This window comes from Paenibacillus piscarius (assembly GCF_022234545.1).
GTDB classification, from domain to species: Bacteria; Bacillota; Bacilli; order Paenibacillales; family Paenibacillaceae; genus Paenibacillus_AQ; species Paenibacillus_AQ piscarius.
The window spans coordinates 57,672-115,342 of sequence record NZ_JAIEUI010000015.1 but is presented as its reverse complement, the minus strand read 5'-3'; the positions used below and the strand labels follow the sequence as shown (position 1 = coordinate 115,342).

Sequence of the window (57,671 nt, the reverse complement as noted above, 5' to 3'; positions counted from 1 at the left end):
GGGCGCCAAGGACTTCATCGTGAAGCCGTTCCAGGCGGACCGGGTCATTGAAGCCATCAATAAAACACTGGGTGTATAGGAATAAGGTATGTTAGCCAATTCCGGAACGTTCGGAGACGGTGGCAGCTCCCTGCTGAGTCTGCTCAAGGTTATATTTGTTCTTGCAATCATTGTTGTTCTTATCGTGCTGCTGATCCGTTTCCTGGGACGCCGCAATCAGATTCTGATGAGCGGCCGTTCCATCCGTACGCTGGGAGCGCTCGGTCTTGGCCCGAATAAGTCAATTCAGGTCATCGAACTGGGCGGCAGCCTGTATCTTATAGGTGTAGGCGAGAATATCTCTATGATGGACAAGATTACCGATCCGGCAGAGGTGGCGCTGATCATCTCCGCTTTTGAAGACCAGTCCTCAGGAACCGAGAACTTCTTGGCACCGCTGATCGCCAAGATCAGAACGAAGCTGCGCGGTGAAGCCGTATCCGAGGAGATTGAGCTAAGTGAGACCTCGTCCTTTTATGAGACCCTGCAATCCAAGCTGGCAGAGGCCCCGGAGCGTAAAGAGAGGCTTGAGGAGCTGCTTAGGGATGAGGATCTGAAGAAGCCGGGGGATTTATGAAAAAAAAGCTGATTCTTTCTATACTGCTGCTTGGCGTTTTCAGTGTCCTGCTGCTGCATCCGGTCCATGCTGATCCGATCCCGAATATTAATATTGAGGTCGGAGGCAACGGCGGTTCAGGCGGAGGGACAAGCTCCATTTCGATTCTGCTGCTGGTAACGGTTCTGAGCATCGCTCCGGCGTTCCTGGTCCTGATGACCAGCTTCACGCGGATTGTGATCGTGCTGGGGTTCGTCAGAACTTCACTCGGCACCCAGCAGATGCCTCCGAACCAGGTGCTGGTGGGACTGGCGTTGTTCCTGACCCTGTTCATTATGTCTCCGACACTGGCTACGGTGAACGAAACGGCCTTACAGCCCTATATGAAGGGCACACTGACCCAGAGCGAGGCGCTGAATAAGGCGCAGGAGCCGATCAAAGAATTCATGTTCAAGCAGACCAGCACCAAGGACCTCCTGCTGTTCATGAATTATACCGGCAGCAAGGCTTCCGTCAAGCCGGCCAGCTATAATGATATTCCGTTAACCGTCATGGTGCCGGCATTTGCAATCGGAGAGATGAAGAAGGCTTTTACCATGGGCTTTATGATCTTTATTCCTTTTCTGATTATCGATATTGTGGTGTCCAGCACCCTGATGGCGATGGGGATGATGATGCTGCCGCCGGTTATGATATCGCTGCCTTTCAAAATTATGCTATTCGTGCTGGTGGACGGGTGGTATCTGGTGGTCAAATCGCTGCTTATGAGTTTTAACACCTGATCTTTAAGAGGAGGCATACGGGATGAATCCGGATTTTATTATCGGCCTGGCGGGTCAAGCCGTGTATTTAGTGCTGGAAACCAGCGCCCCCATGCTGATCCTTGGTCTGGTGGTAGGACTGATTGTCAGTATTTTTCAAGCCACTACCCAGATTCAGGAGCAGACCCTGGCGTTTGTGCCCAAAATCGTGGCCGTGCTGCTCGCCCTGCTGCTGTTTGGTCCTTGGATCATAACGAAGCTGGTCGATTTCACCAGCCAAATCCTGGGCAACCTCTATATGTATATCGGTTGAGCGGATGAATATAGAGACCCTGGTGCAAAGTTTTCCTGTTTTTTTGCTGATTTTTTGTCGAATTACCGCCTTTTTTGTTGTCGTTCCTGTCTTTTCATCGCAAAGCGTGCCGACAACATTCAAAATTGGCTTGTCTTTTTTTGTATCCATGGTGATCTTCAGCTCTGGCAGCATGAATGTTACGGTTCCGCAGGACCTCGGTTATGTGCTCCTTGTTATGCGGGAGGTTCTGATCGGGCTGCTGCTCGGGTTTGTCGCCTACCTGATGTTCATGACGATTCAGACGGCCGGCTCGTTCATCGATATTCAGATCGGGTTCGGGATTGCCAATGTCATCGACCCGATGACCGGAGCATCTGCGCCCATTATCGGCAACTTCAAATATATGATTGCCCTGCTGCTGTTCCTGAGCATGAACGGTCATCACTATCTGCTGGATGCGATTGTGTACAGTTACAAATGGGTGCCGCTGGACAATAATCTGTTCCTCAAAATGATCGACGGCAGCCTGTCAGAGTTTCTGGTCCGGACCTTTGCGCAGTCCTTCATGCTGGCCTTCCAGATGTCGGCGCCGCTGGTGGCCGCCCTGTTCCTGACAGATGTCGGCCTTGCCTTCCTGGCGAGAACGGCTCCGCAATACAATGTGTTTGTTATCGGCGTTCCGCTCAAAATCATTATAGGCCTGGCGCTGCTGCTGATTCTGATGCCGGGGATGGCTGCGCTGTTCCGTAACCTCTTCGACATTATGTTCGAGTCCATGCACAATCTGCTTGGCCTTGTGGGGAAGAGTCCTTAGGCAGCGGTAAGGAGAGAATATCACATGGCGAAGCGGCAACGGTACAAACTGAATCTTCAGCTGTTCGGCGGGGACAAGACCGAGAAGGCCACCCCGAAGAAACGGCAGGATGCCCGGAAGAAGGGCCAGGTTGCCAAAAGTGCAGAGCTGTCCGGTGCGGTCGTATTATTCTCGGCGCTGCTGTCTCTTAGTATCTTTGGCAGCTTCATGAAAGAACGGTTTATGAAGCTGTACACGGATGTGTTTCAGCACCGGATGATGCTGGAGGTCACGCCGGAGAATATCTCCGCGCTGTTCAACCAGTACGGCTTGCAGATTCTGATTCTGCTCGCGCCTCTGCTGGGCATCACCTTCCTGCTGGCGCTTGTGGTGAACTTCGCGCAGGTGGGCTTCATGGCTTCCGGCGAAGGGATCACCCCGAAGTTCAGCAAGATTAACCCGATTAAAGGGTTCAAGAATATTTTCTCGACCCGTTCGCTTGTTGAGTTTCTGAAATCGGTCTTTAAGCTCGTCCTGATTGCCTATCTGGTCTATAGCACCCTCTGGGGGGAGAAGGAGAGCTTTGCCTCCCTCACCCATGTCGATGCGGAAGGGTCATACCGGTTCGTGGCGAAGCTGACGATGAACCTCGGCATCAAGATTGCGGCGGCTCTGTTTATCATGGCTGTGCTGGACTACATCTATCAGAAATACGAGCATGAGAAAAGCCTGAAAATGTCCAAGCAGGACATTAAGGATGAGTACAAAAAGATGGAGGGTGACCCCATCATCAAAGGCAAGATCCGTGAGCGGCAGCGCAGAATGGCGATGCAGCGGATGATGCAGGAGGTCCCCAAGGCCGATGTCATCATCACGAACCCGACTCACTTTGCAGTAGCTCTTAAGTATGACGGTTCCACAATGGAGGCTCCGCAGATTATAGCGAAAGGCCAGGATTATGTAGCACTCCGCATCAGGGAGCTGGCCAAGGAGCATGGTGTTGTAACGATGGAGAACAAGCCGCTGGCACGGGCACTATTCCAGAGAGCCGAGATTGGCGATGTGGTTCCGGCTGATCTGTTCCAGGCCGTTGCCGAAGTGCTGGCCTATGTATATAAGCTCAAAGGCAAGAGGAGATAAGCCGGGGGAGGAAAAGGACATTGAAAGCTAAAGATCTAACAGTTCTGCTGGGCATAATCGGTATTGTGCTGATGATGATTCTGCCCATCCCTGCCTGGCTTTTGGATGTACTGTTAATTATCAATATCTCGATAGCCCTGACCATTATATTGGTGGCGATGAATACCAAAGATCCGCTCCAATTCTCGATCTTCCCTTCGCTGCTGCTGATCACGACGCTGTTCCGGCTGGCTCTCAACCTGTCGACCACCAAGCTGATCCTGGGTGATGGCCATGCCGGTGAGGTCGTTGCGACCTTCGGAAGCTGGATTGCGCGCGGGCAGATCGCCATCGGATTCATCGTGTTCCTGATCCTGGTGGTTGTTCAGTTTATTGTCATCACCAAGGGCTCGGAGCGCGTAGCTGAGGTTGGCGCACGCTTCACGCTGGATGCGATGCCCGGGAAGCAGATGAGTATTGATGCGGATCTGAATGCGGGTATGATCAATGAGCAGCAGGCGCGTGAGCGCCGCCGCAATGTTGAACGCGAAGCGGATTTCTTCGGCGCCATGGACGGTGCGAGCAAGTTCGTCAAAGGGGATGCCATCGCCAGTATCATTATCCTCATCATCAACCTGATCGGCGGCTTCATTATCGGGATGACGGTTCACGGGATGTCGTTCCAGACGGCGCTGTCTACCTATTCCGTGCTTACGATCGGGGACGGGCTGGTCAGCCAGATTCCGGCCTTGCTGATCTCCACTGCTGCGGGTCTGATCGTAACCCGGGCGGCATCGGAAGGCAATCTGGCCGAGGATTTGACCGGGCAATTGCTGTCCTATCCGAAGCTGCTCTACATCGTGGCTGCAACTATTGCCTTCCTGGGTTTCTTTACCCCGATTACAGTGATGTCAACCTTGCCGCTGGCAGGACTGATGGCTTATGCGGCTTACAGCATGGGACAGAAGGCCAGCAGGCAGCAGATGGCTGATGAACAGCTGGTTGAGGAGAAGCAGATCGAAGAGGTGCGCAGTCCTGAAAGTGTGATCAATCTGCTGACGGTGGACCCCATTGAATTCGAATTCGGTTATGGTCTGATCCCGCTGGCGGATACAGGGCAAGGCGGCGATCTGCTCGACAGAATCATCATGATTCGACGGCAATGTGCCCTGGAGATGGGTCTTGTCGTGCCGGTCATTCGCATCCGCGACAATATTCAACTAAAACCGAATGAATATGTCATAAAAATAAAAGGAAATACCGTAGGCGGTGGTGAATTATTACTTAATCACTATCTTGCCATGAGTCCCGGGTATGATGACGAGTCAATCAGCGGGATTGAGACGATCGAACCCTCTTTTGGCCTGCCGGCCTTATGGATTGACGAATCGGTGAAGGAGCGGGCTGAATTATCAGGTTATACGGTAGTAGATCCTCCTTCGGTTGTAGCTACACATCTGACCGAGCTGATTAAGCGGCATGGATATGAATTGCTCGGCCGCCAGGAGACTAAGCAGCTGGTGGACAATCTCCGGGAGAATTATCCGGTGCTGGTGGACGAGCTGATTCCGTCTGTTCTCGCTGTCGGCGATATTCAGAAGGTGCTGGGCAAGCTGCTGCGTGAGAAGATCTCGATCCGTGATCTGGTGACCATCTTCGAGACCCTGGCTGATTACGGGACCTACACCAAGGACCCGGATGTGCTTACCGAGTATGTGCGGCAGTCCCTGTCCAGGCAGATCACCCAGCAGTTCTCCCAGACGGGCGAGACGCTGCGGGTCATTACGGTCGGTCCGGGGCTGGAGAAAAAAATATCCGAAAGCGTACAGCAGACGGAGCAAGGCAGCTATCTGGCGCTTGATCCGGTATCGACCCAAACGGTCTATCAGCGGCTGGCAGAGCAGATTAACCGTCTGCTGCAATCCGGCCAGCAGCCGATTGTATTAACCTCTCCCACAATCCGTATGTATCTACGCCAGGTGATTGAACGGACCATGCAGGATATACCGGTATTGTCGTACAGCGAGCTGGAGCCAAACATTGAAATTCAAAGCGTCGGGGTGGTGAACTTATGAGAGTGAAGCGTTATGTGGTTGATACGATGCCAGACGCTATGCATTCTATCCGCAGCGAGCTTGGAAGCGATGCCGTTATCCTGAGCACCAAAGAGATTAAAGTCGGCGGTTTCATGGGCATGTTCACGAAAAAGAAGATTGAAGTGGTCGCCGCTGTGGAGAATGGTGCGAAGGCGGCTGAGCCGGAGCGGGTTCCGGCTCAGCCGCTGAATGTGCCGCGGAGTGCAGTGCCGCAAGCTTACCAGAAGGCGGCGTCAGCGGCCGCTCCCCAGCCTGTCACGGTGAAGGAGGCGGCCGCCGGAAGCTCGTACGCGGAGGTTGCTGCTGCGCTGGCTGATTCCATCGGGCAGGGAGGCGGTGTCGCTGTGGTTCCACCTCTGCTGAAGTCAGAACCGGCTGAAGAGCCGGCCGTTGACCAGGTGCCGGCTCTTCAGCCGGAGCAGCATCCCGAAGACAACCAAGGGAAGCTATCGGCCATCTATGATACCCTTGCAGGCGCACAGCCTGTACAAGCGGCATCGGCTGCGGCCGAGAGCGATGTTCTCCGCGAGATCCGGGATATGAAGCAGTGGATGGAGCGGATTGCACGTTATTCTGCAGGAGCGGCCGAGCTGCCTGATGCGCTGGAGGTGCTGAAGCTCCGCCTGGTCGACCAGGAGACTGACGCTGTGCTGGTGGATGAATGGATCAGCGGGGTGCTGGAGCGTTACCGGGAAGAAGGCAGCGGCTGGAGTCCGGAGCAGTTCGGAGCCGCTCTGCAGGCGCAGATCGACGGCTTCCTTGACGGCCGGATTACAGGCGGGATCTCCCCGGATACGCGGATTGTGTATATCGCCGGGCCGACCGGGGTCGGCAAGACGACAACGATTGCCAAGCTGGCGGCAGAGCAGCTGTTCAAGCAGGGCCGCAAGGTTGGTCTGATTACCTCAGACACCTACCGCATCTCAGCTGTAGAGCAGCTTAGAACGTATGCCTCTATTCTTAATATTCCGCTCGAGGTGGTTCAGTCGCCCGGTGATCTCCAGCGGGCCATGTTCCGGCTGGAGAGCTGTGATCTGGTGCTGATGGACACCGCTGGCCGGAACTACCGTAACGAGCTGCTGGTGGCGGAGCTGCAGAGCCTGCTGGCCAAGGAGCTCCCGAGTGAGACCTTCCTGGTGCTCAGCCTGACCTCCAAGAGCCGGGATATGAAGAAGATTGCCGAGCACTTCAGCCGTTATCCGCTGGATAAAGTTATTTTCACGAAGCTGGATGAGACGGGGAGCTACGGCCCGCTGTTCAATGTGCTGAACGATTTCCCGCTCAAGCTCTCCTATATCACGAACGGGCAGACCGTTCCTGACGATCTTCTGACGGCAAGCCCGGAACAGATTAGCGGAATGCTGCTGGGAACAGGGGGCGGGTAATGGACCAGGCGCAATCGCTCAGACGGCTGGTATCCAGCCAGGATGCCCGGCCGGTCTCCGGCAGCGGCGGCACCGCCCGCATCATTACCGTATGCAGCGGCAAGGGAGGCGTCGGAAAATCGAACTTCACCCTGAACTTTGCGCTTACATTGAAGGCGATGGGGAAGCGGGTTCTGCTGTTCGATGCGGACATCGGTATGGCCAATATCGATGTACTGATGGGCGTATCCGCGAAATATAACCTGTACCATCTGCTCAAGCGGGAAGCGGACATCGGGCAGATCATCCAGCACGGGCCGCAGGCTCTGCCTTTTATCGCCGGCGGCTCCGGAATGGATGAGCTGTTCACCCTTTCCGAGGCCGATTTGAATTACTTCACCTCACAGATCGGCCTCATTGCCGACACGATGGATTACATCCTGTTTGATACAGGGGCAGGACTCTCGAAGGAAACGATGAAGTTCATTACCTCTGCCGACGACTGCCTGGTGGTGACTACCCCGGAGCCTACCGCGATCACGGATGCTTATGCTTTGATGAAGGTGGTTCATCATTCCCACCCCGAAACGGCGTTCAGGCTGATTGTCAATCAGGCGGGAGATGAACGGGAGGCCCGGGCAACCAGCGACAAAATCTGTATGGCTGCCAGCCGCTTCCTGCAGCTTGAGCTTCCTTTCCTTGGTTATATCAGCAGTGATCCGCATGTTGTCCAGGCCGTAAAGAGACAAATTCCATTCTCAGTGGCTTTTCCGAACAGTGTTGCAGCCAGGGATGTGCAGAGGCTTGCGCAGAGCTATCTGGCTGTTGATTCAGTAGAAACCGCTAAAGTGCAGGGCATCAGGGGATTTATCAGCAAGTGGTTGAAACGAAACAAATAATTGTTCTGAATCTGGGGGACAGAGGTGGAAATGGTATGAGGCCTTATAAAGTTCTGGTGGTTGATGACTCTGCGTTCATGCGCAAAATCATTTCCGATTTAATAGAGAACGATGCGGATTTTCAGGTTACAGCAACGGCTGCCAACGGCCGTGAGGCCATTCAGAAGGTGAACGAGCTGCGGCCCGATCTGGTTACCATGGATGTGGAAATGCCGGAGATGAATGGTCTGGAGGCGCTCAAGCTGATCATGGCTGAGCATCCCCTTCCCGTCATTATGCTGTCGGGCATTAATGAACAGGGGATGAAGGAGACCATTATGGCCTTGGAGTGGGGGGCTTTCGATTTCATCCGAAAGCCGTCCATTTCAAACTCGCAGGATATCATCGCCGTCGGGGAATCCCTGCGGGAGCAGATGAAGGAGGCCATGCTGGCGCGTGAGCAGCGGGAAGCCCGGGCCTCCGCAGTGAAGGTGACGGAGCCGTCTCCGGCTGCGGAGCCTCCGAGAACGGTGAGGGAACCGGTGGGCCGGAAGCCCGAAGCGGTCAAGAAAGAAGCGGCGCCGCTGCGGGAGCCGCAGAAGGAAGCGGAGAAGACGAAGCGTGCGCCGGTTGCGCCGCTGTCAGAGCCGCCGAAGCCGCAGCCGCAGAAGGGCGGCGCGGACCCTCTGGCGCCTGGGCGCACAGCCAAGCCGCCGGTGTCTGTGCCGCCGCCAGCGAAGCCGGCGGCCGGACGGGTACGCAGCCGGGCAGCAGATGCGGCCGGCGGCGAGACGCTGGGCCAGCGGACGGCGGCTGAGACGGCTGCGGGGGTCTTCGCGGAGCCGCCTGCAGCCTCAGGCGGGCAGGCCGGCGGCACACGCGGCCTGCGCAAGCTGGTTGCGGTCGGATGCTCTACGGGAGGGCCGAGGGCGCTGAAGGCGTTCCTGGAGAAGATTCCCGGTAATTTCCCGGCCCCGATTGTCATTGTCCAGCATATGCCGCCGAACTTCACCAAATCGCTGGCCCAGCGGCTGAATACCTTCAGCGCGCTGGAGGTGGCTGAAGCGGAGCACGGTATGATTCTCCGCCAGGGCGCAGCCTATATAGCCCCTGGGGGATATCATCTGAAGGTGGTTCCGGCGGCCGGCGGACAATATGCGGTCGAGCTTACCAAGGAAGAGGTCCGTAACGGGCATCGTCCTTCTGTAGATACATTGTTTGAATCGGTGCTGCAGCTCACCTCGCTGGAACGTCACGCGGTCCTCATGACCGGGATGGGCAGCGATGGAGCCCGTATGATGAAAGCACTCTACGATTCGGGCGTAACCTCTACCTTCGCAGAGAGTGAAGAGACCTGTGTGGTCTATGGAATGCCGCGCTCTGCAGTGGAGCTACAGTGTGTGAGACACATCCTGCCTTTGCAAGACATTGCTCCAAAGCTGATACAAGCCGTTAAATAATGGAAAAGCGAACTCGAAGGGGAGGTGCTCGTTAGTGGACATGAATCAATATTTATCCATGTTTATTGATGAGTCAAATGATCATCTGCAGTCACTGAACGAAAGCATGATGGAACTGGAAGCAAATCCTGAGGATCTGAGTATTGTCCAGGTGATTTTCCGCTCCGCCCACACCTTGAAGGGCATGGCGGCTACAATGGGGTTTGAGGATTTGGCTTCGCTGACGCACCAGATGGAGAATGTGCTCGATCTGGTACGCAACAACAAACTGCGGATGCAGGATTTCATCTTTGACACCCTGTTCAAAAGTATTGACGCTCTGGAATCCATGGTTGAGGATATTACGGGCGGAGGCACGGGCAAAGCGGATGTCTCAGCGATTGTAGCCTCCCTCCAGGCCATTGTGCGCGGAGAGATTCCTGCGGCGGGCGGTGCTGCGGCTGAGGTTACTGCGGCGGCGGCCGGTACTGCCTCGGGCGCGCAGGTATTCCTGGATGAATTCCAGTATTCCGTGCTGGAGCAGTCACTGCAGGCCGGGCATCAGGTGCTGTATGTGGATGTGGCGATCCGTAAGGATTGCCAGCTCAAAGCGGTGCGTGCCTACATGGTCTTCGATCTTCTGGAGCGGTCCGGAGAGGTCGTCAAATCCTTCCCTTCGGTTCAGGATATTGAGCAGGAGAAATTCGATACAGGCTTCTCCCTCTATTACATAACCCAAAAGGACGCAAGCGAAATTCAGAAGATGATTCTGAACCTGTCGGAGATTGAGGCGGTTACGGCCGTGGCTCTCGACCAGGAATCGCTTCGCCAGATGGGGCAGGACAGCGTTGCCGCTACTGCAGAAGCTCCGGCCCCTGTGCAACAGGCTGCGGCTCCCGCAGCAGCCCCTGCACCTGCCGCCGCTGCGCCAGTGAGAGAAGACAGCGGTAAGGCAGCTCCGGCCAGAGCAGGCGGAGCTCCTTCCCCTTCCCGGACTATCCGTGTCGATATTGAACGTCTGGATGTCCTGATGAACCTGTTCAGTGAGCTGCTGATTGACCGTGTCCGGCTGGAGCAGCTGGCTTCAGAGGTCCAGAACGGCGACCTTACCGAGACCGTTGAGCACATGGGCCGGGTCAGCGGGGATCTGCAGAACATCGTCATGAAGCTGCGTATGGTGCCGGTGGATACCGTATTTAACCGGTTCCCGCGGATGATCCGCGATCTGGCTAAATCGCTCGACAAAAAGGTAGAGCTGATCATTACCGGCGCCGATACAGAGCTGGACCGCACCGTAATCGACGAGATTGGCGATCCGCTGGTGCATCTGCTGCGCAACGCGGTGGACCACGGCATCGAATCGGTAGCTGACCGCGCTGCCGCCGGGAAGCCGGAGACCGGCACGGTACAGCTGCGGGCCTTCCATAGCGGCAACCATGTTTTCATTGAGATTGAAGAGGACGGAAGGGGCATTTATCCGAAGAAGGTTCTGGCCTCCGCCGTTAAGAAGGGTGCGATTACCCAGGAGCAGGCCAATTCAATGTCGGATGATGAAGCCTATCAGCTGCTCTTCGCTCCGGGCTTCAGTACGGCGGAAGTCATCTCTGACGTCTCGGGCCGCGGGGTTGGCCTGGATGTCGTCAAAGCCAAGATCTCCTCGTTAGGCGGTAACGTTACCATCTATTCCTCACCTGGCAAAGGCACGAACTTCTCGGTACAGCTTCCGCTGACCCTATCGATCATCGCTGCGATGCTGGTGCGCCTGGGCTCCGAGAAGTATGCGATTCCGCTCTCGTCCATTGTGGAGACCGGCATCGTGAAGCAAACCCAGATCCGCACCATCCATGGCAACAGAATGGTGGAATTCCGGGGCAGCCATATTCCGCTGATATCGCTGAGCAAGATCTTCTCTGTTCCGGACTACGATGAGAGCACGGAAGAGGAAACCGAGATTGTCGTCGTGCGCAAGGGGGAGCGGCTGGTCGCCCTGGCCGTTCAGGACTTCATCGGACAGAACGAGATTGTAATCAAGAACCTTGGCAAGTATCTGCCGGAGGTGCAGGGCATCTCCGGAGCCACCATTCTCGGAGACGGACAGGTAGCGCTTATCATTGATCCGAATGCTTTCATCAAATAATCAGGATAGAACAGGGAGGTTCATTCCATGGCTGAAGATATCAAAGTAATCGTATTCAAGCTTGGCACTGAAGAATACGGCATTGAAGTGGAGAAGGTCCAGACGATCGAACGCATGATGCCGATTACCCGTGTACCGAAGACCTACTCCTTCATCAAAGGGGTCATCAATCTGCGCGGTGTTGTTATTCCCGTGATTGATCTGCGCGGCCGGTTCGGTATTGAAGAAGCAGAGCATACGGACCAGACCCGGATCATCATTGTCAATGTGAACGAGATGGAAGTTGGCTTCATCGTCGATTCGGCCAACGATGTCATTGATCTCAACCGCGATATCATTGATGTTCCGCCGGATGTAGTGGGCGGGATCAAGGCGAAGTATCTGGATGGGGTGGCCAAAATAGGAGATGACCGTCTGCTGATTATGCTCAACCTGTCCGAGGTGCTCAACAAGAGCGAAATCGTGCAGCTTGAAGGCCTGGAGGGATAGCCTAGTGGAGCTATTCAAGAATTTCAAGGATTTCAAAATGGACGTGCTCAAGGAGGTCGGGAATATTGGGGCCGGCAATGCCGCCACTGCGCTGTCACAGCTGCTCAATAAACCGATTGATATGGCGGTTCCGAAGGTGCAACTGCTCAGCTTTGAAGAGATCACTGATAAGGTGGGCGGTGCGGAGGAGCTGGTATATGCCGTATTCCTGCGGGTGGAAGGAGAAGCCCCCGGCAATCTGTTCTTCATACTGACGCCGGAGGCTGCCACGAATCTGCTTAGCCGGGTTGCCGGGATTGAAGTCACCGGCAGCGGTGAGCTGAGTGAAATGGAGCTGTCAGCGCTCAGCGAGATCGGCAATATTCTGGCCGGCTCGTACCTGTCCTCGCTGGCTGACTTCACTTCGCTGTCCATGTACCCCACGGTGCCGGCGCTGGCCATGGATATGGCCGGAGCCATTCTGGGCTACGGGCTGCTGCAATTCGGACAGATGGGCGACGACGCGCTGCTGATCGACACGACCTTCCTGGAAGGCCAGAATGAAATTGAAGGGCAATTCTTCCTGATACCCGATCCGGAATCATTCCCCAAAATCTTCAAGGCACTGGGAGTCCCGTTCGATAATGATTGAAGAGCAAAGCATCATTAAAGTAGGCATGGCGGATCTTAATGTGGGCGGCCAGGACAGTCTTATCCGTACGACCGGTCTTGGCTCCTGCGTTGGCCTGACTCTGTTTGATCCCGGCAAAAAGCTGGCGGGCATGGCCCATGTCATGCTGCCTTCGTCAGACATCGCGCGGGAAGGGCAGCTGAATATCGCCAAATTCGCTGATACGGCTGTGCCGGAGCTATTATCGCGCCTGCTTGCGCTGGGTGCGGTCAGAAGCCGGATTGTGGCCAAGATGGCCGGAGGCTCACAGATGTTCGCCTTTGCGGGCGGGAGCGACACCATGAGGATCGGGCCTCGTAATGTGGAATCCTGCAAGCTTGCTCTTGACGCCCTCCGTATTCCGCTGATTGCGGAGGATACGGGCGGTAACTACGGGCGCACGATAGAAATCTCCTGCAATACGGGAGTGATTTTTATCCGCAGCGTTCAAAAAGGCCAAAAGGAAATATAGCCATGAGCAAAAAGCTATTGCTGAATGTTGCAGCCGGGCTGGTTGGATTTGTTATTACCTTTCTCGCAAACAACGGACACAATGTAGTGGGAACCAGCCTGATCCGGGGCATTTACGGATTTATCATCTGGTTTGTGCTTGCTTTTCTCCTGAGATGGGTACTCAGTGTTATTATTGGAAATTCTGACGAGTCCGGTGATGTGGAATCCGGCCCCTCCGGTCTGGGAGATGGGCTTGGCGGGAAGCTCGATATCAGTACACCTGATGAAGAGCAGGAGCTGAAGGATCTGCTAACCCCCAAGAAGGACAATGAGAGCACCGAACATGGGGATTTCAAGCCGTTACAGCCTCCGAAGCTGGTCTCTATGAAAGATCCTGAAGAATTGGCCAAGGCCGTTCGTCACCTGAAAGAAGAATAAGCGTGTACTGCGGTTTGAAGTCCGTGTTCCCCGCGCCGCATCAGGCCCGCTGACTACACTTTGGGAAGGGTGAAAGCCGTTGAACGAGCGTAAAGCAGCTCAGTCGGAAACAGATATGCTCTGGGAGCAATGGAAAGAACACGGTAATCCTGAAGCCAAAAAAAAGCTGATTGAGAGTTATCTCCATATTGTTGATTACGTATCCAGCCGTCTGGCGGTGGGCCTGCCCAAAAACGTATCCAAGGATGATCTGGCCAGCAACGGGGTGATGGGGCTGATTGACGCCATTGAAAAATTCGATTACAAGCGGGGGCTACAGTTCCAGACCTATGCCTCCTGGCGGGTACGGGGCGCTATCCTTGATTCGCTGCGGCAGAGTGACTGGGTTCCGAGATCGGTCCGCGAAAAAGCAAAAAAAATCGAGGACGCTTACCAGCAGCTGGAACAGAAGTATCTGCGGTCCGTAAGTGACGAAGAAATGAGCCAGTACCTGAATATTTCAGAGACGGAGTTTCAGACCATGCTGCAGGATGTTGCGGTAATGTCACTCTGTTCACTGGAAGATCCGATTCGTGAAGAAGAATCCGAGACGCGCATGTCCATCCTGGTGGACGACAAAGCCAAGAATCCGGACCGTAAGGTAAATGAATTCTATCTGCGGGATACGCTAACCAAGGGCATCGAGAAACTAACAGTGAAAGAACGGACCGTAGTGTCCCTTTTATATTATGAGGATTTATCATTAAGTGAGATTGCCGAGGTGATGTCGTTATCGCCTTCGCGGATCTCGCAGCTTCATTCTAAAGCGATTTTGCGGCTAAGAGGTACACTTGAGAAGAACCGGGACCTTCTGATGCAAAATGATTAACCGGGCGACGGTGACAAGGGGGAGCAGAATTGATCGGTCAATATGTATTGAGCCAATACCTGAGCATTACATTCTCGGATGATAAGGAAATAGCTTACCTTCAATTCATTAAGAAGGATGAGAATTTCTCCTGTTCAGTCGAAGATCTTGACAGCTTCCTGTTCAGTCACAATATTCGTTTCGGCATCCAGCGTGATATTGTCCAGCGGATCAGCAGTAATCCGGAGGAATACTTCTGGAACAGAGTGCCCATCGCCATCGGGGAGCCTGCAGTAAACGGCCAGGATGGCCGGGTCGTACTGACCGTGGATATGGAAGAAGACCGCAGACCTCTGGAGAAGGAGGACGGCAAGGTCGATTATAAAGAGCTGGTGCGGCTGCATAATGTGAGAAAAGGCCAGCTCATTGCCAAGGTCATTCCGGCTGAGAGCGGAACCATGGGCAAAACCGTGACCGGAGAGGAGCTTCCCTGCCGGCCAGGGAAGGAGGCCCGGTTCAAGGTAGGCAAAAATGTGCTGGTCGATCAGGAAGAGACCTCCATGTACGCTGCTATTGACGGATTGGTTACGCTCACAGACAAAGGCAAGATCAATGTCTTCCCGGTGTATGAGGTGAACGGGGACGTGGATTACAGCACGGGCAATATTGACTTTGTTGGTACAGTAGTCATTCGCGGCAATGTACTTACCGGCTTCACTGTCAAATCGGCAGGAGATATCCGGGTGGTCGGCGGAGTGGAAGGGGCTGAGCTTATCTCAGGCGGTTCCATCGAGATCACAGGAGGAATTATCGGTTATAATAAGGGCCTTGTTAACGCCGGACAGAATGTTAAGGTATCCTTCATCCAGGATGGTAATGTGGTTGCCGGAGAGGATATTATCGTCTCGCAGAGCATTATGCATTCTAATATCCGGGCAGGACGGGATGTGCTCTGCAACGGATCCAAGGGTCTGATTGTTGGGGGCGTTGTGCAGGCAGGAGACCGGGTTGTCGCCCGGACGATCGGCAACACGATGTCTACCGCTACAGCGATTGAGGTGGGAGTTGTACCTGAGCTGAGAAATGAGATGAACGATCTGCGCCAGGAGCTGCGTCTGCTTTTAGAGAATGAGGATAAGACGAACAAAGCACTGTATCTGCTGGGCCAGCTCGCGAACAACGGACAGCTGTCCCCGGATAAGATTGCCCTCAGGGTGAAGCTCAATGCAACGAAGCAGTCCCATCTGCGCGAGGAGAAGAGGATTAAAGAGCGTGTGCTGGAAATAGAACGGATGCTGGAGGATACCGGCAGAGCCAGGGTGGATGTCATCAAAACCATCTATGGCGGCTCCAAAATTGTTATCGGCAGGTACACACGCTTTGTCAAAGATCCGACAGAACGGGTATCCTTCATCTACAGCGAAGGGGATATCTCCATTACGCCTTACATCTAACCAGGCAGGCAGCTCAGGGCGGCCTGCCATTCCTTGATTCTGAAATCTATTACGGAAGAAGAGGGATCTTATGAGTATGAAGCCGGTGGAACTGCAAATTGCACTGCCCCGCACCCATGATGCAGGCAGAATCCAGACTAACCTGCAGCAGCGTCCTGCGCTTGACCAGCAGCAGCTGGCCGGCCAGAATGTCAAGCAGACTCAGGAGATTGCGCAGCGCAGCAGTGAGGTGGACGAGTCCGCTGAATCAGCGCTGCGGGACGGCGGCAAGGGCGGCCGCTCCGGGGGCCAGGCCTATCCCCGCAAACAGGAGAAGCCGGAGGATACCCATGAAGCCGAACACCCCTTTAAGGGGCACCGGATTGACTTCAGTCTTTGAGAGGCTGGCAAGAATTGAACGCAGAAGGAGATTAGACATTTGGAACCATGGGTATACATCGTGCTGGTAGGCGCAGTCGCTATCATCTATGCTCTGCGTCTGCCGGCCAGAACCGGCAGGGAGGACTCGGAGAGAAAGAGCCTGAAGGAAGCGGAGAAGGCGCTGGAGCTGTATATGGCCGATATTGAACGTGAGAATTCGGAGCTGCTTGATCTGGTCGGCAGTATCAAAAGTCAATCCCAGGCCGGCAAAGCCGCCCTGCAGGAGGAAATCGGCGTCCTGCGCGCTCAGGTAGCCGGACTGGAGAAGAGCCTGCTGCTGATGGATGCCAGGCTTACTGCTGAAGAGAAGGGCCTGCTCCAGCTGACGGCTGCCTTCGGAAGAGACGCTGCGGCGGCCTCAACCGGTAAGCCCCAGGCTGAAGAGCGTGAGGCTCCTGAGGAGATGCCGCCGGCCAAGCCGAAGCCGGTCAGCTCGATTAAGCTGCGCTATCCCCGGCTGTTCGAGCTGCACGAACAGGGCAAATCGATCGACTCCATCGCCAGGACCGCCGGGCTGCAGCGGGGTGAAGTGCAGCTGATCCTGCAGTTGGCCGGTCAGGAGGAATCCGTATGATCAGGAACCGCTACTTCATGCTGGGATTGGGAGTTGGCCTGATTGCAGGAGCTCTGCTGCTCCAGCTGATGATTGCCGGCAGGACTGCTCCGATGAGCAGGGAGGAACTGGTACAGGAAGCCGCCCGGCTGAACATGACGGTGGTTGACCCGGCGGCAGAGGCAGATGCTCAAGCAACAGCAATGCCGGAAGGAGGGGCACCAGGCGCGTCTTCCGAAGGCGGGGAGCAGCCCGCAACTGAAGCTGCACCTGCTCCGGCTTCGCCAACCCCTGCACCTGCGGCCTCACCCAAGGCGGCAGCTGCGCCAAGTGCGGCGGCTTCACCGGGACTGCCATCCGCACCTGCGAAGCCGCAGAGCAGTCCGGCAGGCGGGGGAGCCAAGGCACCGGCTGCACCGGAGTCCCCCGGGGCCGCTGCGAATGAGACGATCTCCGTGAGGATTCCAACAGGCATCAATCTTGCCCAGACCGCTGATGTGCTTGCCGAGGCTGGCGTTATTCAGGACAAGGATAAATTCCTGCAGGCTGCGAACAGCCGCAAGGTCAACAAAATTATTCAATATGGCAGTTACAGCTTCGCCAAAGGGGAGAGCATCAACTCGATTATTGACAAGCTGATTACAGTCAAAAAATAATGCCCGTGCAAAATGAATAACTTTGCAGTAATCGTTGCACAGGAAGTTTTAATATGTTATAGTAATTGACGGTGTTAAAACACACGCCGGTTGATTTCGACAAGGGGTGCTTTCTTCTGAAGAAAGTCTTGCCGAAAGATGACACGCGGCGGAGGAGACACACAATAAACCAAACCTAGGAGGTGTGTGAAGATGGCAGTAATCTCCATGAAACAGCTTCTCGAAGCTGGGGTTCACTTTGGTCACCAGACCCGTCGTTGGAACCCTAAGATGGATCGTTATATCTTCACTGAAAGAAACGGAATTTACATTATTGACCTGCAGAAAACAGTCAAAAAGGTAGAGGAAGCTTACAACTTTGTTAAGAGCGTGGCTGGCGACAACGGCACAATCCTGTTCGTGGGAACTAAGAAACAGGCTCAGGATTCCGTGAAGGAAGAAGCTGAACGTTCCGGTATGTTCTTCATCAACCAGCGCTGGCTGGGCGGTACCCTGACTAACTTCCAGACCATTCAGAAGCGTATTGACCGCCTGAAGAAGCTGGAAGCTTGGGAAGAAGACGGTACCTTCGCAGTACTGCCTAAGAAAGAAGTTATCCTTCTCCGCAAAGAGAAAGATCGCCTTGAGAAATTCCTGGGCGGCATCAAGAACATGAAGGGCCTTCCAAGCGCCCTGTTCATTATTGATCCGCGCAAAGAGCGTATTGCAGTGGCTGAAGCCCGCAAATTGGGTATCCCAATTGTAGCTATCGTTGATACCAACTGCGATCCGGACGAAATTGACTACGTTATCCCGGGTAATGACGACGCGATCCGCGCCGTTAAGCTCCTGACTGGTAAAATGGCTGACGCCGTTGTTGAAGCGCACCAAGGCGAAGATACAACTACAGCCTAAGTAGTAACCGGAACATAAACAAGAACTTAAATGAAAAGGGTGGTTGGCAGGTGGATAACCTCTCACTGCCCTTTTTTTAAGATGCAAGCAAGTATAGCTTGGCGAATGCGTGTGACAAAGACTATGATCTGGAGGGAATAACAAATGGCAGTAGATGCAAAGGCAGTAAAGGAACTTCGTGAAAGAACAGGGGCAGGAATGCTTGATTGCAAAAAAGCACTGGAAGAAGCAAACAACGATATTACCAAAGCGGCTGAATTGCTTCGTGAGAAAGGTCTGGCTGCAGCAGCCAACAAGGCTGGACGTGTGGCTACAGAAGGTACTGTAGAATCTTACATCCACGCTGGCGGCCGTATCGGCGTTCTGGTAGAAATCAACTGCGAAACAGACTTTGTAGGCAAAACCGATTCCTTCAAGGAATTCGCCCGCGACATCGCCATGCAGATCGCTGCTGCAAATCCGCTGTATGTACGCCGTGAAGAAGTGCCGGCTGCTGATGTAGAGAAAGAAAAGGAAATCCTTAAGGCTCAGGCACTGAACGAAGGCAAGCCGGAAAAAATCGTTGAAAAAATGGTAGAAGGCCGCATCAGCAAGTTCTATGAAGAATTCTGCCTGCTGGAACAGCCATTTGTGAAAGACCCTGACAAGACAATCTCCCAGCTGCTGAACGAGAAGATCAGCACCATCGGTGAGAACATCTCCATCCGCCGCTTCGTACGTTTCGAGCTGGGTGAAGGTCTTGAGAAGAAAGTCGACAACTTCGTTGAAGAAGTAATGGCACAAGTGAACCAATAAGAGCTGCATAACATTAGCATGAACTGAATAAAGGCAAGCATCAAAAGAGCGGAACACATACAAGAAGTGTTCCGTCTTTTGTAAGAAAGTGAGGGTATACAGTTGGAACAACCGGTATTTAAGAGAGTAGTCCTTAAGGTCAGCGGAGAGTCGCTGGCCGGACAGAACGGCTATGGCATCGATGCCGACACGATTATCTCCATTGCAGAGCAGGTTAAAGAAGTCGTTGAGCTTGGAGTACAGGTTGCGATTGTGTGCGGCGGCGGCAACATCTGGCGCGGAATCGCCGGAAGCGCAAGCGGAATTGACCGCGCTACAGCAGATTACATGGGGATGCTGGCAACAGTTATGAACTCGCTGGCCCTTCAGGACGCCCTGGAGCAGATCGATGTCCCTACCCGGGTGCAGACCTCCATCGCCATGCAGCAGATTGCGGAGCCCTATATCCGCCGCCGGGCCATCCGGCATCTGGAGAAGGGCCGTGTAGTTATCTTCGCTGCAGGAACCGGGAATCCGTTCTTCTCGACAGATACGACGGCTGCGCTCCGCGCGGCTGAGATTGAAGCAGAGGTCATTCTGATGGCCAAGAACAAAGTGGACGGCGTCTACTCTGCAGACCCATTCAAGGACAGCACCGCTGTGAAGTATGAGCAGCTTACTTATATGGATATTCTGAACAAAAACCTGGGGGTTATGGATTCCACCGCTTCCTCTCTCTGCATGGATAATAATATACCGCTCATTGTGTTTGCTATTACAGAGCAAGGCAATATCAAACGTGTCGTTCTCGGTGAAAGAATCGGGACGATGGTCAAAGGGAGTGTAAATTAATGCCACAATCGGTCAAGAAGAATGCCGAAGAGCGTATGGAAAAGGCGATTCTCTCGCTGAAGCGGGATCTGGCAACATTGCGGGCGGGACGCGCTTCGGCGTCGCTGCTGGATCGCATTCAAGTGGAGTATTACGGTGCTCCGACTCCAATCAATCAGCTGGCTAACATCAGCACCCCGGATTCCCGGACACTGATGATCCAGCCGTGGGACAAAAGCTCAATGTCCGACATCGAACGGGCCATCCAGAAATCGGATGTCGGCATTACACCGGCTAATGACGGTACGATCATCCGCTTGTCGATTCCTCCGCTTACCGAAGAGCGCCGCAGCGAGCTGGTGAAGCTCACCAAGAAATTCGGCGAAGAAGCTAAGGTAGCCATCCGCAACATCCGCCGCGATGCCAACGATGACATTAAGAAGATGGAGAAGAATGGCATTTCCGAAGACGAATCTCATGGACATCAGGAAGATATCCAGAAATCAACGGATAAGTTCATAGCTGAAGTCGATAAAGTGCTCTTGTCCAAAGAAAAAGAGATTATGGAAGTATAATGAAATTCAAGAGACTTCAGGCCCCTCCGCTTATGGTGGGGTTTGTCTCTTTCTGATAAGAGCTTGGAGGAAACGGAAATGATCAAACGGATTCAAGAATGGCTGAGCCGTAAAGACAGGCAGGAGCCAGTCGAGATTTCACCGGATAATATTCCCCGGCATGTAGCGATAATTATGGATGGCAACGGGCGCTGGGCCAAACGGCGCGGGATGCCGCGGGTGGTGGGCCACCAGAACGGAATGAAGGCAGTCAAGCGTGCGACCATCGCAGCGAATGACCTGGGAGTGGAGTTTTTGACTCTCTATGCGTTCTCTACGGAGAACTGGACCCGGCCGAAGGATGAAGTTGATTTCCTGATGCGTCTCCCCGTTGAGTTCCTGGCGATTGAGCTGGACGAATTAATCGAGAAAAATGTGCAGGTACGCGTCATGGGTGACCCCGAGGCTCTGCCTTCCCATACCCGCAAGGCCATGGAAGAAGCGGTGGCCCGCACCAAGAGCAATACCGGACTTATTCTGAATTTTGCGCTGAACTACGGCGGCAGAAAAGAAATAGAAGATTGTATGCGCGAGATGGGCAGGGACATTCAGGCTGGAACGCTGTCGCCTGATGAGATCACCTCGGAGCTGATCGGGAACAGACTGTTGTCCAGCGGATTACCCGATCCTGACCTGCTGATCCGCACAAGCGGCGAGAAGCGGCTCAGCAACTTTATGCTGTGGCAAATCGCGTACAGTGAGTTTTGGTTTACAGATGCGTATTGGCCGGAGTTTGACAAAACACATCTGATGCAGGCTGTGGCGGAGTATCAGCGGCGCACACGCCGTTATGGCGGATTGAAGTAGCCTGATGGGAGAGGGATTGTTTGAAGCAGCGATTGATTACCGGAATTGTTGCCGGAGCCATGTTTATGGGGTTATGCGTGTGGGGAGGCTGGCCGTATCAGCTGATGCTGACTGCCATGGCCCTCAGCGGCTATTATGAATTCATCAAAATGACGGGTACAGCTCCCTTCGGGATTCCGGCAGTACTCGGCTATATCTCCGTAGTGTGCTTCATGATTCCCTGGGATCTGCTGGGGAGAGAACCATGGTTCTCCTGGGAGCAGGGCATATGGCTGTTAATGCTGCTGTTTCTGCTGGTTACCGTGTTTAGTAAGAACAAACTGGATATCAAAATAACCGCACTAATGTTCACCGGGATTGTGTACATAGGAATGGGCTTCTCCTATATGGCCATTGCCCGCGGGGCGGAAGACGGTCATGGCCTGTTCTGGACCGTGCTGCTGTTGTGCTGCATCTGGGGAAGTGATGCCGGAGCGTATTTTGTCGGCAGAAGCTTCGGCAAGAACAAGCTGTGGCCTGCAATCAGTCCCAACAAAACCATTGAAGGCGCGATTGGCGGGGTTTTGATTTCCGCTGTGATCTCCGCCGGATTTGCCTTATTCGTTCCTGATCTGCTGACCATTCCGCGCGCGCTGCTGATCGGAATATCCTGCGCTGTGCTTGGACAGCTCGGAGATCTTGTACAATCTGCCTATAAACGGGTGTACGGTATTAAGGATTCAGGCTCGCTGCTGCCTGGTCACGGAGGCATCCTGGACCGCTGCGACAGCTGGATTATCGTATTTCCTTTCGTACATATCGTAATGCTGATGCCTTACTATTAACGACAGGGGAGGGGATGCAACTGTGAAAAGAATTAGTATTCTGGGCTCCACCGGTTCGATTGGCACCCAGACGCTGGATGTTGTAGCCATGCATCCCGAGGCCTTTGAGATCGATGGCCTGGCAGCGGGCAGCAACACCGTGCTGCTGCTCGAACAAGTCCGCCGCTTCAAGCCGCGCCGTGTATCGGTATCGACGCCGGAGCTTGCCGCGGAGATCAGCTCCAGTCTGCCTGCCGGTGTCGAGCTGTACAGCGGCAGTGAAGGGCTGGTGGAGATTGCCGCCGGCGGAGAGGCACAGACTGTGGTGACTGCACTCGTTGGCAGTGTCGGCCTGCAGTCAACACTTGCGGCGATTGAAGCCGGAAGACATATTGGACTGGCCAATAAAGAGACGCTGGTTACCGCCGGACATCTCGTGACAGAGCTGGCCGGACGCAAGGGCGTGAAGCTGCTGCCGGTGGACAGCGAGCATTCGGCGATTTTTCAATGTCTGAACGGCGAGAACCGCCAGGATGTAGCTTCTATTACCATAACGGCCTCCGGCGGCTCGTTCCGTGACTCCACCCGCGAGCAGCTTAAGAATGTCACGGTCGAGAATGCCCTGCGCCATCCCAACTGGAGTATGGGCGCCAAGATTACTATTGATTCGGCAACCATGGTTAATAAAGGGCTGGAGGTTATTGAGGCCCACCATCTGTTTGCTCTGCCATACGACCAGATCAATGTGCTGCTGCATCCTGAGAGTATTATTCACTCGTATGTAGAATTCCGGGACAGCAGTATCATCGCACAGCTTGGAACCCCGGATATGCGTGTTCCCATCCAGTATGCGCTGACCTATCCCGACCGCTGGCCGTCGCCGGCCGAGCGCCTGTCGCTGGCCCGCATTGCCAGCCTTACCTTCCGCGAGATGGATTACAAGCGTTATCCGGCGCTGAAGATGGCGATTGATGCCGGGATTGCGGGGGGCACAGCACCTACCGCATTTAATGCCGCCAATGAGATTGCTGTGGCGCGCTTCCTGCGCGGTGAAATTCCTTTTCTGCGGATCGAAGAGATTATTGACGAAGTGTTGCAGCGCCATAACAACACGGCTAACCCTGATCTGGAGCAGATCCGCTTCTGTGATCAGGCTTCCCGGGAGCTCGCAGCTGCCCTGTAGACAGCCGTGAAGCAGGTAGAAGTGGCGGTGACGGCAATACCCTTTTGAAAATAGGGGTGGACTGTTGATTCTCTTGTGCCTTGCCTTGGAATAATGATAAATTAAGAGGACATACTTCGGTCTTACACCTTAAGGGGGAATGTTGCGCTATGGAGATGGTAAGGGTAGTTTTTTTGACGGTGTTTATGTTCTTCGTTCTGGTGACAGTCCATGAATGGGGACATTATTATTTCGCCAAACGCGCGGGCATTCTTGTGCGGGAATTTGCGATCGGTTTCGGTCCGAAACTGTTCTCTTATAAACGGGGGGAAACCCAATTCACACTGCGCCTGCTGCCCTTCGGCGGATACGCCCGGATGGCGGGCGAGGACCCCGAGATGATTGAGATTGGCCCCGGCCAGACTATTGCCGTCCGGCTGGGTCAGGATAACAAGATCAAGAATATCTATCTGGATTCACTGGACACCCGCCGCAATGTCATCCGCGGAGAAGCGGAGTTCACGGACCTGGAGAATGAGCTGAAGATCCGGCTGAATGTGGACGGCGAAATCACCACGTATGATGTGAATCCGCAGGCCATGATGATTAGAGGCTCCCAGCAGACGCAGATTGCCCCGAAGGACCGCCAGTTTGGCAGCAAGACAGTGGGCCAGCGGGCTATCGCAATTCTGGCCGGGCCGGTGATGAACTTCATTCTTGCGTTTGTGCTGTTCGCGCTGCATCTGCAGATGGCCGGTATCCCGGTGGAGAATCCGTCCTATGTGAAGATCGGTGAGGTCAGTGAAGGTATGCCGGCCCAGGAAGCCGGCCTGAAGAAGGGTGACATTGTGGTCGCTGTGGACGGTCAGACCATCGGCGGGGATTACAAGAAGATGATTACCCTCACCTCAGCGGCCAAAGGCAAAGAGATGAACTGGACGCTGAAGCGCGGTGAAGAGACCCTGAGCGTTACGATGATTCCCCGCAGCATGGAAGGGGAGACAGGCGGCAAGGTCGGCATCACGCCGGAGCTGCCTACACGCAAGGCCGGGGTCGGCGAGACCATCACCAAGTCAAGCAAGGCTATGGTTGATACCACCGATCTGATCTTCGTCGGCTTCAAGCAGCTGATCAACAAATTCAATATGAATGACATTTCCGGACCCGTAGGCACCTTCCAGCTGACCGGACAGATTGCCCAGCAGGGCATTCAATATCTGACTTACTGGGCGGCGATCCTCAGCCTGTATCTGGGAATCTTCAACCTGCTGCCGATTCCGGCCCTTGATGGCAGCCGGCTGGTGTTCCTTGGAATTGAAGCACTGCGCGGCAAGCCGGTAGATCCCGCCAGGGAAGGCATGGTCCATTTTGTGGGCTTCGCTCTTCTGTTCCTGGTCATGATCGCTGTAACTTACAATGATATTTTACGCCTGATAAGCGGCTGATTCGCGACAATAGGAGGATTTTTATACATGGCCAAAGACAAGCAGTTCGTTACCGAGATCACCCCGCAAGGCGAGGATTTCTCACGCTGGTATATCGATGTTATCAAAAAAGCGGATCTGATGGATTATTCGCCGGTCCGCGGCTGTATTGTGTTCAAGCCGGACGGCTATGAAATCTGGGAGCATATCCAGGAGGAGATGAACCGCCGACTGAAGGCGACGGGACACCGCAATGCCTATTTCCCGCTGTTCATCCCGGAGAGCTTTTTCCAGAAAGAGAAAGAGCATGTGGAGGGCTTCAATCCTGAGCTGCCATGGGTCACTGAGGCCGGAGGCGATGTGCTGGAGGAGCGCCTGGCGATCCGCCCTACCTCGGAGACCATGTTTGGACATATGTACTCCAAGTGGATTCAGTCCTACCGCGATCTGCCTGTGCTGATCAACCAGTGGGCCAACGTCGTCCGCTGGGAGAAGCGTACCCTGCCGTTCATCCGTACTACGGAGTTCCTCTGGCAGGAAGGGCATACTGCGCATGAGAATGAGGCGGAAGCCCGTGAAGAGACCATGAAGATGCTGGAGAACTACCGTGATTTCGTAGAGTCGTATCTGGCCATTCCGGTGGTCACCGGGCAGAAGACGCCTTCGGAACGGTTCGCCGGTGCGGTGGATACGTATTCGATCGAAGCAATGATGAAGGATGGACGGGCTGTACAAGCTGCTACCTCGCATTATCTGGGTACGAAGTTTGCGGTTGCTTTTGATATCCAGTATCTGAACCGGGAGAATGTGCTGGAATACGCGCATACCACCTCATGGGGCTCCACTACGCGTCTGATCGGCTCGCTGATCATGGTACATGGCGATGACCGCGGACTGGCGCTGCCGCCGAAGGTGGCGCCTACGCAGGTGATTATGATTCCAATCGGGCCGCCTAAGACCCGCGATGCGGTCATTGCTCGTACGGATGAGCTGTTCGCTGAGCTGAAGAACGCCGGAATCCGCGTGCGGGTGGACGACCGTGCCGATCTTACGCCGGGCTGGAAGTTCAATGAATATGAAATGCGCGGTGTCCCTGTCCGTCTGGAGCTTGGTCCGCGTGATATGGAGAACGGGGTCTGTGTACTGGTATCCCGGATCAGCGGCGAGAAGAAGGTCATCCAGCAGGAGAATCTGGTGGAAGAAGTGAACGCCATGCTTGCACAGGTCCATCAGGAGATGTTTGAGCGTGCCCTGAAGTTCCGGGAGGATCATTTCTATTCCGTAGACACCCTGGAGCAGATGAAGAGTGCCATGGAAGAGAAGCGCGGCTTCGCGCTTGCAGGCTGGTGCGGCTCCGAAGAATGTGAATCCAAGGTGAAGGAAGAGACCGGCGCAGGCAGCCGTAACATTCCGTTCGAGCCTTCAGAGACCAAAGAGACTTGTATCTGCTGCGGCAAGCCTGCACAGCATACCGTTGTATTTGCCAAAGCGTATTAATCGGCAACCTATATTTGCTAATATCAGCTTCTGGCGAGAGAGTCGGCGGGCCGCAAGTACCCAATGCTTTTTAAGCCGGAAGCTTTTTTTAACGTAGAGTTCATGAGAGAGTTACAGCCATTATTGCCGAGTTAGGTGGGAGAGCATGGAGCATAACGTGGAGAGAAGAAAAAGGTTCGAGCTGCTGATGAAGCAGGGGGAGATACCGCCTGCGATCATCGATCCCTACTTCATGGACGGACAGATAGAGCGGGTGGAGATCAGCCGCGGCAACCGTGACTGGCATATTGTCATTGCCAAGCAGAGCCTGATCCCGGCCCAGACCTACCGGACCTTCATCCTTAGAATGCGGGAGAAGCTGCAGCATATTGCCAAGGTAAGCTTCCTGTTCCTCTATGAGGATACAATTAACCGGGCGGATATTGTCCAGGAGTATTGGGGGATGTTCCTGGAGTGGGTCCAGCGCGAGATTCCGTCAGTCAACGGGTGGCTGACGCGCTCCAGCCAGGACCTGCAGGACGGTACGCTGGTGCTTGGTCTGAATGATTCAATGTCCCTGGAGCTGGCCCGCAAAAAAGGAATCGAAGCTGCCATCATTAAATATTATGCCAAATACTTCGGGCTTGACCTGAAGGTGAAGCTGCAGATTGCCGAGGACGAGAGTAAGGCGGATGCCTATGAGGAATTCCAGCAGAAGCTGCAGCAGGAGCAGCGTGAACTGGTAGAGCTGATGATGACGGCGGTTGAACCGGAGGAGCCTGAGGAGGCCGTGGACCCAAGCGAGGTCATTAAGCTTCAGATCGGGAACGAGATCAAGGAGCAAGCGGTCTCCATCTTGCAGATTCAGGATGAAGAGAAGAAGATCACCATCCAGGGGACTATCTTCGGACTGGAGAGCAAGGAGCTGCGCAACGGCAACACGCTGTTTAGCTTCTGTGTGACGGACTTCACGGATTCCCTGCAGATGAAGATGTTCGCCAAAACTAAGGAAGACCTGAAGATCATGAGCCAGCTGGCCAACGGCAAATGGGTGCGGGCACGCGGCAAAGTGGAATATGACCGCTTCATGCAGATTCCAGAGCTGGTCATGATTCCGAATGACCTTACCGAAGTAACAGCTCCGCCGGCCCGCAAGGATAATGCCAAGCAGAAACGGGTGGAGTTCCACCTCCATACGACAATGAGTACTATGGATGCTGTGACGACGATTACCGACTATGTCAAAACAGCAGCGAAATGGGGCCATCCGGCGCTTGCAGTTACCGACCACGGCAATGTCCAGAGCTTCCCGGATGCAAACCATGCAGCCCATAAGCACAAGCTCAAAATGCTCTATGGTGTTGAAGCCAATGTGGTCAATGACGCGGTGAACATCGTGGAGAATGCGCAGCCGCTTGAGCTGAAGACGGCAACCTATGTCGTATTCGATATCGAGACCACAGGTCTGTCGATCACACGGAATAATATTACAGAGCTTGCGGCCATCAAAATGTGCGAAGGCAAGGAACTGGACCGCTACACCACCTTCGTGAATCCGCATGAGAAGATTCCCTACCACATTCAGCAGCTGACCAACATCACCGATGAAATGGTCAAGGATGCGCCTGACCTGGCACCTGTGCTGGAGGAGTTCGTGGCGTTTGTCGGTGACAGTATTCTGGTTGCCCACAACGCGCGCTTCGATATGGGCTTCATTCAGGCCTCGCTGACGAAGCTGGGGCGGACACCGCTGCCGAATCCGTGGCTGGATACGCTGGAGCTGGCGCGCCTGCTTTTCCCGACGATGAAGAATCACCGGCTCAACACGCTGGCTGACAAGTACAAGGTGCTGCTGGAGAGCCATCACCGGGCGGTGGACGATACGATTGCCCTGGGCGGCATTCTGAACGGCCTGCTGGCGGATGCGGAGAAGATGAAGGGCATCACCCGGCTGGACCGGCTGAACGACTACGTGGGCAATGACCTGTCGAATGTGCGGCCGTTCCACTGCGGCATCTATGCTCTGAACCCGGCCGGCAAAAAGAATCTGTACAAGCTGATCTCGATGTCTCATACCCAGTACTACAAGCGGGTGCCCTGCATCCCCAAATCCAAGCTGGAAGAGTACCGGGACGGACTGCTGGTGATTTCCGGCTGCGAGCGGGGCGAGTTCTTTGAAACGGTGCTGAACAAGACCGTAGAGGAAGCGATGGAGGTCGCCGAATTCTATGATGTGCTGGAGATTCAGCCGCTGACGATGTATATGCATCTGGTGGACAAAGGTTTTGTTGCCAGCGCAGAGGATCTGCGGAATGTGGTGCGCAAAATTTGCGAAATCGGCGAACAGATGAACAAGCCGGTCATTGCTACAGGAAATGTGCACTATCTGGAGCCGCGCGATAAGCTGTTCCGCGATATTACGATTCACGGCATTACCGGGTTCAGCCCGCTCAAGGACCAGAACAAGCCGGATGCCCATTTCCGCACGACCGATGAGATGCTGGCCGAATTCGAATTCCTGGGTGCGGAGAAGGCGATGGAGGTCGTGGTCACGAATACGGTGGAGCTGGCGGAGCGGTTCGAAGAATATGATCTGTTCCCAAGCGATCTGTTCACGCCGATTATTGAAGGGGCGGATGACGAGATCCGCAATACCTGCTATGAAACGGCCAGATCGATCTATGGCGAAGAGCTGCCTGAGGTCGTGGTAGCCCGCCTGGAGAAGGAGCTTGCTCCGATTATCAAATACGGCTTCTCTGCCAACTATCTGATCTCGGAACGGCTGGTCAAAAAATCGAACCAGGACGGTTATCTCGTAGGCTCGCGCGGATCGGTAGGCTCGTCGGTCGTAGCGACTTTCCTCGGCATATCGGAGGTCAACCCGCTTCCGGCCCATTATATCTGCACGAATCCTGAATGCCGGCACAGTGAATGGTTCCTGGACGGCAGTGTGCCAAGCGGCTTTGACTTGCCGGATAAGGACTGCCCGGATTGCGGCGGCAGGCTGAAGGGGGAAGGGCAGGACATTCCGTTTGAGACCTTCCTGGGCTTCAAGGGGGACAAGGTTCCCGATATCGACCTTAACTTCTCCGGGGAATATCAGCCGAATGCCCACAACTTTACCAAAACCATGTTCGGGCCGGATAATGTATTCCGGGCGGGAACAATCGGTACGGTGGCCGAGAAGACGGCCTTCGGCTTCGCCAAGAAATATGAGGAGCATCACCAGAAGCGGTGGCGCGGTGCAGAGGTCGGGCGGCTCGCTGCCGGGTGTACCGGCGTTAAGCGCAGTACCGGGCAGCACCCCGGCGGGATTGTCGTTCTGCCGGATTATATGGAGATTGAAGATATTACGCCCGTGCAGTACCCGGCGGATGATGTGACATCAGAATGGAAAACAACCCATTTCGACTATCACGCCTTCGATGCCAACCTGCTGAAGCTCGATATCCTTGGCCATGATGATCCGACGATGATGCGGATGCTGCAGGATCTGACCGGGGTGGACCCGACAACCATTCCGATGAATGACCCGAAGGTAATGAGCATGTTCAACTCGACGGACGCGCTCGGGGTGCGGCCGGATCAGATCCGTACTCCCGTGGCCACCTACGGGGTGCCGGAGATGGGGACGAAGTTCGTCCGCCAGATGCTTGTCGAAGCGAAGCCTTCCAGCTTCGCCGACCTGCTGCAGATCTCGGGGCTGTCCCATGGCACCGGAGTATGGCTCGGCAATGCCCAGGAGCTGATCAAGAATAATACCTGCAACATCAAGACGGTTATCGGCTGCCGTGACGATATCATGTTATACCTGATCTATAAGGCAGGCATGGATGCCAGTCTGGCCTTCAAAATCACAGAAAGCGTGCGTAAGGGGAAAGGGCTGCCACCGGAGTGGATTGAAGAGATGAAGAACTGCAAGGTGCCGCAATGGTACATTGATTCCTGTCTCAAAATCCAGTACATGTTCCCGAAGGCTCACGCTGCAGCTTATGTTATCTCTGCGGTGCGCACCGCCTTCTTCAAGCTCTATCATCCAATTGAATATTATGCAACGTACTTCTCGGTCCGCGCAGCCGACTTTGATATTGAGCTGTGCTGCAAGGGCTATGAAGCGATTCTGAAGCAGCTGGTGGAGATCGAGGGCAAGGGCTTCCAGGCGCTCCCTAAGGAGAAAGCGATGCTTCCGGTGCTGGAGATGGCGCTGGAGATGACGGCCCGCGGCTTCACGTTCAAGAACATTGATCTGTACCGTTCGGATGCGACCCGGTTCACGGTTGACGGCACGAGTCTGATTCCGCCGTTCTCCTCGCTTGCGGGGATCGGCGACAACGCCGCCATCAATATCGCTGCGGCCAAGGAGGCGGGAGAATTCCTCTCCATTGAAGATTTCCAGCAGAAATCCAAAGCCAGTAAGACCGTAATCGAGCTGCTGACCGGCATGGGCTGCTTCCGCGGGCTGCCGGAGAGCAACCAGCTCTCCTTGTTCTAACCCTTATGTTTCAGGGCTCAGACAGGGGAGTCAAGGGCTGGTACTTGTCAGTACAGACGCACTATGGTATAATTTTTTTGGTAATAATGAGATAAGTCCGTTGTGTAAAGAGTGGGGAAACCCACTCTTTATCTTTGGTATATAGCAAAAGACAAGTTCGTGGAGGTAATCTTCTTTTGAGCACATCTAAATCCAAAATTAAACAAACGGTAGAGCAGCTGCTCGGGTCCTATCTCGAGGACAATGGTTTCGAACTGGTGGACGTGGAATACGTGAAGGAAGGCTCCAACTGGTTCCTGCGCATATTCGTAGACAAAGAAGGCGGCATCGATATTGATGACTGCGGTACCATCAGCGAATATATCAGCCAGAAGCTCGATGAGAATGATCCGTTCTCCGAAGCTTATTTTCTTGAGGTATCCTCGCCTGGAGCTGAACGTCCGCTCAAGAAAGCTGCGGATGTTGCCAAAGCGGTCGGCAAGGATGTATTTGTAACGGTCTATGAGCCGATTCAGGGACTCAAGGAATTCGAAGGTCGTTTGCTCTCGTTCGAGAACGAGGAACTGCTCATCTCCGCGGGCAAAAAACAGCATGTTGTACCGTATGCCAAGGTCGCCAGTGCGAGATTGGCCATTATTTTTTAACGTCTTGAAAGGGGGACCGGAATTTCATGAGTATGGAGTTTATTGAAGCTATGAATGAACTGGAAAGGGAGAAGGGCATCAGCAAGGATGTGCTGTTCGAAGCCATCGAGGCTGCGCTGATCTCCAGCTATAAACGCAATTTCAATGCGGCGCAGAATGTGCGTGTGGATATGAACCGCAACACAGGCGTAATCAAGGTGTTTGCCCGCAAGCTGATTGTGGAGGAGGTGCTGGACCCGCGGACGGAAATCTCTCTCTTGTCTGCCCGGGAGATCAATCCGCACTTCCAGCTGGAGGATATCGCCGAGCAGGAGGTTACCCCGCGTGACTTCGGCCGGATTGCAGCGCAGACCGCGAAGCAGGTGGTGACCCAGCGCATCCGCGAGGCGGAGCGCGGCCTGATCTATAACGCTTTTATCGACAAGGAAGATGATATCGTCACCGGCCTTGTCCAGCGTCAGGATATGCGCAACATTTATGTGGACCTTGGCAAAATCGAGGCGGTGCTTCCGCTGAGCGAGCTGATGCCCGGAGAGAAGTTCAAACAGAGCGAGCGTATCAAGGCATATATCACCAAAGTGGAGAATACAACCAAAGGGCCGCAGATCATGCTCTCCCGCAGTCATCCGGGTCTTCTGAAGCGTCTGTTCGAGCTGGAGGTGCCTGAGATATTTGACGGGGTTGTGGAGATTCGTTCCGTGGCCCGGGAAGCTGGCTTCCGTTCCAAGATTGCTGTATACTCGCGTAACCCTGAGGTGGACCCGGTGGGCTCCTGCGTAGGGCCGAGAGGCACACGCGTACAGACCATCGTGACGGAGCTTCGCGGCGAGAAGATCGATATTGTCCGTTATTCCGAGCTTGTACAGGAGTATGTAGCCAACGCGCTTAGCCCGTCTAAGGTGCTTGAGGTTCAGGTGTTTGAAGCGGAGAAGATGGCGCGTGTGATCGTTCCTGACTATCAATTATCGCTGGCCATCGGCATCAAGGGGCAGAATGCCCGCCTTGCCGCCAAGCTGACCGGCTGGAAGATCGATATCAAGAGCGAAACCCAGGCGGAGCAGGAATACGGCAGACCCAGATCTTCCAATGATGAAATGCATCAGGATTCCGTCTCCATTGATTAATGATTGCTGACTGACGGGAGGCGTTACTAATGAAGCAAAGAAAGGTGCCGCTGCGCAAATGCGTGGCCAGCCAGCAGATGATGCCCAAGAAAGAGCTCATTCGCGTGGTGAGAACGCCGGAGGGTGAAGTGCTGATCGATCTGACAGGCAAGAAGTCGGGCCGTGGCGCTTATATCTGCGGCAAGCTGGAGTATTTCAAGCTGGCACAAAAAAACAAAGCACTGGACCGGGCATTGAAATGCCAGGTCAGTCCGGAAATCTATGCCCAGCTTGCCCGGGATTTTGCATCCGTGGAGGAGCAGTTTTTGGCAGCGAAGGATAGTGAGGACGATGAACAAGAGTAAGACACTTTCTTATTTAGGGCTTGCCATGAGAGCAGGCAAGATTGTCACCGGCGATGAGGCTGTGCTAAAAGCAGTGCGGTCTTCAGAGGCGAAGCTGGTCGTCCTGGCGGGTGACGCTTCAGATAATACCCAGAAGAAGTTCCGCGATAAATGCGGGACCTACGATATTCCACTAGTAATCGCATTTCACCGGGATGAACTCGGTGCAAGTATTGGTAAGGACCAGCGCGTGGTGCTGGCCGTTACGGATAAAGGATTCGCGGAAATGATCTCCAGAACGCTTGGAGATACTGTCGGAGGTGGAGTTATTGACTAAAGAAGATAACAAAGATAAGCTCCGCGTATATGAATACGCGAAGTCTCTGAACATGAGCAGCAAAGAAATTATTACAATTCTGAAGCGTTTGAATGTTCCAGTGAATAATCATATGAGTGTCATGGAGAACAGCTCCGTGAGCAAAGTGGAACAATTCTTCAAGGACATTAAGACAAACGCTGCAGCCAAGCGGGACACCGGCACCAGCAGCCGTCCGGCAGTAACTGCCGGTGCGGTAACAGCCGAAGCCCACAGTGCTCAGAATGCCAACAAAAATCAATCGGAAAAGCAGGTAGGTATGAACAGTAACCAAAACAACAACCAATCGACGATGTCACCAAGGCCCCAAAGCGGACAAGATTCCCGCAGAACACAAGGATCCGGCACTACACAGAATTCCCGCCCGCAGAGTAATTCCGGCGGCGGCAACCGTCCGCACGGCAGCTCCGCAGGCGGCAACCGCACGCAAGGCGGCTCAACCGGCGGCAACCGTCCGCAGGGCGGCTCCGCAGGCGGCAACCGCACGCAAGGCAGCTCAACCGGCGGCAACCGTCCGCAGGGCGGCTCCGCAGGCGGCAACCGTCCGCAAGGCAGCTCAACCGGCGGCAACCGTCCGCAGGGCAGCTCAACCGGCGGCAACCGACCGCAGGGCGGCTCAACCGGCGGCAACCGTCCGCAAGGCCAAGGCAGCGGCAACCGTCCGCAAGGCCAAGGCGGCGGCGACTTCTCCCGCGGCGGTGACCGCGGACCGAAGAAGAACACCACCGGCGGCAGACCGGGCGGCAACAACAGCGGCCAAAGACGGTTTGAAGACGGTAAGGGCGGTAACTTCCGCGGCCGCGGAGGCAAGAATAACAACCGTGGCAGAAACCAGCCAACCGTATACCGTGAGAAGATTGACAACACGCCGAAGAAGATTATTGTCCGCGGCAGCATGACCGTCGGCGAAACCGCGAAGCTGCTGCACAAGGATGCTTCGGAAGTGATCAAGAAGCTGATCTCGATGGGGGTTATGGCCACCATCAACCAGGAGCTGGATATCGACACCATTCTGCTGCTCTCCGGCGAGTTCGGTGTTGAAGTAGAAGTGAAGATTCCTGTCGATGAAGACAGCTTCGAGACCGTGGAAGAGAATGACTCTGAAGAGGATCTGATGAGCCGTCCGCCGGTTGTAACGATCATGGGTCACGTTGACCATGGTAAAACCACTCTGCTCGATGCTATTCGTTCTACAAGCGTAACACTCGGCGAAGCAGGCGGAATCACGCAGCATATCGGCGCTTATCAAGTCGAAATCAATCAGAAGAAAATTACGTTCCTGGATACACCGGGCCACGAAGCCTTCACTGCTATGCGTGCCCGCGGAGCCCAGGTCACAGATATGACGATTATCGTTGTAGCCGCAGATGACGGTGTAATGCCGCAGACTGTGGAAGCAATCAACCATGCCAAGGCAGCCGGCCTTCCGATCATTGTTGCGGTCAACAAGATCGACAAGCCGGGTGCAGACCCTGACCGGGTGAAGCAGGAGCTGACCAACTATGAGCTGGTACCGGAAGAGTGGGGCGGCGATACCATCTTCGTTAACTTGTCCGCTAAGCAGCGCATTAACCTGGAAGAGCTGCTGGAGATGATTCTTCTCGTGGCTGAGGTGAATGAGTACAAGGCGAACCCGGACAAACGGGCACGCGGTACCGTTATTGAAGCAGAGCTTGACAAGAACCGTGGACCGGTGGCACGAATTCTCGTGCAGAACGGTACGCTCAAGGTTGGGGACGCATTTGTTGCAGGGAACTGCTTCGGCCGTGTCCGCGCCATGGTTAATGACAAGGGACGTAAGATCAAGGAAGCCGGGCCGTCTACTCCGGTGGAAATTACCGGTCTGACCGAAGTGCCGCAGGCGGGCGATCCGTTCATGGCCTTCGAGGATGAGCGCAAAGCACGTGCGATTGCAGACAGACGCTCCACAACACAGCGCCAGTCCGAGCTGAACACGAATACCCGTGTAACTCTCGACGATCTGTTCAAGCATATCAAGGAAGGCGAGATCAAGGATCTCAACGTTATTATCAAGGGTGACGTACAAGGTTCGGTTGAGGCGCTTAAGGGCTCTCTGTCCAAAATCGAAGTCGAAGGCGTGCGCGTGAAGATCATTCACAGCGGTGCCGGAGCGATTACCGAATCCGATATTACCCTGGCGGCGGCCTCCAACGCGATTGTCATCGGCTTCAACGTTCGTCCGGATGCCCAGACGAAGGCTGCTGCAGAGCAGGAGAAGGTGGATGTACGCCTGCATAACATTATCTACAACGTAATTGAAGAAATTGAAAGTGCCATGAAGGGGATGCTTGATCCCGTCTATAAAGAGAGTGTTATCGGCCACGCTGAAGTGCGCAATGTATTCAAAATCAGCAAAGTGGGCAGTGTCGCAGGCTGTATGGTTACCGACGGCAAAATTACCCGCAATGCTGAACTGCGCCTGATCCGCGGCGGTATCGTTGTCTTCACAGGCAAAATCGACACCTTGAAACGTTTCAAAGATGACGCCAAAGAAGTGGCACAGGGTTATGAATGTGGCATAACTTTGGAACGCTATAATGATATCGCCGAAGGCGATATTATCGAAGCCTTCATCATGGAAACGGTAGAGCGCTAAGCAAAGAGGTGAAACAACATGTCTAAAATCAGAGCCGGACGGGTTGGCGAGCAGATCAAGAAAGAGCTGAGCCAGCTCATCCAGAGCGGACTGAAGGACCCGCGCGTCGGGTTCGTCACAGTAACTGGCGTAGATGTAACAAATGACTTGTCACAGGCCAAGGTATACCTGAGCGTATTCGGGGACGAGGCGCAGCAGTCAGACTCGCTGAAGGCGATCGAGAAAGCGGGGGGATTCCTCCGCTCCGAGATCGGCAAGGCGATCCGCCTCCGTCACACCCCTGAGCTGATCTTCAAGATTGATGAGTCCGTTGCTTACGGAAGTCACATTGAGAAGCTGCTCGGGGAGATCGAAAAAAACGAATAGGCTACGGAACATAAAGGAGACGGCGAATGCAGAGCTATGAACAAAGTCTCCGGCAGGCGCGTAAGTTTCTGCTGGAACACGACGATTATCTTGTAGTGTCGCATGTTCAGCCGGACGGAGATGCAGTCAGCTCCACCCTCGCGGTGGGCTGGCTTCTCTCATGTCTGGGCAAAAAATACACAATGCTGAACGAGGGGCCTATTCCGAAGCGGATGGAATATCTATGGCACGCGGATCAGATTGTGAATCTGTCTGCTGAGGAACTGCCGCGTCAGTTCAGCCATGTTATCTGTGTTGATTGTGCAGATTTCCAGCGGGTGGGGCTGACTCAGCACCATTTCGCCAGTGATGCACTCATACTGAATATCGATCATCATCCAACGAACAACGGTTACGGTGCTGTGACGCTGATCAAGCCGGATGCGGCAGCCACAGCGGAGATTCTGTTCGACCTGCTGAAGATCTTTGAGGTCGAGTGGGACATCGATATCGCCACAGCAGTCTATACCGGACTGCTGACAGATACCGGCGGCTTCCGCTACAGCAACACCTCACCTAAGGTTATGGCGGCAGTATCCGAGCTGCTGGCGCTGGGCGTGAATGGTCCTGATCTGGCTGAGACTTTGCTGGAAGAGATGACCCTTCCCCAGGTGAAGGTGCTGAACCGTGCGCTCAGTACCCTCCAGCTTAGCCCGGAAGGGGATATTGCCTGGCTATATGTAACGCCGCAGGATATGCTGGATTGCGGAGCCGCTAACGAGGATCTTGAAGGGATTGTCAATTATCCGCGTAATATCCGCGGGGTTGAGGTCGGCATTCTGTTCAAGGTCATCGACGATCAGGCCGTGAAGGCCAGCCTGCGTTCCGCAGGCAGAGTGGATGTAGCGGCGCTGGCCCAGGCCTTCGGCGGCGGCGGGCATACCCGTGCTGCCGGGGCAAGGATCAACGGAACGCTCGAAGAAGCGGTTGCCCTGATGCTGGAGGAGGTTAAGCGTCATTTATGAGTGAGCTTACAGGAGTGCTGGCCGTCTATAAGCCGGCCGGGTTCACTTCACATGATGTGGTGGCCAAAGCCCGGCGTATTCTGGGCATGAAGCGGATCGGCCATACCGGAACGCTGGACCCTCAGGTTACCGGCGTGCTGCCGCTCTGCCTGGGCCGGGCTACGCGGGTGGTTGAGTATATCCAGGAGCTGCCCAAGGAATATGTAGCGACGCTCAGGCTGGGACTGGCCAGCGATACTGAGGATCTGACCGGAACGATTACCGAATCTGTGGAGGAAGTCCAGGTTACCGAAGCTGAGGTGCTGGCAGTGCTGGACACCTTCAAGGGTGTGATTTCGCAGGTGCCTCCAATGTATTCAGCTGTTAAGGTGGATGGCAAGCGGCTGTATGAGCTGGCTAGAGAAGGTAAGACGGTGGAGCGCAAGAGCCGTGAAGTGGAGATATATGAGATTGAAATGCAGCGTATGGTCTGGAATGGCCCTTATCCTGATATTACCTTCCGGGTATTATGCTCCAAAGGCACCTACATCCGTACCCTCTGTGTGGATATCGGACGTAAGCTCGGGGTTCCCGGTGTGATGGTGGAGCTGGTGCGGACCATGTCAGCCGGAATCTCTGCCAGTCATTGTCTGACCCTGGAGCAAATCGCCGAATATAAGCAGGAAGGTATGCTTGAAGAGCATCTGATTGCTGCCGATGAAGCGATTTCTCATATGCCCCGCCATACAGTGTCTGAAGAGAAACGGAAGGCTGCGCTGCAGGGGCAGCGTCTTTCCGCCCGTTCGGTTTCACCTGAAGTGAAGGATAGCGGCGATTTCCGTTTGTATGACCAGGGCGGAGAATTCCTTGGAATCTATGCACTGGAAGCCTCCGGCGCGGTCGCACCGGTCAAAGTATTTGCCCAGGCGTAGACAGACAAAAGACACCAGACTTTAATTTATTAGTGAATGTAGGTGAGGTGCAGCGTGAGAACCATAACATTAAGCTATCCTATGCTGCCTGAGACGGCAGCGCAGGTGGCGCAGCCCCAGGTTGTTGCCCTCGGCCAGTTCGACGGACTGCATCTGGGACATGCCAGCGTAATCACATCTGCGGTAGAGCTCGCCCGAGAGGCGGGCGTACCCGCAGCCGTTATGACCTTCTATCCCCATCCGAAGGATGTCATGGGCAAAGGGGACTATGAGGGATATTTGACACCTTCCCGGGACAAGCAGGAGCTGCTTGCCGGAATGGGGGTCGAGCTTCTATACATCATTACCTTCAATGAAGATCTCTCCCGGGTCAGTCCGGCGGATTTCGTCTCCGTCATGCTCCTGCCGCTGCAGATCGTAACCGCCGTAGTCGGATTCGACTTCCGCTTCGGATACAAAGGAGAAGGGGATGCGGATACGCTCCGTGAGCTGGGACAAGGCGTAATGAATGTGAAGACTGTGCCTCCGTTCCTGCTTGAAGGAGAGAAGGTCAGCAGCTCCGGTATCCGCAAATGCCTGCAGAGCGGGGAGCTGGACAAGGCCAATGCCTGGTTCGGACGTTGTTATCACCTGCGGGGAGTTGTCGGCCATGGGGAGAAACGGGGACGGACCATCGGCTTCCCTACGGCGAATCTGCAGCTGGATGACCGCTATGTTATTCCGGCCAAGGGTGTATATGCCGTAAGGGTCCTGTACAGGGATGAGATACTGCATGGTGTGATGAATGTCGGTGTGAAGCCTACGTTTCATGAAGGGGTGACCACCCCGAGCTTTGAGGTGCATCTGTTTGATTTTGCATCAGATATTTACGGGCATGAACTGAAGGTAGAGCTGGTATCCTACATCCGCTCGGAGCGCAAGTTCGAGTCGATTGATGCCCTGATTGCACAGATCGGCGCAGATGCCGTCACTGCCAAAGAGCGCCTCCGGGAACATTCCTGATCTTTCGCGGACATGCCGTTTACTTTTGCCTGCGAAGGTGCTATACTGATTAACGTTGCTGGGATGACCAGCATGGAACCTTAGCTTGGTTGCTTGTTCTCACCGACGGTGACGAGGCTACAGGCGATTATAATGAAGGAGGTGAATAGGATGGCATTGACTCAAGAACGTAAACACCAATTGATCGACGAGCACAAAACTCATGAATCCGATACCGGATCCCCAGAGGTGCAAGTTGCTATCCTTACGGAGAACATCGTTAATTTGACTGACCACCTGCGTACGCACAAGAAGGATCATCATTCCCGCCGCGGACTGCTGAAGATGGTTGGACAACGTCGTAAACTGCTGGCGTATTTGAAGAACAAAGACATCAGACGTTACAGCGCCCTGATCGAAAAACTGGGATTGCGTCGTTAATTTTCCATAAGATGAACCCTAAAGCAGCCTGGTTGTATACCGTATGTCCTTCTTACGAGCGACAGCGGGACAGCCGGGTTGCTTTTTGAAAATTTAGGGTAAACTTTTACAATTGACAAGCAGATAGAATGTGCACAGGACGGCTAGATCACCTCCGTATGAGGACAAGCCGTTTTTGCTTGTAGAACATACAGAGCGAAATATATGCCATTTAAGGAGGGGTTTTATGGAACAACGTGTGGAAATGCAGCTTGGCGGCAGACGCCTTGTGCTGGAAACTGGCCGTTTGGCCAAACAGGCGAACGCAGCGGTTATGGTGCGTTACGGGGATACTTCTGTATTGTGTACGGTTACAGCGTCGAGTGAACCGAAGGATCTGGATTTTTTCCCGCTTACCGTGAACTATGAAGAGAGATTATATGCAGTGGGTAAAATCCCCGGCGGCTTCATCAAGCGTGAAGGACGCCCAAGTGAGAAAGCGATTCTGTCGAGCCGTCTGACGGACCGTCCGATTCGTCCATTGTTCCCGGAAGGGTTCCGCAATGACGTTCAGGTCCTCAATCTCGTCATGAGCGTGGATCAGGACTGTGCGCCGGATATTGCGGCTATGATTGGTACTTCCGCAGCACTGAGCATTTCCGATGTGCCGTTCAGCGGCCCGATCGGCGGCGTAGCGGTGGGACGGATTAACGGCGAGTTCGTCATCAACCCGGATGTAGCCCAGCAGGCAGTCAGCGATATCTATGTCGTTGTAGCCGGAACCAAGGATGCTATCATGATGGTTGAAGCGGAAGCGAATGAAGTGCCTGAGGACGTTATGCTGGAAGCAATTATGTTCGGACATGACGAGGTCCGTAAGATTGTAGCTACCATTGAACAGCTCGTGGCTGTTGCCGGCAAAGAGAAGATGGCAGTGAAGCTCCATGCGGTGAACGCAGACGTTAACACTGAGGTGCGCGCCTATGCCGGAAGCCGGCTGATTGAAGCGGTCAGAATTGCCGAGAAGCACGCCCGCCAGGACGCGATCGACCTGATTAATAATGAGACGGTAGAGTATTTCGCTGAGAAATACATAGAGACCCCTGAGCTTCTGAAAGACGTGAAGGAAGTGCTGCATGACATCGTGAAGGACGAAGTCAGACGCCTGATCACCCATGATAAGGTCCGTCCTGACGGCCGCAAGCTGGATGAGATCCGTCCGATTGAATGCGACACCGCCCTGCTGCCGCGTACTCACGGCTCCGGTCTGTTCACACGCGGACAAACCCAGATTCTCAGCGTATGTACGCTGGGCGCACTCGGCGATGTGCAGATTCTGGACGGTATTGATCCGGCGGAGACCAAGCGCTTCATGCATCATTACAACTTCCCTCCATTCAGCGTCGGAGAAGCCCGTCCGCTGAGAGCACCGGGACGCCGTGAGATCGGCCATGGTGCGCTGGGAGAACGTGCATTGTCTAAGGTTATTCCTAGTGAAACGGAATTCCCGTACACCATCCGTCTCGTATCCGAAGCGATTGAATCCAACGGCTCAACCTCCCAGGCGAGTATCTGTGCCAGTATCCTGGCGATGATGGACGCAGGCGTACCGATCAAAGCGCCGGTTGCGGGCGTGGCCATGGGTCTGATCAAGGACGGAGAGCATGTGTCCATCCTGACCGACATTCAAGGTATGGAAGATCACCTCGGCGATATGGACTTCAAGGTAGCCGGTACAGCAGAAGGCGTAACAGCGATTCAGATGGACATTAAGATTGACGGCATTGACCGTAACATTCTTCAGGATGCGCTGCAGCAGGCCAAAGAAGGCCGCATGTTCATTCTCGGCAAAATGAATGAGGCGATCTCCGCGCCAAGACCAAGTCTGTCCCCGTATGCGCCTAAGATTATCATCATCAATATCAATCCGGACAAAATCCGTGATGTTATTGGTGCCGGCGGTAAGATCATCAACAAAATCATTGAAGAAACCGGCGTAAAGATCGACATCGAACAGGATGGCCGCGTCTTTATCGGTTCCTCTAACGAAGAGATGATCCAGAAGGCCCGCGGAATTATCGAAGGGATTGTCAAGGAAATCCAGGTCGGCGAGATTTATGCAGGTACGGTTAGACGGATTGAGAAGTTCGGCGCTTTCGTTGAACTGATCCCCGGCAAGGACGGCCTTGTGCATATTTCCCAGCTGTCGACGGAGCGTGTGGCCAAGGTGGAAGATGTCGTAGCCCTCGGTGATATTATCACGGTGAAGGTAACCGAAATCGATCAGCAGGGCCGCGTGAACCTGTCACGCAAAGCTGTACTGACTGCAGAGAGCGGAGCCAAGGCTTAAGACGCTGTCCTTAAGTAAGGCTATAAGCGGGTCCAACTAAATGTTTCCAAGGAGAGGCAGAAGCCGTATGGTTCTGGCTCTTTTTTTTGGAGATGAACGGCATAATTACGGCGCTTCTTACATAGGCTGGGACAAAGCGTCCTTGCATGGCTACCCTTGTGCGGGGACGGAACAGACCGTTATCGGCCGAGGAGGAAAACGTCATGAAGACGGACAAGGCAGCGCTTGTACTGGCCTGTATCGCTGTAGTTATCGGAATTGGCAGCACAGACGGGCCGGTGAAAGAGATGTTTGCCGGGCTCAAGCCGCAAGCGGATGCAGCTGTAATGAGCCATGCTGTTGAGCAGAAGCAAGATGAGCTGCGGGAGAAGATTACCGCCAAGGCCAAGGAGCTGAATGCGCCGCCGGCCGATGCAGTTATAGACCGGGTATGGAAAGCGATTCCGGGGTATAACGGGCTGGAAGTCGATGTGGAGGCAACTTACCGGAATGCGGTGCTGCGGGGGCCGGCGGAGGGCCTCAGGCTGGTATACCGGGAGATCAAGCCGAAGGTGTCGCTGAATGACCTGGGGGCACAGCCGATCTACCGGGGCAATCCGGCGAAGCCGATGGTCTCGCTGATGATCAACGTGGCCTGGGGGAACGAGTACATTCTCCCGATGCTTGATATTCTGGATGCGGAGAAGGTGAAGGTGACTTTTTTCCTCGATGGAAGCTGGCTGAGCCGGAACAAGGAGCTGGCGGCTGAGATGCTGAAGCGCGGCCACGAGGTGGAGAACCATGCGTACAGCCATCCGGACATGAGTAAGCTTAGCCGGGCACGCGCAACCGCAGAGATCCAGAAGACGCAGAAGCTGCTGAAGGACAGCCTTGGCGTGACCAATACCTGGTTTGCCCCGCCTTCGGGGGACTTCAACCAGCAGACGGTAGAGATTGCCGCTTCGCTGGGCCTGAAGACGGTATTGTGGACGCTGGATACGGTGGACTGGCGCAATCCGTCCCCGGATTCGGTGATCGTCAAAATTACCAGCCGGGCTGAGCCGGGAACCCTGGTGCTGATGCACCCGACCGCCTCTTCCTCCAAAGCGCTGAGGGGAATGATCCGGGGCATCCGGTCGAAGGGACTGCAGCTGGGCACAGTCAGCCAGACACTTTCTCCAGACCGAATTGCTCCAGGGGATGTTGAGTGATTGGCCTATTTCTGATAGGATAAGAGGCGCGAATAATAAATACAGACAGAACCAGGGGCTGTGCCAGGAGGATTAAATATTGGATAAAATAACACTATCGAACGGTCTGCGGGTAGTGACCGAGCGAATCCCGACCGGAAGATCTGTCTCCTTCGGGATCTGGGTCAAGACAGGCTCCCGCCATGAGAACCCGCTGAATAACGGAATTTCGCATTTTATTGAGCATATGCTCTTCAAGGGAACGGACCGGTACAGCGCGAAGGATATTGCCGAGCAGTTCGATGCAATAGGCGGCAATGTCAATGCCTTTACCTCCAAGGAATATACATGCTTCTATGCCAAGGTACTGGATGAGCATCTGCCGATTGCAGTCGATGTGCTGGGCGAGATGTTCTTCCGCTCGCGGATGGACCCGGAGGAGCTGGCCAAGGAGAAAAATGTCATTCTGGAGGAAATCGCCATGTGCGAGGACACGCCGGATGATCTCGTTCATGAGCTGATGTGTGAGGCTGCTTACGGCAGTCACCCGCTGGCATATACGATTCTGGGATTGAAGGAACGCCTTCTGGAGATGACGCCGGATGACCTGCGTGGCTACATGAAAGAGCAATATACGATCGAGAACACGGTCATCAGCGTGGCCGGCAACATTGACGACGGGCTGATCCCGCTGCTGGAGCAGCACTTCGGAGCTTTTACGAATCACGGGACTTCTGCTGTACTGACTGCACCTGAGTATCAGGGAGAACTGGTGTTCCGGAAGAAGAAGACCGAGCAGAACCATATCTGCATCTCCGTGCCGGGTGTCAAGAGCGGCGGCCCGCTGCAATATCCGATGGCCCTGCTGAACAATGCCTTTGGCGGAGGCATGAGCTCGCGGCTGTTCCAGGAGATCCGTGAGAAGCGCGGTCTGGCTTATTCGGTGTTCTCCTATCATAGCGCACAGGCGGACAGCGGATTGTTCACTGTGTACGCCGGAACAGCGCCCAAGCAGACCAAGGAGGTCACGGAGCTGATCAAGGAGATGCTGCACGACCTGGCCCTGAACGGATTGAGCGAGGACGAACTGCGCAAGGGCAAGGAGCAGCTCAAGGGCAGCCTGATTCTGAGCCTGGAGAGCACGAGCAGCCGGATGAACCGGATGGGCAAAAACGAGCTGATGCTCGGCCGGCTGGATTCACTGGATGAGATGATAGCCAAAATAGGGGCTGTGACTATGGATGACATGGGCGCGCTGCTGGATGAAATGTTCGCCCAGCCGCTGTCGCTGGCCATGGTCGGCTCTACAGATAAAGCGATTGCCAATGTTAGGAGAGATGATCTTGTCGTACTACGTTCAAATTAACAAGCTTCCGGGGAATGAAGATGTACAGCTTCCCTGCAAAATGTCTGAGCAGGCCTCGGGATATGACCTGTATGCCGCTGTAGGGGAGGCTGTGGTGCTTGCTCCAGGCGAGCGGAAGCTCATTCCTACCGGCATAGCCCTGGCGATGCCTGACGGGCTGGAGGCGCAGATCCGCCCGCGCAGCGGGCTCGCCCTGAAGCATGGAATCACCTGTCTCAACACGCCGGGCACCATTGATGCCGATTACCGCGGCGAGATCAAGGTGCTGCTGATTAATCTGGGACAGGAGCCGTTTGCGATTGCCCGCAATGAGCGGATTGCTCAAATGGTGTTCCAGGCTGTGCCTGCGGTGTCGCTGGTGGAAGTCGACGAGCTGTCTGTAACTGAGCGGGGTGCGGGCGGTTTCGGCCATACCGGCAAATAAGCACTCTAATCTTAATAGTAAGACCGTCAAGCTTGCGGATCTTCACCTTCGGGTGCAGGGCGCAGGCTTTTTTTAGTATGCAGAGGCCCAGGAATTCCTCTGTGTGCTTCACCCATTGGCCGCTGCCGGCATAAGATGCTTTATAGTCGAATGTGGTTGTGGAAAGGAGCGTCATCCCTATGCTTACTGGCATCAGGATCGTGTTCCTGGGCGGGGACGCGAGACAAAATGAAGTGATTCGGAAATGTGTGGAAATGGATGGATCGGTAAGCGCTGCCGGGTTCGATCAATGGGATGCCCCGTGCCCGGGGGTACACCTGGAGCAGCTGTCCGCAGAGCTGCTGGGCAGAGCGGATGTGCTGGTGCTGCCGACGGTCGGCTGCGATGATGAAGGTTATATTAATGCGCTGTTCTCCTCAGAACGGCTGCAGCTGCGGGAAGAGCATATCTCTGCACTGCCGCCTGGTGCGGTTGTGTATACAGGTATGGCCAAAAGCTATCTGCGCGGCCTGTGTGCCGGGCATTCTCTGAAGCTGGTGGAGCTGCTGAACAGAGACGATGTCGCCATTTACAACTCGATTCCTACAGCGGAAGGCGCACTTGTCATGGCGATCCAGAATACTGATTTCACCATCCACGGTTCTACCTCCATGGTGCTGGGGATGGGCAGAACCGGATTCACCATGGCCAGAACCCTGCAGGGAATAGGGGCTAAGGTGAAGGTGGGCGTAAGGAAGCAGGAGCATTATGCAAGGGCAGAGGAAATGGGCTGGAAGCCGTTCATGACTGCAGACCTCCTGGTTCATGCGCCGGAGGCGGATCTGATTTTCAACACTGTACCGGGTATGATCATCGATGCCCAGGTTCTGTCACGGCTTCAGAAGCACTGTGTAATCATCGATTTGGCCTCCGCCCCGGGCGGCTGTGATTTCCGTTATGCCGAGAAGCGCGGGATCAAGGCGATGCTGGCTCCGGGGCTGCCCGGAGTTGTTGCCCCCAAGAGCGCCGGAATCATTATGGCAGGTGCACTGGTACAGTCGATCTTGGATGAGACTCTAATCAGGGGGGATGAATGAATGGATTGGCACGGTAAAACGGTAGGTTATGCCATCACCGGCTCTCACTGCACCTTCGCGGAGGTGATGCCGCAGATCCAGCGGTTCATGGATGGCGGCGCGAAGGTGGTTCCGATTGTGTCGGCGTCGGTACTGAATACGGATACCCGCTTTGGAACCTCGGAAAATTGGTTAAAACAGTTGAAAGATATAACCGGGAATGATATCATTTCTACGATTGTGGAAGCGGAGCCGCTGGGGCCTTCCAAGCTGCTGGATGTGCTGACGATCGCTCCCTGCACGGGGAATACAACCAGCAAGCTGGCGAACGCCATGACCGACAGCCCGGTGCTGATGGCCGCCAAATCGCAGATGCGCAACGGGCGTCCGATAGTGCTGGCCATTTCGACCAATGACGGCCTGGGGCTGAATGCGGCGAATATTGCGAAGCTTCTGGTGGCGAAGCATATTTATTTTGTTCCCTTCGGGCAGGATAATCCGGTTGGTAAGCCGAACTCCTTAGTGGCGCAGATGGACCTCATCCCTGAGGCCTGCTATGCAGCACTGCAGGGCAACCAGCTGCAGCCGATGCTGATCGAACGCTTCCATTCCGCATAGATCATGGAATTATAGACACGGCTCTGACCGGCAGTTGCGATTGCAGCTGCGGATCAGATACGCTTCTTTTCTGCCGTCCCCGTTCCGGGGGCGGCACGAACAATTTTACGCTATACTTAGAATAAGATTATCTTGAAGATGATTATTCTGCTGCTTGGAATGATCGTGTTCACGAAGGGTTCACTCAGGGTTGCTGAGCGAAGTAATGGAGGAATTATACATGGGTATTCTAGTGCAAAAGTTCGGCGGAACTTCACTCTCCACCCCGGTGGCCAGGGAGCATGTCATCCGTCATGTCAAACGCGAGCTCGCCAGCGGGTTCAGCCTGGTTGTGGTCGTCTCGGCGATGGGCCGCAAGGGGGAGCCTTATGCGACCGATACCCTGCTGGATCTGGCCGCCCAGAGCGGCAATGCCATGCCGGCCAGAGAGCGGGATCTGCTGATGTGCTGCGGAGAGATCATCTCGGCGGCGAATCTGTGCGGCCTGCTGGAGCAGGAAGGCATTCGTTCAACCGTGCTGACAGGTGCGCAGGCCGGATTCCTGACAGACAATAATTACGGCAATGCGCGAATTCTGAATGTGCGTACAGAACGTATTCTGCGCGAGCTGCGCGAGAATAAGGTCGTTATCGTCACCGGATTCCAGGGACAGACGGAAGCCGGGGATTTCACCACGCTCGGCCGCGGGGGAAGCGATACCTCGGCTACAGCGCTCGGCGCTGCGCTGCGTGCAGATATGGTTGATATTTATACAGATGTGGACGGCATTCTCACCGCCGATCCGCGGATTGTTGAAGATGCCAGACAGCTTGCCTATGTCAGCTACACCGAAATCTGCAACATGGCCTATCAGGGGGCCAAGGTTATTCATCCCCGTGCGGTAGAGATCGCGATGCAGGCCCAGATTCCGGTACGCGTCCGCTCGACCTTCTCGGAAGCGGAAGGAACGCTGGTCACCCATCCCGAGGGCTTCAATGATGTTGCGGGCGGAGTGGTGGACCGGCTGGTTACAGGGATCGCGTATGTCAGCAATATTACACAGATCTCGGTGGAATGCCCGGACGGCAACGGGACCGGGGTGCAGCTGCAGATCTTCAAGAGCATGGCGGATAACGGGATCAGCGTGGACTTTATCAATGTGACGCCGACCGAGGCTGTGTATACGGTGTTTGATGACAAATCGGAGCAGGCGATTGCCGCGCTACAGGAGCTGGGCCTGCGTCCTAAGAGCTTGTCCGGCTGTGCCAAGGTCTCGGTTATCGGCGGAGGCATCAACGGTGTTCCGGGGATTATGGCGCATATCGTGGAAGCGCTCAGCTCGCAGAGCATCCAGATTCTGCAATCCGCTGACTCCAATACAACGATTTGGGTGCTGGTGAAGAAGGAAGATATGGTGCAGTCGGTCCGGGCCCTGCACGGCAAGTTCGAATTGCACCGCTGACAAGGAGGAATTCAAAGTGGATTTCGGAAGATTAATAACCGCAATGGTCACCCCGTTCGGCGAAGATGGAGAAATCAACTGGGAAGCAACTTCACGGCTGGTCGATGAGTTGATTGAGCAGCAGAAATCGGCTGCACTGGTGGTCTGCGGGACAACCGGAGAGTCACCGACCTTGCGGGACAAGGAGAAGCTGCAGCTGTTTTCTTTTGTCAAGAAGCAGGCTGCCGGACGCTGCAAAATCATCGCCGGTACGGGCAGCAACAGCACACAGCATTCGATTGAAATGACCCGGGATGCTGAAGCTATCGGTGTAGACGGCGTACTGCTGGTGGTCCCTTATTATAACAAGCCCAATCAGGAAGGACTCTATCAGCATTTCTCGGCGATTGCCGCCGCGACCTCTCTGCCGTGTATCCTGTATAACGTGCCGGGACGCACCGGCGTAAGCATGAGTGCAGAGACCACGCTGCGGCTCGCGGAGATCCCGAATATCGTGGCTACGAAGGAATGTGCTTCGGTCGACCAGGTGACGCAGATTGTTACGGCCTGCCCGGAGGACTTCTATGTCTATACCGGCGATGATTCGGCCGGTCTGGCTTCATTAGCGGTGGGTGGCCACGGGATTATCAGTGTAGCCAGCCATGTGGCAGGGGCGCAGATGCATGAGATGATCGAAGCCTTCACAGCCGGCAATGTCCGGCGGGCTGGTGAGCTGCACCGGCAGCTGTTCCCGCTGTTCAAGGGGCTGTTTGAATGTCCTCAGCCGCTGCCGAACCCTTCAGCTGTGAAATACGCACTGAAGCTGCGCGGAATCGATGTAGGCTCGGTCCGGCTGCCGCTGGTTCCTCCGACGGAAGAAGAAGCAGCCTTTATTACCAGCTTGCTGAACTGAAGAATGGCTTGATCACCGGCCTGCTCAGAACGAGCGGCCGGTTTTTTTTTGTGCCTTTTTTACGGGTTTTTAACATCAATTCCGGCAGCGTGTTAAGGAAAAAATAGGTCTTGCCGCCGGGTGACTTGTCTTTTGCCAAAAAAATCATGTATAATGATCTTAAGTGATTAGGTGCGGTTAAAATAAAATATGCGGTAATCTTCCGTCAATGTGATTGTGCATTGTAAGACAGGATAGGTCCTTGGATAAGTCTGTGCTAAATATGCCGGATTTAAGCGCGAGGGCGCGGTGGTGGAATTTTGACGGCAATGGCCCGCTTCAAGAGGATATTACTGCCCGGATTCGGGAGTTTAGACTTGCGCAATTATACACCTTATCAGGACATCTCTGTCGAAATATGGAGTTAACAGCATTTTGAGGTAGACTCAGCGCCGCTTAAATATTGAAGCTCATGGTTAACAAATACAAGATTGACGTCCAACATCATAGGAGGGTTAGATTCATTTGTCCAAAAAAAACAACAACAATGATAAACTGACGATCTTCGCATTAGGCGGAGTCGGAGAGATTGGGAAGAACATGTACGTTGTCCAGTACGGCAACGACATTGTAGTCGTAGACGCCGGTCTGAAATTCCCGGAAGAGGATATGCTCGGGATTGACATCGTCATCCCGGATATCTCTTACCTGACCGAGAACCGTGACAAGGTTAGAGGGATTGTCCTCACCCACGGTCACGAGGATCACATCGGCGGATTGTCTTATGTGCTGAAGAACCTGAATGTTCCGGTCTACGGAACAAGACTGACCCTTGGCCTTGTAGAGAACAAGCTCAAGGAAGCGAATCTGCTGGGTGAGACCAAGCGGATTCTGATCAATGAGGATTCTGAGATTAGCCTGGGGACTTCCCTGAAGGTGACCTTCTTCAGAACGAACCACAGTATTCCGGATTCGGTCGGTGTCTGCATCGAAACTCCGGAAGGCAATGTAGTCCACACCGGTGACTTCAAGTTTGACCATACTCCGGTCAACGGACAATTCGCCAACCTGCACCGGATGGCCGAGATCGGCGCGAAGGGTGTGCTTGCCTTAATGTCGGACAGCACCAACGCTGAGAAGCCGGGCTTCACGCCATCTGAGAAGAATGTCGGCATCGTGCTGGAGGATATTTTCCGCAAAGCCGAGCAGCGTGTAGTGGTTGCAACCTTTGCTTCCAACGTGCACCGCATCCAGCAGGTAGTGAATGCATCTGAAGCGACGGGCCGCAAAATTACCGTCATCGGACGGAGTATGGTGAACGTCGTATCGATCGCGTCTGAGCTTGGATATCTGCATATTCCGGACGGAATGCTGATCGAGCCGGAAGAGATGAACCGGATGGCTGCAAACCGGGTAGTGGTACTCTGCACCGGCAGCCAGGGCGAGCCGATGTCGGCGCTGACCCGTATGGCCCGTTCCAGCCACCGCAAGGTGGACATCCTGCCGGGAGATACCGTCATTATTGCCGCTACACCGGTGCCGGGCAACGAGAAGTATGTCGGCCGCACGATCGATGAGCTGTTCCGCCTCGGCGCGAACGTGATCTACAGCGGCTCCAACTCCGGCGTTCACGTATCCGGACACGGCAGCCAGGAAGAGCTGAAGCTGATGCTCAACCTGATGAAGCCGAAGTACTTCCTGCCGATTCACGGGGAATACCGGATGCAGCGCAAGCATGCGCTGCTGGCTGAGTCTGTTGGCGTTGAACCGAGCAATATCTTCATCACTGAGCTGGGTGAAGTGATCGAAATTGCCGGCGGGGCAGCACGCAGAGCAGGTAAGGTTACTGCCGGTAACGTGCTGATCGACGGACTGGGTGTAGGCGATGTCGGCAATATCGTGCTTCGTGACCGCAAGCTGCTGTCCCAGGATGGTATCCTGGTGGTAGTGGTCACCCTGAGCAAGCAGAACGGGGCGATTGTCTCCGGGCCGGATATCATCTCCCGCGGATTCGTGTATGTACGTGAATCGGAAGGCCTTCTGGACGAGGCGAACCGGATTGTTTCCGGCACGCTGCAGCGTCTGATGAGCGAGAAGGTCAATGAATGGGCTTCGCTGAAGACCAGTGTCAAGGATTCGCTCGGCCGTTTCCTCTATGAGCAGACCCGCCGCAGACCGATGATCCTGCCGATTATTATGGAAGTATAAGTGACGCTTCACTAAGACCATATAGCTGAACTGCAATCCCCTTTTCCCGGAAATATTGGACGGTTTCCTGGGCGAAGGGGATTTTTGTGTTTTTTTGCAGTGGCGGACAACATTTGGGCAACCTGACCGTTATACAGGCAAGGAGGTGCAGAATTGGAGCCAAGAGAGATGGAGAGGCTGCTCCAGCCCAAAATGGCGGAAATCCGCCGCTACCTGATCCGCCTCGGCGCGGGGGATGCGGATGCAGAAGATATTGTGCAGGACACCGTGTACAAAGCGCTGTTGTATCTGGAGGCGATCGATGAGCGCAAGTTCAGCGCCTGGTTGTATAAGGTTGCGATTAACCGTTATTTTGACTATTGCCGCAGGTCCAGGAGATATTCATACAGCGGCGGTGAGGAAGTAGATGAGCACCCCGGCCATGAACAGGATCAGCCGGAGGCAGTGCTGCTGCGCAGGGAGCGGAAAGAAGAGATTGAGGGAGTCTTGGCACGGCTTAATCCGGTAAACAAGCAGCTCATTTTACTGAAATATGAAATGGAGCTGTCCTACAAAGAGATCTCCGCCCTGCTCGGAATTTCCGAATCCACAGTGAAAGCTTCGCTCTACCGGGCCAGACAGCAGTTTCAACAATTATACGGAGGTGAGGGCGAATGACAGCCCCATGGAAGGAAGCAGAAGATCAGAATATCATCCAAACGCTGAAGAAAACCAAACGGAAGAGCCTGATCCGCAGTATCCTGATTTCAGTTACGGTAAGTGTGCTTGTATTAATCGCTGTGTTCATTGGCGCGGCGCAGCTGGTCGACCGGATGTCCTCCAAAGCGCTGTTCAGTGAAGAGCAGTATATGAGGATCAGCAGCCCTAATGAATACGGATCAGGCTATAAGGATAACAGAGGCTTTTTATCGGGAGTCCTGGAAATGCAAACCTACAAAATCATCGGCGATGTGCCCATTCCCTGGAAGAACAGATGGCTGAATTACAACGCCTGGTGGTTCCCGTTCACCACGGGTGCGTATGGGGGGACCGGCAATCTGACCGTAGAAGATCCGCGCATGAAGCAGGAGGAATATGAGTACTACCGGGGGTATAATTCCTATAACGGGCAGAGAGAGATGGCCTTCTATGTACCCGGAGTTGATTATAACGGGAAAATACTAAATGATCTCTCCGAGCTGAATCAGATGAACGGGGATAAACGGGTGGAGCTGGCGGTATCTTTGGACAAGGACTACTCGTTTGAAGAAGCGAAGAACCTGCTGCCTGCAGGGGTGAAGCCGGTCTGGTACTGGGTGGATACGTATGATGACCGCGAGGGGTTCCAATTTAAGCCGTATCCGAACGAGAATGATCCTGCCAATAAGAACTATCCGCTGCCGATGAGTGCGAATTTCGGAGTGTACGGATTCGGGATCAGGCCGGATTGGGATCAGGCAAGCCCTGAGGATTTCATCGGGTCCGTGACAATCGGGCTGGATAAGAAGGACAAGTACCACGGCGAGTACCAGCGGATCTACAATTATCTGCGAAAAGACAAGGCCGCTCCGGGGGCCGGAGATGTGCGGATACTGGGTGTGGTCGTAACCGGGACGGCTGATGGCTTAAAGAGCCTGCAAGGCAAAGCCTATGTACGGGCGGCTGTGCTGGGGGCCGTGGCGAATAAATACTAAAGTGACGGGCGGAGGGTGCTGCATGATGCAGCCCTCGCCCTATTGGTATTTTAGCGGCAGAGTGAATAAGGGGCTCCCCTCCAATGTCATACTAAACCGAAGATATTATGGCTGCAGCGGATCATGCTGTAAGCAGTAAGGGAGAGCTGCGCAATGGAATATACGGAAGCGGGTCTGAGTGGTGGAGGAAACAATGAAGAGCCCATGCCGGGCGTGAGCAAGCCGGCGGTCAGCGAGCCGGTGCCGCCCGGTCCGGTAGGGGTGCTGAAGGAGCTGGGACAGACGGCGGTGCCTGCCGGTGAGCCGGATATCTTCTGCATGACGATTATCGGCCAGATTGAAGGACATTTCGTCCTGCCGCCGCATAACAAGACAACGAAATATGAGCACATCATCCCCCAGTTAGTTGCTGCTGAGCAGAATAAAATGATTAAAGGGCTGCTGATCATTCTGAATACGGTCGGCGGGGATGTTGAGGCGGGACTGGCGATTGCCGAGATGATTGCTTCTCTGTCTAAACCTACGGTAACGGTGGTCATCGGCGGCGGGCACAGCATCGGTGTGCCGATTGCGGTGGCTTCAACCTACTCCATTATTGCCGAGAGTGCAACGATGACCATTCACCCGATCCGGATGAACGGCCTGGTGATCGGGGTTCCGCAGACCTTCGAGTACATGGAACGGATGCAGGAGCGGATGGTCAAGTTCGTCACCTCCCATTCCCGGATTACCGAGTCACAGTTCAAAGACCTGATGTTCAAAACCGGAGAGCTGAACCGGGACATCGGGACTGCTGTTGGCGGAGCGGATGCGGTCAGATACGGGCTGATGGACGAGGTGGGCGGCATCGGAGCCGCGCTGGCCCATTTGAACCGGATGATTGCTGCTGCTCCTCAGCCTATGGGGGGTACGGTGGTGAAGGGCGGGCTGCCCCAGTGACCTTTTATACGGTATTGCCTATGGAGCAAATCTTTGAAGGCGCGCTGACCTACGCCCAGCCCATGCAGGAGATCAGCCTGCAGGGAATGCTGCTTCAGGTTGAACCGCTGGGCGGAGGACAGGCGAAGGTAGTCCGGCTGCTGCATGGCCCGCTGGACAAATATCTGGATGCGGCGTATTCCCCGGGAGCCATTATTCAGATCGAATGAGTTTTTGCGGATAAACCCCCGAAAGATGCATTTTCTGACAAAAGAGAACATAGGTACGCCACGCCATTATATGGTATAATATTGACTCGGGGGTGGCTGGCGTGGCTAAACGGAGAAAGAAAAAGAAAAAAGCGCTGCTGGGCAGTGTTTTGAAATATGAAATCTACGGAATTCTGCTGATTACGATTTCCGTCATTGCGCTGTCCGGGGAAGCTGCCGTTGGACGTTCCCTGTCCAGTATGGCAGGCTATTTGCTCGGCAGATTCTATTTCGTGCTGCCGCTGGCAGGAATGTTCTATGGGCTTATGGTAATGATTCACCGGAAATGGCCCTCTTCCTGGAACAGCCGCTATACCGGCGGGGTGCTGCTGCTGCTGTCTATGTGCCTCATGAGCACGATCTCAGCCATGCAGCAGAAGCTGGGGCCGCTTGATATGTTGCATCCGGGCAATGTGCTGGCACAAATACATAATGATCTGTCAGGGGCGCTGTCCCCCGGTGCCGGCGACAGCAGCGTCTACATGCTGGGCAAGGATATCAGCGGCGGTTACACCGGTGCCTTGGTGTATGCCGCGCTTCTGTGGCTGTTCGGCAACCTGGGTGCGAAGCTGCTGATGATTGTACTCTTGGCCATCAGCTTCATGCTGATTACCAATCTGTCGTACGTGGAACTGTTCACTCTGCTCCGGGTGAGGGCAGTCAAGCTGGTGGAGGGAATTAAGCTCAGGGCGGCCAACCGTCCGGCGGCCGTTCCGGTGGTCAGCAGACCGCGCAGAACGCCCCGCAGTGCTGCACCGGAGCCGGCCGATGATGAGGACTACTTCGAAGAAACGGAGGAATCCGGCCAGCAGCTCCCGAGCCGCGGCCGCTCGAGTCTGCTTAGCAGAGTATCAGGCTGGTTCAGCGGGAATGCTGCTGCGCGGAATGACCATCAGCCGGAGCTGGACGATGAAGAGGCGGCGGTACCGGATATCATAATCACCGACCCCCGCAGCGGGCCGGTCATCTCGGGTTTCGCAGCGGGCAATGATCTGCCGCCGGAGGACTTCTATGAAGAGGACTTCCCGGATGAGGAGCTGGAGCCTGTTACGCCGATCATCCGTGATTTCTTCCAGCATATCCGCGCCGAAGGGCTGAATGCTGAGGACCGGGAAGAATGGAGCGAGTTCTCGCCCGCAGCCCGCAGCGGTGCAGCTGCAGGGAACGGTGAGAGTGCTGTACAGGGGGCTGGCCTGAACGCAACCGAGCTTACGGACGCTGGACAGGATGTATCTCCTGTAGACCTGGACGGGCTGCTGGATTCAGCAGAGAACGGGGAAGCAGTTCCCGTGCTTCCAGCCGCACCGCCGCCTCCTCCGCCCAAGCCGTACAAGCTGCCGTCCTTCCGTCTGCTATCCAAGCCTAGCAGCGGGGCGAAGGCGGGGGACCAGAATGACTACATGCAGACCGCACGCAAGCTGGAAGCTACACTGGAGAGCTTCGGTGTAAGGGCTAAGGTGCTGGAGGTGGTCCGCGGACCGGCAGTTACACGGTATGAGATTCAACCCGATATCGGGGTGAAGGTCAGCCGCATTGTCAATCTGACCGATGATATTGCGCTGGCGCTGGCTGCCAAGGATATCCGCATGGAAGCGCCGATTCCCGGCAAATCCGCGATCGGGATCGAGGTTCCGAATTCAGAGGTCTCGGTGGTCACGATGCGGGAAGTAATGGAGACGCAGATCTTTCAAGAAGCGGAGTCGCGGCTGTCGATCGCCTTCGGCCGGGATATCTCGGGCCAGACAATCATCGGCAATCTGGCGAAGATGCCCCATCTGCTCGTAGCCGGAGCGACCGGCTCCGGGAAGTCAGTTTGTATTAACGGCATTATTACAAGTATTCTCTATAAGGCTAAGCCGAATGAAGTGAAATTCCTTATGGTCGACCCCAAGATGGTCGAGCTGAATGTCTACAACGGCATTCCGCATCTGCTGGCGCCGGTCGTAACTGATCCGAAGCGGGCCAGCCTGGCCTTGAAGAAGATCGTGGTGGAGATGGAGAAGCGCTACGAGCTGTTCTCCAAATCGGGCACACGCAATATGGAAGGCTATAACAGCTTGATGAAAGACAATCCGGCAGCTATTCTGCCTTACATTGTTGTCATTGTGGACGAGCTGGCTGATCTGATGATGGTTGCGGCGAATGATGTGGAGGATGCGATCTGCCGGCTGGCCCAGATGGCGCGGGCGGCGGGAATCCATCTGATTATCGCCACACAGCGCCCTTCGGTAGACGTTATTACCGGGCTGATCAAGGCCAATATTCCTTCCCGCATAGCCTTTGGCGTATCGTCGAACGTCGATTCCCGGACCATCCTTGATATGCCGGGTGCCGAGAAGCTGCTTGGACGCGGCGATATGCTGTTCCTGCCGATGGGGGCCTCCAAGCCGATCCGTGTCCAGGGCGCGTTCATGAGCGATCAGGAGGTCGAGACGATCGTCCAGTTCGTCAGCAGCCAGGGAGAGGCGGATTATGATGAATCCCTTGTGCCGGAAGTCGATGATACCCAGGCCGAGGATCAGGAGCCGCAGGATGAATTATACGATCAGGCGGTCCAGATTGTACTGGAAGCCAAGCAGGCTTCAGTATCCCTGATCCAGCGGCGGATGCGCGTCGGGTATACCCGCGCTGCGCGTCTGATTGATGCTATGGAAGCCAGAGGTGTGATTGGCCCTTATGAGGGCAGCAAGCCGCGTGAGGTACTAATGTCGCTGGAGCAATACCAGCATAGCAGACTCAGTTCATAAGCAGCAAAAAGCTGTCCCGCAAGCCGTAATTGGCTGCATGGGACAGCTTTTGTTTTGAAGGAGTACAGTATCACTTCACCCGTGGTGCTGCAAGTAAACGCTCAACAATGAAATTAAGCTGTGCGTTCAAAGAATAGATATCGCTGTAATAGGATAATCCGAAGTCCATATTTATGAGACGTCCTTCTTTGACTGCGGGGATGCTGTTCCAGAGCGGGTCCCCAGTCAGATCAGCCATCCCGTCATAGGAGGAACGGAAGATATAATCCCCGCTGTAATCAGCAAGAACTTCAAAGGAGATGGAGTCGCCTTCAGCCTCGGTCTCGCTATCGATTTTGGCCTGGAGCAGCTCTGGCGCCTTCATTCCGAGATATTCGTAAATGACCTGCGAACCCCGGCCGTATTGTTTGCTCATAGCCACGACCATGTGGCGCTTTGCGCCGCCTTCCATGATGGAGACCGTCGAGCCGAGAATTCCCGCATCTTGGAGCTTCTGCTTGCTCTCCTCCACCTTGGAATTGAAGTTGCTCAGGAGAGTGGCCGCCTCGTCTTCCTTGCCGAAGATATGTCCGATGAATCCGACCCGCTCTTCCGTCGTCATTTGCTCATAAGGAACCAGAACCGTTGGTGCGATACTGTGCAGCGCTTCGTAGGTTTCTTCGGAAGGAACAATGATCAGATCAGGGTTCAGCGACAGGATTACCTCCGGATTAGCCTCGAACCAGGTGCCCAGTTTCTGCACTTCCTTCAATTCCTCCTCGAAGGCAGCACCTTCGGATACGTCCGACACGCCGATAGGTTTAATGCCCAGTGCCAGAACATCGCCCAGCAAGTAGAGCACCACGACCCGCTGAGGATTGGTGGGCACCTCAATGTCTCCCTTTACCGTAGTGATTGTCCGGGTCTGTGACTCGGCCGCAGTGTTGTCTGGAGATGGGGTGGCGATTGCAGCGGCACCAGGAGAAGAGGCCGGTGAGGGGCTGGTGTTGCCCGCTGAGTTAGAGCCAGTAGTACCTGAGGAACAGGCACTTAATACTATGGTGAAGCATAACAACAAGGTTAACAGTAGAGATGGCTTAGCTG

Annotated in this window: 55 protein-coding genes (2 of these 55 cut by a window edge); 54 read left to right on the top strand and 1 reads right to left on the bottom strand. The window is 54.6% G+C overall.

The window, feature by feature from the left end; genetic code table 11:
• From K1558_RS21830 to K1558_RS21565, 54 genes are all read left to right on the top strand, one after another.
• Positions 1-79, top strand: partial view of a response regulator gene (locus K1558_RS21830; RefSeq protein ID WP_019910416.1) — the 3' end only. It extends 287 nt beyond the left edge of the window; only the last 79 of its 366 coding nucleotides appear in the window; its start codon lies beyond the left edge, outside the window; it ends in the stop codon at positions 77-79.
• Positions 80-88: 9 nt separating this feature from the next.
• Positions 89-616: a flagellar biosynthetic protein FliO gene (locus K1558_RS21825; RefSeq protein WP_238653782.1), complete on the top strand. Its 528-nt coding sequence runs from the start codon at positions 89-91 to the stop codon at positions 614-616.
• Positions 613-1,377 (top strand): flagellar type III secretion system pore protein FliP, encoded by a 765-nt coding sequence (fliP, locus tag K1558_RS21820; protein ID WP_238653781.1) that lies wholly within the window; start codon positions 613-615, stop codon positions 1,375-1,377. Before K1558_RS21825 ends, fliP begins: the two co-directional genes overlap by 4 nt.
• A 22-nt stretch (positions 1,378-1,399) precedes the next feature.
• Positions 1,400-1,669, top strand: coding sequence for a flagellar biosynthesis protein FliQ (gene fliQ / locus K1558_RS21815; protein ID WP_238653780.1), 270 nt, complete (start codon positions 1,400-1,402; stop codon positions 1,667-1,669).
• Positions 1,670-1,673: 4 nt separating this feature from the next.
• The gene (fliR, locus tag K1558_RS21810; protein ID WP_238653779.1) at positions 1,674-2,465 is read left to right on the top strand and encodes a flagellar biosynthetic protein FliR; all 792 of its coding nucleotides are present in this window, start codon (positions 1,674-1,676) and stop codon (positions 2,463-2,465) included.
• A gap of 24 nt (positions 2,466-2,489) precedes the next feature.
• A complete protein-coding gene (gene flhB, locus K1558_RS21805) occupies positions 2,490-3,584 on the top strand; it encodes a flagellar biosynthesis protein FlhB (protein ID WP_238653778.1) in 1,095 nt (364 codons plus the stop codon).
• A gap of 20 nt (positions 3,585-3,604) precedes the next feature.
• A complete protein-coding gene (flhA, locus tag K1558_RS21800) occupies positions 3,605-5,638 on the top strand; it encodes a flagellar biosynthesis protein FlhA (RefSeq protein WP_238653777.1) in 2,034 nt (677 codons plus the stop codon).
• Complete coding sequence (gene flhF / locus K1558_RS21795; protein ID WP_238653776.1) at positions 5,635-7,044, top strand: flagellar biosynthesis GTPase FlhF; 1,410 nt, start codon at positions 5,635-5,637, stop codon at positions 7,042-7,044. The genes flhA and flhF overlap by 4 nt, the downstream gene beginning before the upstream one ends.
• Positions 7,044-7,922 carry a MinD/ParA family protein gene (locus K1558_RS21790; RefSeq protein WP_238653775.1) on the top strand — a complete coding sequence of 293 codons (879 nt, stop codon included), beginning with the start codon at positions 7,044-7,046 and terminating at the stop codon, positions 7,920-7,922. Before flhF ends, K1558_RS21790 begins: the two co-directional genes overlap by 1 nt.
• Before the next feature lie 35 nt (positions 7,923-7,957).
• Positions 7,958-9,361 carry a protein-glutamate methylesterase/protein-glutamine glutaminase gene (locus tag K1558_RS21785; protein ID WP_238653774.1) on the top strand — a complete coding sequence of 468 codons (1,404 nt, stop codon included), beginning with the start codon at positions 7,958-7,960 and terminating at the stop codon, positions 9,359-9,361.
• Positions 9,362-9,395: 34 nt separating this feature from the next.
• Positions 9,396-11,477, top strand: a complete 2,082-nt coding sequence (locus K1558_RS21780) for a chemotaxis protein CheW (protein WP_238653773.1) — start codon at positions 9,396-9,398, stop codon at positions 11,475-11,477.
• Between the two features lie 27 nt (positions 11,478-11,504).
• The gene (locus tag K1558_RS21775) at positions 11,505-11,966 is read left to right on the top strand and encodes a chemotaxis protein CheW (RefSeq protein ID WP_238653772.1); all 462 of its coding nucleotides are present in this window, start codon (positions 11,505-11,507) and stop codon (positions 11,964-11,966) included.
• A gap of 37 nt (positions 11,967-12,003) precedes the next feature.
• Complete coding sequence (locus tag K1558_RS21770) at positions 12,004-12,597, top strand: chemotaxis protein CheC (RefSeq protein WP_274528705.1); 594 nt, start codon at positions 12,004-12,006, stop codon at positions 12,595-12,597.
• A complete protein-coding gene (locus K1558_RS21765) occupies positions 12,590-13,087 on the top strand; it encodes a chemotaxis protein CheD (protein ID WP_238653770.1) in 498 nt (165 codons plus the stop codon). Before K1558_RS21770 ends, K1558_RS21765 begins: the two co-directional genes overlap by 8 nt.
• Before the next feature lie 2 nt (positions 13,088-13,089).
• A complete protein-coding gene (locus K1558_RS21760) occupies positions 13,090-13,506 on the top strand; it encodes a hypothetical protein (RefSeq protein ID WP_238653769.1) in 417 nt (138 codons plus the stop codon).
• Positions 13,507-13,585: 79 nt separating this feature from the next.
• A complete protein-coding gene (locus K1558_RS21755; protein WP_238653768.1) occupies positions 13,586-14,374 on the top strand; it encodes a FliA/WhiG family RNA polymerase sigma factor in 789 nt (262 codons plus the stop codon).
• Between the two features lie 29 nt (positions 14,375-14,403).
• A complete protein-coding gene (locus K1558_RS21750; protein ID WP_238653767.1) occupies positions 14,404-15,807 on the top strand; it encodes a DUF342 domain-containing protein in 1,404 nt (467 codons plus the stop codon).
• A gap of 70 nt (positions 15,808-15,877) precedes the next feature.
• The gene (locus tag K1558_RS21745; protein WP_238653766.1) at positions 15,878-16,186 is read left to right on the top strand and encodes a hypothetical protein; all 309 of its coding nucleotides are present in this window, start codon (positions 15,878-15,880) and stop codon (positions 16,184-16,186) included.
• A gap of 39 nt (positions 16,187-16,225) precedes the next feature.
• Positions 16,226-16,801: a hypothetical protein gene (locus K1558_RS21740; protein ID WP_238653765.1), complete on the top strand. Its 576-nt coding sequence runs from the start codon at positions 16,226-16,228 to the stop codon at positions 16,799-16,801.
• A complete protein-coding gene (locus K1558_RS21735; protein WP_238653764.1) occupies positions 16,798-17,436 on the top strand; it encodes a hypothetical protein in 639 nt (212 codons plus the stop codon). Before K1558_RS21740 ends, K1558_RS21735 begins: the two co-directional genes overlap by 4 nt.
• 192 nt (positions 17,437-17,628) lie before the next feature.
• Positions 17,629-18,330 carry a 30S ribosomal protein S2 gene (rpsB, locus tag K1558_RS21730; RefSeq protein ID WP_036692565.1) on the top strand — a complete coding sequence of 234 codons (702 nt, stop codon included), beginning with the start codon at positions 17,629-17,631 and terminating at the stop codon, positions 18,328-18,330.
• Positions 18,331-18,474: 144 nt separating this feature from the next.
• Entirely contained in the window at positions 18,475-19,125 is a 651-nt protein-coding gene (gene tsf / locus K1558_RS21725; protein WP_238653763.1) for a translation elongation factor Ts, read from the top strand.
• A gap of 102 nt (positions 19,126-19,227) precedes the next feature.
• Positions 19,228-19,956, top strand: a complete 729-nt coding sequence (gene pyrH / locus K1558_RS21720) for a UMP kinase (protein WP_238653762.1) — start codon at positions 19,228-19,230, stop codon at positions 19,954-19,956.
• Positions 19,956-20,510 carry a ribosome recycling factor gene (frr, locus tag K1558_RS21715; protein WP_238653761.1) on the top strand — a complete coding sequence of 185 codons (555 nt, stop codon included), beginning with the start codon at positions 19,956-19,958 and terminating at the stop codon, positions 20,508-20,510. Before pyrH ends, frr begins: the two co-directional genes overlap by 1 nt.
• Positions 20,511-20,588: 78 nt before the next feature.
• The gene (locus K1558_RS21710; protein ID WP_238653760.1) at positions 20,589-21,356 is read left to right on the top strand and encodes an isoprenyl transferase; all 768 of its coding nucleotides are present in this window, start codon (positions 20,589-20,591) and stop codon (positions 21,354-21,356) included.
• A 20-nt stretch (positions 21,357-21,376) separates the two neighbouring features.
• Positions 21,377-22,180: a phosphatidate cytidylyltransferase gene (locus tag K1558_RS21705; RefSeq protein ID WP_238653759.1), complete on the top strand. Its 804-nt coding sequence runs from the start codon at positions 21,377-21,379 to the stop codon at positions 22,178-22,180.
• A gap of 22 nt (positions 22,181-22,202) precedes the next feature.
• On the top strand, positions 22,203-23,342 hold the full coding sequence (locus tag K1558_RS21700) for a 1-deoxy-D-xylulose-5-phosphate reductoisomerase (protein WP_238653758.1): 1,140 nt from the start codon (positions 22,203-22,205) through the stop codon (positions 23,340-23,342).
• Between the two features lie 149 nt (positions 23,343-23,491).
• Positions 23,492-24,766: an RIP metalloprotease RseP gene (gene rseP / locus K1558_RS21695; RefSeq protein WP_238653757.1), complete on the top strand. Its 1,275-nt coding sequence runs from the start codon at positions 23,492-23,494 to the stop codon at positions 24,764-24,766.
• A gap of 27 nt (positions 24,767-24,793) precedes the next feature.
• Positions 24,794-26,242 (top strand): proline--tRNA ligase, encoded by a 1,449-nt coding sequence (gene proS / locus K1558_RS21690; RefSeq protein WP_238653756.1) that lies wholly within the window; start codon positions 24,794-24,796, stop codon positions 26,240-26,242.
• Between the two features lie 145 nt (positions 26,243-26,387).
• Positions 26,388-30,713: a PolC-type DNA polymerase III gene (locus K1558_RS21685; protein WP_238653755.1), complete on the top strand. Its 4,326-nt coding sequence runs from the start codon at positions 26,388-26,390 to the stop codon at positions 30,711-30,713.
• Between the two features lie 176 nt (positions 30,714-30,889).
• Positions 30,890-31,357 carry a ribosome maturation factor RimP gene (rimP, locus tag K1558_RS21680; RefSeq protein WP_238653754.1) on the top strand — a complete coding sequence of 156 codons (468 nt, stop codon included), beginning with the start codon at positions 30,890-30,892 and terminating at the stop codon, positions 31,355-31,357.
• A 26-nt stretch (positions 31,358-31,383) separates the two neighbouring features.
• A complete protein-coding gene (nusA, locus tag K1558_RS21675; RefSeq protein WP_238653753.1) occupies positions 31,384-32,481 on the top strand; it encodes a transcription termination factor NusA in 1,098 nt (365 codons plus the stop codon).
• 29 nt (positions 32,482-32,510) lie between these two features.
• Entirely contained in the window at positions 32,511-32,825 is a 315-nt protein-coding gene (gene rnpM / locus K1558_RS21670; RefSeq protein WP_238653752.1) for an RNase P modulator RnpM, read from the top strand.
• Positions 32,812-33,141 (top strand): YlxQ family RNA-binding protein, encoded by a 330-nt coding sequence (locus K1558_RS21665; protein WP_420800460.1) that lies wholly within the window; start codon positions 32,812-32,814, stop codon positions 33,139-33,141. Before rnpM ends, K1558_RS21665 begins: the two co-directional genes overlap by 14 nt.
• On the top strand, positions 33,134-35,797 hold the full coding sequence (gene infB, locus K1558_RS21660) for a translation initiation factor IF-2 (protein ID WP_238653869.1): 2,664 nt from the start codon (positions 33,134-33,136) through the stop codon (positions 35,795-35,797). The genes K1558_RS21665 and infB overlap by 8 nt, the downstream gene beginning before the upstream one ends.
• A gap of 18 nt (positions 35,798-35,815) precedes the next feature.
• Positions 35,816-36,163, top strand: a complete 348-nt coding sequence (gene rbfA, locus K1558_RS21655) for a 30S ribosome-binding factor RbfA (protein ID WP_238653751.1) — start codon at positions 35,816-35,818, stop codon at positions 36,161-36,163.
• A 26-nt stretch (positions 36,164-36,189) separates the two neighbouring features.
• Positions 36,190-37,167, top strand: coding sequence for a DHH family phosphoesterase (locus K1558_RS21650; RefSeq protein WP_238653750.1), 978 nt, complete (start codon positions 36,190-36,192; stop codon positions 37,165-37,167).
• Positions 37,164-38,078, top strand: coding sequence for a tRNA pseudouridine(55) synthase TruB (gene truB, locus K1558_RS21645; RefSeq protein WP_238653749.1), 915 nt, complete (start codon positions 37,164-37,166; stop codon positions 38,076-38,078). Before K1558_RS21650 ends, truB begins: the two co-directional genes overlap by 4 nt.
• A gap of 81 nt (positions 38,079-38,159) precedes the next feature.
• Positions 38,160-39,080, top strand: a complete 921-nt coding sequence (locus tag K1558_RS21640) for a bifunctional riboflavin kinase/FAD synthetase (protein WP_274528704.1) — start codon at positions 38,160-38,162, stop codon at positions 39,078-39,080.
• 150 nt (positions 39,081-39,230) lie between these two features.
• Complete coding sequence (rpsO, locus tag K1558_RS21635; RefSeq protein ID WP_019910460.1) at positions 39,231-39,500, top strand: 30S ribosomal protein S15; 270 nt, start codon at positions 39,231-39,233, stop codon at positions 39,498-39,500.
• Between the two features lie 226 nt (positions 39,501-39,726).
• Complete coding sequence (pnp, locus tag K1558_RS21630; protein ID WP_238653747.1) at positions 39,727-41,829, top strand: polyribonucleotide nucleotidyltransferase; 2,103 nt, start codon at positions 39,727-39,729, stop codon at positions 41,827-41,829.
• Between the two features lie 203 nt (positions 41,830-42,032).
• On the top strand, positions 42,033-43,019 hold the full coding sequence (locus tag K1558_RS21625) for a polysaccharide deacetylase family protein (protein WP_238653746.1): 987 nt from the start codon (positions 42,033-42,035) through the stop codon (positions 43,017-43,019).
• A 79-nt stretch (positions 43,020-43,098) separates the two neighbouring features.
• Complete coding sequence (locus K1558_RS21620; RefSeq protein WP_238653745.1) at positions 43,099-44,364, top strand: M16 family metallopeptidase; 1,266 nt, start codon at positions 43,099-43,101, stop codon at positions 44,362-44,364.
• Entirely contained in the window at positions 44,342-44,788 is a 447-nt protein-coding gene (gene dut / locus K1558_RS21615; protein ID WP_238653744.1) for a dUTP diphosphatase, read from the top strand. Before K1558_RS21620 ends, dut begins: the two co-directional genes overlap by 23 nt.
• Positions 44,789-44,967: 179 nt before the next feature.
• Positions 44,968-45,864, top strand: coding sequence for a dipicolinate synthase subunit DpsA (dpsA, locus tag K1558_RS21610; RefSeq protein ID WP_238653743.1), 897 nt, complete (start codon positions 44,968-44,970; stop codon positions 45,862-45,864).
• A complete protein-coding gene (locus K1558_RS21605) occupies positions 45,865-46,461 on the top strand; it encodes a dipicolinate synthase subunit B (RefSeq protein ID WP_238653742.1) in 597 nt (198 codons plus the stop codon).
• Between the two features lie 220 nt (positions 46,462-46,681).
• Positions 46,682-47,902, top strand: a complete 1,221-nt coding sequence (gene dapG, locus K1558_RS21600; protein ID WP_238653741.1) for an aspartate kinase — start codon at positions 46,682-46,684, stop codon at positions 47,900-47,902.
• Positions 47,903-47,918: 16 nt separating this feature from the next.
• Entirely contained in the window at positions 47,919-48,794 is an 876-nt protein-coding gene (gene dapA, locus K1558_RS21595; RefSeq protein ID WP_238653740.1) for a 4-hydroxy-tetrahydrodipicolinate synthase, read from the top strand.
• A gap of 504 nt (positions 48,795-49,298) precedes the next feature.
• Entirely contained in the window at positions 49,299-50,981 is a 1,683-nt protein-coding gene (locus K1558_RS21590; RefSeq protein ID WP_238653739.1) for a ribonuclease J, read from the top strand.
• A gap of 153 nt (positions 50,982-51,134) precedes the next feature.
• The gene (locus tag K1558_RS21585) at positions 51,135-51,638 is read left to right on the top strand and encodes an RNA polymerase sigma factor (RefSeq protein ID WP_238653738.1); all 504 of its coding nucleotides are present in this window, start codon (positions 51,135-51,137) and stop codon (positions 51,636-51,638) included.
• On the top strand, positions 51,635-52,654 hold the full coding sequence (locus tag K1558_RS21580) for an anti-sigma factor (RefSeq protein ID WP_238653737.1): 1,020 nt from the start codon (positions 51,635-51,637) through the stop codon (positions 52,652-52,654). Before K1558_RS21585 ends, K1558_RS21580 begins: the two co-directional genes overlap by 4 nt.
• Before the next feature lie 204 nt (positions 52,655-52,858).
• Positions 52,859-53,593, top strand: coding sequence for a ClpP family protease (locus K1558_RS21575; RefSeq protein WP_238653868.1), 735 nt, complete (start codon positions 52,859-52,861; stop codon positions 53,591-53,593).
• On the top strand, positions 53,590-53,802 hold the full coding sequence (locus tag K1558_RS21570; protein ID WP_238653736.1) for a YlzJ-like family protein: 213 nt from the start codon (positions 53,590-53,592) through the stop codon (positions 53,800-53,802). The genes K1558_RS21575 and K1558_RS21570 overlap by 4 nt, the downstream gene beginning before the upstream one ends.
• Before the next feature lie 101 nt (positions 53,803-53,903).
• On the top strand, positions 53,904-56,588 hold the full coding sequence (locus tag K1558_RS21565; protein ID WP_238653735.1) for an FtsK/SpoIIIE family DNA translocase: 2,685 nt from the start codon (positions 53,904-53,906) through the stop codon (positions 56,586-56,588).
• 70 nt (positions 56,589-56,658) lie between these two features.
• On the opposite strand, the gene K1558_RS21560 is transcribed toward K1558_RS21565, so the two are convergent.
• Positions 56,659-57,671 carry the 3' portion of an AraC family transcriptional regulator gene (locus K1558_RS21560; protein ID WP_238653734.1) on the bottom strand. 964 nt of this gene lie beyond the right edge of the window, so the window shows 1,013 of its 1,977 coding nt (coding positions 965-1,977); its start codon lies off the right edge, out of view; the stop codon is at positions 56,659-56,661.

Coding starts and splice junctions, on each gene's coding strand:
- K1558_RS21710 (WP_238653760.1), top strand. CDS start 20,589: ATGATCAAACGGATTCAAGAATGGCTGAGCCGTAAAGACAGGCAGGAG.
- rnpM (WP_238653752.1), top strand. CDS start 32,511: ATGAAGCAAAGAAAGGTGCCGCTGCGCAAATGCGTGGCCAGCCAGCAG.
- K1558_RS21760 (WP_238653769.1), top strand. CDS start 13,090: ATGAGCAAAAAGCTATTGCTGAATGTTGCAGCCGGGCTGGTTGGATTT.
- flhF (WP_238653776.1), top strand. CDS start 5,635: ATGAGAGTGAAGCGTTATGTGGTTGATACGATGCCAGACGCTATGCAT.
- rpsB (WP_036692565.1), top strand. CDS start 17,629: ATGGCAGTAATCTCCATGAAACAGCTTCTCGAAGCTGGGGTTCACTTT.
- K1558_RS21580 (WP_238653737.1), top strand. CDS start 51,635: ATGACAGCCCCATGGAAGGAAGCAGAAGATCAGAATATCATCCAAACG.
- K1558_RS21770 (WP_274528705.1), top strand. CDS start 12,004: ATGGACGTGCTCAAGGAGGTCGGGAATATTGGGGCCGGCAATGCCGCC.
- proS (WP_238653756.1), top strand. CDS start 24,794: ATGGCCAAAGACAAGCAGTTCGTTACCGAGATCACCCCGCAAGGCGAG.
- truB (WP_238653749.1), top strand. CDS start 37,164: ATGAGTGAGCTTACAGGAGTGCTGGCCGTCTATAAGCCGGCCGGGTTC.
- K1558_RS21775 (WP_238653772.1), top strand. CDS start 11,505: ATGGCTGAAGATATCAAAGTAATCGTATTCAAGCTTGGCACTGAAGAA.
- dapG (WP_238653741.1), top strand. CDS start 46,682: ATGGGTATTCTAGTGCAAAAGTTCGGCGGAACTTCACTCTCCACCCCG.
- K1558_RS21825 (WP_238653782.1), top strand. CDS start 89: ATGTTAGCCAATTCCGGAACGTTCGGAGACGGTGGCAGCTCCCTGCTG.
- K1558_RS21575 (WP_238653868.1), top strand. CDS start 52,859: ATGCCGGGCGTGAGCAAGCCGGCGGTCAGCGAGCCGGTGCCGCCCGGT.
- nusA (WP_238653753.1), top strand. CDS start 31,384: ATGAGTATGGAGTTTATTGAAGCTATGAATGAACTGGAAAGGGAGAAG.
- K1558_RS21640 (WP_274528704.1), top strand. CDS start 38,160: ATGCTGCCTGAGACGGCAGCGCAGGTGGCGCAGCCCCAGGTTGTTGCC.
- K1558_RS21650 (WP_238653750.1), top strand. CDS start 36,190: ATGCAGAGCTATGAACAAAGTCTCCGGCAGGCGCGTAAGTTTCTGCTG.
- fliP (WP_238653781.1), top strand. CDS start 613: ATGAAAAAAAAGCTGATTCTTTCTATACTGCTGCTTGGCGTTTTCAGT.
- K1558_RS21765 (WP_238653770.1), top strand. CDS start 12,590: ATGATTGAAGAGCAAAGCATCATTAAAGTAGGCATGGCGGATCTTAAT.
- fliQ (WP_238653780.1), top strand. CDS start 1,400: ATGAATCCGGATTTTATTATCGGCCTGGCGGGTCAAGCCGTGTATTTA.
- rseP (WP_238653757.1), top strand. CDS start 23,492: ATGGAGATGGTAAGGGTAGTTTTTTTGACGGTGTTTATGTTCTTCGTT.
- K1558_RS21665 (WP_420800460.1), top strand. CDS start 32,812: ATGAACAAGAGTAAGACACTTTCTTATTTAGGGCTTGCCATGAGAGCA.
- pnp (WP_238653747.1), top strand. CDS start 39,727: ATGGAACAACGTGTGGAAATGCAGCTTGGCGGCAGACGCCTTGTGCTG.
- K1558_RS21745 (WP_238653766.1), top strand. CDS start 15,878: ATGAGTATGAAGCCGGTGGAACTGCAAATTGCACTGCCCCGCACCCAT.
- fliR (WP_238653779.1), top strand. CDS start 1,674: ATGAATATAGAGACCCTGGTGCAAAGTTTTCCTGTTTTTTTGCTGATT.
- K1558_RS21785 (WP_238653774.1), top strand. CDS start 7,958: ATGAGGCCTTATAAAGTTCTGGTGGTTGATGACTCTGCGTTCATGCGC.
- K1558_RS21625 (WP_238653746.1), top strand. CDS start 42,033: ATGAAGACGGACAAGGCAGCGCTTGTACTGGCCTGTATCGCTGTAGTT.
- frr (WP_238653761.1), top strand. CDS start 19,956: ATGCCACAATCGGTCAAGAAGAATGCCGAAGAGCGTATGGAAAAGGCG.
- rbfA (WP_238653751.1), top strand. CDS start 35,816: ATGTCTAAAATCAGAGCCGGACGGGTTGGCGAGCAGATCAAGAAAGAG.
- K1558_RS21605 (WP_238653742.1), top strand. CDS start 45,865: ATGGATTGGCACGGTAAAACGGTAGGTTATGCCATCACCGGCTCTCAC.
- tsf (WP_238653763.1), top strand. CDS start 18,475: ATGGCAGTAGATGCAAAGGCAGTAAAGGAACTTCGTGAAAGAACAGGG.
- K1558_RS21790 (WP_238653775.1), top strand. CDS start 7,044: ATGGACCAGGCGCAATCGCTCAGACGGCTGGTATCCAGCCAGGATGCC.
- K1558_RS21735 (WP_238653764.1), top strand. CDS start 16,798: ATGATCAGGAACCGCTACTTCATGCTGGGATTGGGAGTTGGCCTGATT.
- rpsO (WP_019910460.1), top strand. CDS start 39,231: ATGGCATTGACTCAAGAACGTAAACACCAATTGATCGACGAGCACAAA.
- flhB (WP_238653778.1), top strand. CDS start 2,490: ATGGCGAAGCGGCAACGGTACAAACTGAATCTTCAGCTGTTCGGCGGG.
- K1558_RS21685 (WP_238653755.1), top strand. CDS start 26,388: ATGGAGCATAACGTGGAGAGAAGAAAAAGGTTCGAGCTGCTGATGAAG.
- dpsA (WP_238653743.1), top strand. CDS start 44,968: ATGCTTACTGGCATCAGGATCGTGTTCCTGGGCGGGGACGCGAGACAA.